This is a genomic window from Haloarcula sp. Atlit-7R, from assembly GCF_003666065.1.
GTDB classification, from domain to species: domain Archaea; phylum Halobacteriota; class Halobacteria; order Halobacteriales; family Haloarculaceae; genus Haloarcula; species Haloarcula taiwanensis.
Map to the genome: position 1 here is coordinate 1 of NZ_QXIK01000011.1, position 53501 is coordinate 53501.

Annotated in this window: 65 protein-coding genes and 1 pseudogene (1 of these 66 running past the window's edge); 42 read left to right on the forward strand and 24 right to left on the reverse strand. The window is 60.6% G+C overall.

What is annotated here, in order from left to right:
• Positions 1-471: 471 nt before the first annotated feature.
• Positions 472-629: pseudogene (locus tag D3D01_RS25060) on the forward strand (cell division control protein Cdc6); the annotation flags it as partial.
• Between the two features lie 47 nt (positions 630-676).
• Complete coding sequence (locus tag D3D01_RS17380) at positions 677-856, forward strand: N-acetyltransferase (RefSeq protein ID WP_233563474.1); 180 nt, start codon at positions 677-679, stop codon at positions 854-856.
• Between the two features lie 58 nt (positions 857-914).
• Here the strand turns inward: D3D01_RS17380 and D3D01_RS17385 are convergent, their stop codons facing one another.
• Positions 915-1631: a helix-turn-helix domain-containing protein gene (locus tag D3D01_RS17385; RefSeq protein WP_121513113.1), complete on the reverse strand. Its 717-nt coding sequence runs from the start codon at positions 1629-1631 to the stop codon at positions 915-917.
• A 156-nt stretch (positions 1632-1787) separates the two neighbouring features.
• Between D3D01_RS17385 and D3D01_RS24860 the strand changes: the two genes are divergently transcribed.
• The 9 genes from D3D01_RS24860 to D3D01_RS17425 all read left to right on the forward strand — a co-directional run bounded on the left by D3D01_RS24860 (position 1788) and on the right by D3D01_RS17425 (position 8053).
• Complete coding sequence (locus D3D01_RS24860) at positions 1788-1910, forward strand: hypothetical protein (RefSeq protein WP_255410218.1); 123 nt, start codon at positions 1788-1790, stop codon at positions 1908-1910.
• A 140-nt stretch (positions 1911-2050) separates the two neighbouring features.
• Positions 2051-2926 (forward strand): sulfurtransferase, encoded by an 876-nt coding sequence (locus D3D01_RS17390; protein WP_121513114.1) that lies wholly within the window; start codon positions 2051-2053, stop codon positions 2924-2926.
• A gap of 86 nt (positions 2927-3012) precedes the next feature.
• A complete protein-coding gene (locus D3D01_RS17395; protein ID WP_121513115.1) occupies positions 3013-3210 on the forward strand; it encodes a hypothetical protein in 198 nt (65 codons plus the stop codon).
• Complete coding sequence (locus D3D01_RS17400; protein WP_121513116.1) at positions 3207-3986, forward strand: sulfite exporter TauE/SafE family protein; 780 nt, start codon at positions 3207-3209, stop codon at positions 3984-3986. Before D3D01_RS17395 ends, D3D01_RS17400 begins: the two co-directional genes overlap by 4 nt.
• 256 nt (positions 3987-4242) lie before the next feature.
• Entirely contained in the window at positions 4243-4638 is a 396-nt protein-coding gene (locus D3D01_RS17405; protein WP_101351920.1) for a halocyanin, read from the forward strand.
• 1 nt (position 4639) lies between these two features.
• Complete coding sequence (locus tag D3D01_RS17410) at positions 4640-5155, forward strand: cytochrome c oxidase subunit II (RefSeq protein WP_101351538.1); 516 nt, start codon at positions 4640-4642, stop codon at positions 5153-5155.
• Between the two features lie 121 nt (positions 5156-5276).
• On the forward strand, positions 5277-6905 hold the full coding sequence (locus tag D3D01_RS17415; protein WP_233563476.1) for a b(o/a)3-type cytochrome-c oxidase subunit 1: 1629 nt from the start codon (positions 5277-5279) through the stop codon (positions 6903-6905).
• Positions 6906-7204: 299 nt separating this feature from the next.
• Positions 7205-7615 (forward strand): thioredoxin, encoded by a 411-nt coding sequence (gene trxA / locus D3D01_RS17420; protein ID WP_121513118.1) that lies wholly within the window; start codon positions 7205-7207, stop codon positions 7613-7615.
• Positions 7616-7828: 213 nt separating this feature from the next.
• The gene (locus tag D3D01_RS17425) at positions 7829-8053 is read left to right on the forward strand and encodes a DUF2892 domain-containing protein (RefSeq protein WP_121513119.1); all 225 of its coding nucleotides are present in this window, start codon (positions 7829-7831) and stop codon (positions 8051-8053) included.
• A 106-nt stretch (positions 8054-8159) separates the two neighbouring features.
• On the opposite strand, the gene D3D01_RS17430 is transcribed toward D3D01_RS17425, so the two are convergent.
• The 4 genes from D3D01_RS17430 to D3D01_RS24190 form a co-directional block, all read right to left on the reverse strand.
• Complete coding sequence (locus D3D01_RS17430) at positions 8160-8558, reverse strand: hypothetical protein (RefSeq protein ID WP_121513120.1); 399 nt, start codon at positions 8556-8558, stop codon at positions 8160-8162.
• An 11-nt stretch (positions 8559-8569) separates the two neighbouring features.
• Positions 8570-9715 carry an NAD(P)/FAD-dependent oxidoreductase gene (locus D3D01_RS17435; protein ID WP_101351543.1) on the reverse strand — a complete coding sequence of 382 codons (1146 nt, stop codon included), beginning with the start codon at positions 9713-9715 and terminating at the stop codon, positions 8570-8572.
• Positions 9712-9960, reverse strand: coding sequence for a sulfurtransferase TusA family protein (locus tag D3D01_RS17440; RefSeq protein ID WP_121513121.1), 249 nt, complete (start codon positions 9958-9960; stop codon positions 9712-9714). Before D3D01_RS17440 ends, D3D01_RS17435 begins: the two co-directional genes overlap by 4 nt.
• A gap of 158 nt (positions 9961-10118) precedes the next feature.
• A complete protein-coding gene (locus D3D01_RS24190; protein ID WP_199722349.1) occupies positions 10119-10481 on the reverse strand; it encodes a hypothetical protein in 363 nt (120 codons plus the stop codon).
• 57 nt (positions 10482-10538) lie between these two features.
• Here D3D01_RS24190 and D3D01_RS17450 point away from each other — a divergent pair, with 57 nt between their 5' ends.
• Positions 10539-10898, forward strand: coding sequence for an FAD-dependent oxidoreductase (locus D3D01_RS17450; RefSeq protein ID WP_199725424.1), 360 nt, complete (start codon positions 10539-10541; stop codon positions 10896-10898).
• Between the two features lie 9 nt (positions 10899-10907).
• On the opposite strand, the gene D3D01_RS17455 is transcribed toward D3D01_RS17450, so the two are convergent.
• The 3 genes from D3D01_RS17455 to D3D01_RS17465 are packed head-to-tail and all read right to left on the reverse strand — an operon-like array spanning position 10908 to position 12478.
• Entirely contained in the window at positions 10908-11618 is a 711-nt protein-coding gene (locus tag D3D01_RS17455) for a type 1 glutamine amidotransferase (RefSeq protein WP_121513123.1), read from the reverse strand.
• Between the two features lie 40 nt (positions 11619-11658).
• A complete protein-coding gene (locus D3D01_RS17460) occupies positions 11659-12231 on the reverse strand; it encodes a DsrE/DsrF/DrsH-like family protein (RefSeq protein ID WP_121513124.1) in 573 nt (190 codons plus the stop codon).
• Between the two features lies 1 nt (position 12232).
• A complete protein-coding gene (locus tag D3D01_RS17465) occupies positions 12233-12478 on the reverse strand; it encodes a sulfurtransferase TusA family protein (protein WP_101351547.1) in 246 nt (81 codons plus the stop codon).
• A 248-nt stretch (positions 12479-12726) separates the two neighbouring features.
• Here D3D01_RS17465 and D3D01_RS17470 point away from each other — a divergent pair, with 248 nt between their 5' ends.
• The 4 genes from D3D01_RS17470 to D3D01_RS17485 are packed head-to-tail and all read left to right on the forward strand — an operon-like array spanning position 12727 to position 16090.
• On the forward strand, positions 12727-13920 hold the full coding sequence (locus D3D01_RS17470) for an MBL fold metallo-hydrolase (protein ID WP_121513125.1): 1194 nt from the start codon (positions 12727-12729) through the stop codon (positions 13918-13920).
• Between the two features lie 6 nt (positions 13921-13926).
• Complete coding sequence (locus D3D01_RS17475) at positions 13927-14418, forward strand: YeeE/YedE family protein (RefSeq protein WP_101351549.1); 492 nt, start codon at positions 13927-13929, stop codon at positions 14416-14418.
• Positions 14418-14888, forward strand: coding sequence for a YeeE/YedE family protein (locus D3D01_RS17480; RefSeq protein WP_121513126.1), 471 nt, complete (start codon positions 14418-14420; stop codon positions 14886-14888). Before D3D01_RS17475 ends, D3D01_RS17480 begins: the two co-directional genes overlap by 1 nt.
• Positions 14889-14908: 20 nt before the next feature.
• Positions 14909-16090 (forward strand): inorganic phosphate transporter, encoded by a 1182-nt coding sequence (locus D3D01_RS17485; protein WP_121513127.1) that lies wholly within the window; start codon positions 14909-14911, stop codon positions 16088-16090.
• Between the two features lie 9 nt (positions 16091-16099).
• Here the strand turns inward: D3D01_RS17485 and D3D01_RS17490 are convergent, their stop codons facing one another.
• The gene (locus D3D01_RS17490; protein WP_121513128.1) at positions 16100-16939 is read right to left on the reverse strand and encodes a universal stress protein; all 840 of its coding nucleotides are present in this window, start codon (positions 16937-16939) and stop codon (positions 16100-16102) included.
• A 379-nt stretch (positions 16940-17318) separates the two neighbouring features.
• Here D3D01_RS17490 and D3D01_RS24195 point away from each other — a divergent pair, with 379 nt between their 5' ends.
• The 7 genes from D3D01_RS24195 to D3D01_RS17525 all read left to right on the forward strand — a co-directional run bounded on the left by D3D01_RS24195 (position 17319) and on the right by D3D01_RS17525 (position 22521).
• Positions 17319-17480: a hypothetical protein gene (locus D3D01_RS24195; protein WP_170084266.1), complete on the forward strand. Its 162-nt coding sequence runs from the start codon at positions 17319-17321 to the stop codon at positions 17478-17480.
• A 3-nt stretch (positions 17481-17483) separates the two neighbouring features.
• Positions 17484-18512, forward strand: a complete 1029-nt coding sequence (locus D3D01_RS17495; RefSeq protein WP_101351553.1) for a sulfite exporter TauE/SafE family protein — start codon at positions 17484-17486, stop codon at positions 18510-18512.
• Between the two features lie 402 nt (positions 18513-18914).
• A complete protein-coding gene (locus D3D01_RS17500; RefSeq protein ID WP_121513129.1) occupies positions 18915-19202 on the forward strand; it encodes an amphi-Trp domain-containing protein in 288 nt (95 codons plus the stop codon).
• A 236-nt stretch (positions 19203-19438) separates the two neighbouring features.
• Positions 19439-19699, forward strand: a complete 261-nt coding sequence (locus D3D01_RS17510) for a helix-turn-helix domain-containing protein (protein WP_233563479.1) — start codon at positions 19439-19441, stop codon at positions 19697-19699.
• 420 nt (positions 19700-20119) lie between these two features.
• Positions 20120-20710 (forward strand): hypothetical protein, encoded by a 591-nt coding sequence (locus D3D01_RS17515; protein ID WP_121513130.1) that lies wholly within the window; start codon positions 20120-20122, stop codon positions 20708-20710.
• 51 nt (positions 20711-20761) lie between these two features.
• The gene (locus tag D3D01_RS17520; protein WP_101351557.1) at positions 20762-21598 is read left to right on the forward strand and encodes a DUF4870 domain-containing protein; all 837 of its coding nucleotides are present in this window, start codon (positions 20762-20764) and stop codon (positions 21596-21598) included.
• A gap of 38 nt (positions 21599-21636) precedes the next feature.
• Complete coding sequence (locus D3D01_RS17525) at positions 21637-22521, forward strand: DUF6498-containing protein (RefSeq protein WP_121513131.1); 885 nt, start codon at positions 21637-21639, stop codon at positions 22519-22521.
• Positions 22522-22956: 435 nt separating this feature from the next.
• Here D3D01_RS17525 and D3D01_RS17535 read toward each other — a convergent pair whose 3' ends face one another.
• Positions 22957-23223, reverse strand: a complete 267-nt coding sequence (locus tag D3D01_RS17535) for a hypothetical protein (RefSeq protein ID WP_121513133.1) — start codon at positions 23221-23223, stop codon at positions 22957-22959.
• An 841-nt stretch (positions 23224-24064) separates the two neighbouring features.
• Here D3D01_RS17535 and D3D01_RS24200 point away from each other — a divergent pair.
• The 3 genes from D3D01_RS24200 (at position 24065) to D3D01_RS17550 (ending at position 26694) form a co-directional block, all read left to right on the forward strand.
• Complete coding sequence (locus D3D01_RS24200) at positions 24065-24412, forward strand: hypothetical protein (protein ID WP_198560263.1); 348 nt, start codon at positions 24065-24067, stop codon at positions 24410-24412.
• Between the two features lie 170 nt (positions 24413-24582).
• Positions 24583-25491 carry a permease gene (locus D3D01_RS17545; RefSeq protein WP_101351561.1) on the forward strand — a complete coding sequence of 303 codons (909 nt, stop codon included), beginning with the start codon at positions 24583-24585 and terminating at the stop codon, positions 25489-25491.
• Positions 25492-25656: 165 nt separating this feature from the next.
• The gene (locus tag D3D01_RS17550) at positions 25657-26694 is read left to right on the forward strand and encodes a hypothetical protein (protein WP_101351562.1); all 1038 of its coding nucleotides are present in this window, start codon (positions 25657-25659) and stop codon (positions 26692-26694) included.
• 84 nt (positions 26695-26778) lie between these two features.
• Here the strand turns inward: D3D01_RS17550 and D3D01_RS17555 are convergent, their stop codons facing one another.
• A complete protein-coding gene (locus tag D3D01_RS17555) occupies positions 26779-27252 on the reverse strand; it encodes a hypothetical protein (protein WP_101351563.1) in 474 nt (157 codons plus the stop codon).
• Positions 27253-27345: 93 nt separating this feature from the next.
• On the opposite strand from D3D01_RS17555, the gene D3D01_RS17560 reads away from it, so the two are divergent.
• On the forward strand, positions 27346-28029 hold the full coding sequence (locus D3D01_RS17560) for a hypothetical protein (RefSeq protein ID WP_233562779.1): 684 nt from the start codon (positions 27346-27348) through the stop codon (positions 28027-28029).
• A gap of 62 nt (positions 28030-28091) precedes the next feature.
• Here the strand turns inward: D3D01_RS17560 and D3D01_RS17565 are convergent, their stop codons facing one another.
• On the reverse strand, positions 28092-28688 hold the full coding sequence (locus tag D3D01_RS17565) for a hypothetical protein (RefSeq protein ID WP_233562780.1): 597 nt from the start codon (positions 28686-28688) through the stop codon (positions 28092-28094).
• A 471-nt stretch (positions 28689-29159) separates the two neighbouring features.
• On the opposite strand from D3D01_RS17565, the gene nth reads away from it, so the two are divergent.
• Complete coding sequence (gene nth / locus D3D01_RS17570) at positions 29160-29855, forward strand: endonuclease III (protein WP_121513178.1); 696 nt, start codon at positions 29160-29162, stop codon at positions 29853-29855.
• A gap of 39 nt (positions 29856-29894) precedes the next feature.
• Here nth and D3D01_RS17575 read toward each other — a convergent pair whose 3' ends face one another.
• From D3D01_RS17575 to D3D01_RS17605, 7 genes are all read right to left on the reverse strand, one after another.
• A complete protein-coding gene (locus D3D01_RS17575; RefSeq protein WP_121513136.1) occupies positions 29895-31310 on the reverse strand; it encodes a sodium-dependent transporter in 1416 nt (471 codons plus the stop codon).
• 73 nt (positions 31311-31383) lie between these two features.
• Entirely contained in the window at positions 31384-32064 is a 681-nt protein-coding gene (locus D3D01_RS17580; protein ID WP_101351631.1) for an IS6 family transposase, read from the reverse strand.
• A gap of 175 nt (positions 32065-32239) precedes the next feature.
• Positions 32240-32938, reverse strand: a complete 699-nt coding sequence (locus tag D3D01_RS17585; protein ID WP_101351568.1) for an ABC transporter ATP-binding protein — start codon at positions 32936-32938, stop codon at positions 32240-32242.
• Complete coding sequence (locus D3D01_RS17590) at positions 32938-33744, reverse strand: ABC transporter ATP-binding protein (protein ID WP_121513137.1); 807 nt, start codon at positions 33742-33744, stop codon at positions 32938-32940. The genes D3D01_RS17585 and D3D01_RS17590 overlap by 1 nt, the downstream gene beginning before the upstream one ends.
• Positions 33744-34898, reverse strand: a complete 1155-nt coding sequence (gene urtC, locus D3D01_RS17595; protein WP_121513138.1) for an urea ABC transporter, permease protein UrtC — start codon at positions 34896-34898, stop codon at positions 33744-33746. Before urtC ends, D3D01_RS17590 begins: the two co-directional genes overlap by 1 nt.
• On the reverse strand, positions 34899-35837 hold the full coding sequence (gene urtB, locus D3D01_RS17600) for an urea ABC transporter, permease protein UrtB (protein ID WP_121513139.1): 939 nt from the start codon (positions 35835-35837) through the stop codon (positions 34899-34901). It abuts the gene before it with no gap.
• A gap of 2 nt (positions 35838-35839) precedes the next feature.
• Positions 35840-37147, reverse strand: coding sequence for an urea ABC transporter substrate-binding protein (locus tag D3D01_RS17605; RefSeq protein WP_121513140.1), 1308 nt, complete (start codon positions 37145-37147; stop codon positions 35840-35842).
• 629 nt (positions 37148-37776) lie between these two features.
• Here D3D01_RS17605 and D3D01_RS17610 point away from each other — a divergent pair.
• The 7 genes from D3D01_RS17610 to D3D01_RS17640 are packed head-to-tail and all read left to right on the forward strand — an operon-like array spanning position 37777 to position 43038.
• The gene (locus tag D3D01_RS17610) at positions 37777-38181 is read left to right on the forward strand and encodes an urease subunit beta (protein ID WP_121513141.1); all 405 of its coding nucleotides are present in this window, start codon (positions 37777-37779) and stop codon (positions 38179-38181) included.
• Positions 38178-39884 carry an urease subunit alpha gene (gene ureC / locus D3D01_RS17615; RefSeq protein ID WP_121513142.1) on the forward strand — a complete coding sequence of 569 codons (1707 nt, stop codon included), beginning with the start codon at positions 38178-38180 and terminating at the stop codon, positions 39882-39884. Before D3D01_RS17610 ends, ureC begins: the two co-directional genes overlap by 4 nt.
• Positions 39881-40267 carry an urease subunit gamma gene (locus D3D01_RS17620; RefSeq protein WP_121513143.1) on the forward strand — a complete coding sequence of 129 codons (387 nt, stop codon included), beginning with the start codon at positions 39881-39883 and terminating at the stop codon, positions 40265-40267. The genes ureC and D3D01_RS17620 overlap by 4 nt, the downstream gene beginning before the upstream one ends.
• Positions 40264-40887, forward strand: a complete 624-nt coding sequence (gene ureG, locus D3D01_RS17625) for an urease accessory protein UreG (protein ID WP_121513144.1) — start codon at positions 40264-40266, stop codon at positions 40885-40887. The genes D3D01_RS17620 and ureG overlap by 4 nt, the downstream gene beginning before the upstream one ends.
• Positions 40887-41786, forward strand: a complete 900-nt coding sequence (locus D3D01_RS17630; RefSeq protein ID WP_121513145.1) for an urease accessory protein UreD — start codon at positions 40887-40889, stop codon at positions 41784-41786. Before ureG ends, D3D01_RS17630 begins: the two co-directional genes overlap by 1 nt.
• The gene (locus D3D01_RS17635; RefSeq protein ID WP_121513146.1) at positions 41786-42352 is read left to right on the forward strand and encodes an urease accessory protein UreE; all 567 of its coding nucleotides are present in this window, start codon (positions 41786-41788) and stop codon (positions 42350-42352) included. The genes D3D01_RS17630 and D3D01_RS17635 overlap by 1 nt, the downstream gene beginning before the upstream one ends.
• The gene (locus D3D01_RS17640) at positions 42349-43038 is read left to right on the forward strand and encodes an urease accessory protein UreF (RefSeq protein WP_121513147.1); all 690 of its coding nucleotides are present in this window, start codon (positions 42349-42351) and stop codon (positions 43036-43038) included. Before D3D01_RS17635 ends, D3D01_RS17640 begins: the two co-directional genes overlap by 4 nt.
• 101 nt (positions 43039-43139) lie before the next feature.
• Here the strand turns inward: D3D01_RS17640 and D3D01_RS17645 are convergent, their stop codons facing one another.
• Complete coding sequence (locus D3D01_RS17645; protein WP_121513148.1) at positions 43140-43700, reverse strand: class I SAM-dependent methyltransferase; 561 nt, start codon at positions 43698-43700, stop codon at positions 43140-43142.
• A gap of 1 nt (position 43701) precedes the next feature.
• Positions 43702-44142: a DUF302 domain-containing protein gene (locus tag D3D01_RS17650; RefSeq protein ID WP_121513149.1), complete on the reverse strand. Its 441-nt coding sequence runs from the start codon at positions 44140-44142 to the stop codon at positions 43702-43704.
• A 575-nt stretch (positions 44143-44717) separates the two neighbouring features.
• Here D3D01_RS17650 and D3D01_RS17655 point away from each other — a divergent pair.
• The 4 genes from D3D01_RS17655 (at position 44718) to D3D01_RS17670 (ending at position 47852) form a co-directional block, all read left to right on the forward strand.
• Complete coding sequence (locus D3D01_RS17655) at positions 44718-45122, forward strand: helix-turn-helix domain-containing protein (protein ID WP_101351582.1); 405 nt, start codon at positions 44718-44720, stop codon at positions 45120-45122.
• A 153-nt stretch (positions 45123-45275) separates the two neighbouring features.
• Entirely contained in the window at positions 45276-45635 is a 360-nt protein-coding gene (trxA, locus tag D3D01_RS17660) for a thioredoxin (RefSeq protein WP_121513150.1), read from the forward strand.
• 249 nt (positions 45636-45884) lie between these two features.
• A complete protein-coding gene (locus D3D01_RS17665; protein WP_101351584.1) occupies positions 45885-46241 on the forward strand; it encodes a DsrE family protein in 357 nt (118 codons plus the stop codon).
• 189 nt (positions 46242-46430) lie between these two features.
• Complete coding sequence (locus D3D01_RS17670; RefSeq protein WP_121513151.1) at positions 46431-47852, forward strand: FAD-dependent oxidoreductase; 1422 nt, start codon at positions 46431-46433, stop codon at positions 47850-47852.
• An 18-nt stretch (positions 47853-47870) separates the two neighbouring features.
• On the opposite strand, the gene D3D01_RS17675 is transcribed toward D3D01_RS17670, so the two are convergent.
• From D3D01_RS17675 to D3D01_RS17685, 3 genes are all read right to left on the reverse strand, one after another.
• Entirely contained in the window at positions 47871-50456 is a 2586-nt protein-coding gene (locus D3D01_RS17675) for a calcium-translocating P-type ATPase, PMCA-type (protein ID WP_121513152.1), read from the reverse strand.
• A gap of 149 nt (positions 50457-50605) precedes the next feature.
• Positions 50606-51040, reverse strand: a complete 435-nt coding sequence (locus D3D01_RS17680; RefSeq protein ID WP_101351587.1) for a pyridoxamine 5'-phosphate oxidase family protein — start codon at positions 51038-51040, stop codon at positions 50606-50608.
• Positions 51041-51167: 127 nt separating this feature from the next.
• Positions 51168-52070 (reverse strand): universal stress protein, encoded by a 903-nt coding sequence (locus D3D01_RS17685; RefSeq protein WP_121513153.1) that lies wholly within the window; start codon positions 52068-52070, stop codon positions 51168-51170.
• Positions 52071-52350: 280 nt separating this feature from the next.
• Here D3D01_RS17685 and D3D01_RS17690 point away from each other — a divergent pair, with 280 nt between their 5' ends.
• The 3 genes from D3D01_RS17690 to D3D01_RS17700 all read left to right on the forward strand — a co-directional run.
• On the forward strand, positions 52351-52830 hold the full coding sequence (locus D3D01_RS17690; protein ID WP_101351589.1) for a pyridoxamine 5'-phosphate oxidase family protein: 480 nt from the start codon (positions 52351-52353) through the stop codon (positions 52828-52830).
• A 158-nt stretch (positions 52831-52988) separates the two neighbouring features.
• On the forward strand, positions 52989-53213 hold the full coding sequence (locus D3D01_RS17695; protein WP_232794593.1) for a universal stress protein: 225 nt from the start codon (positions 52989-52991) through the stop codon (positions 53211-53213).
• Between the two features lie 135 nt (positions 53214-53348).
• A protein-coding gene (locus D3D01_RS17700) for a hypothetical protein (RefSeq protein ID WP_101351590.1) crosses the window boundary here: on the forward strand, positions 53349-53501 show its start. 168 nt of this gene lie beyond the right edge of the window; 153 of the gene's 321 nt are visible here — the first part of the coding sequence; its start codon is at positions 53349-53351; its stop codon lies beyond the right edge, outside the window.

Consider the following 53501-nt stretch of genomic DNA (forward strand, 5'->3'; position numbering starts at 1 on the left):
AATTCGGTCAACAACTACCGAGTCCGGTGGAGAGTACACACTTCCCACCGGGTTCCTCAACCGGGTAGTTGCGACGATATCTAATCAGCAGACAGCGACAGAATTCTCCACTAAACTAGAACGGATGACCGCAAAACGGTGATTCGGTCATACACTCTGGAGAAATATGTGGTGTATCATCCCTCTCCCGTTTTTGTCGAACTAACAGCGGAAGCAGTGGGGTGGGTGTATCAATCCACCGCTCCCCTCTCGCTGTGTACTCACTCACAGTTATCCGGTCCCGTTTCGCAAGGAGTGCACTACTCCGCTATCCTCCTAACAGCGGAAGTGGTGGGGTGGGGGTGTAGAGGGTAGCGATTCACTCTTCCCTCTAACAGCGGAAGCGACGGGGTCAGTCATTTATATACCCAGCCGAACAGCGGAAGCAGCGGAACCAAAGGTGAAGAGAGTCCGTGTTGCAACTACATACAAATGAGCGATATCACGTTCTCGCCGACATCCACGATATTCGAAAACGCGAGGCGCTACTCGAAGAGTGGACTCCTGAGGAGCTTGTTGGACGTGACGAAGAACTCCAGAAGTATCACGCTGCGCTTCAGCCAGTCATTAACAACGAAACCCCGTCCGACTATTCGTCTGTGACATTTACGTTGGCGAACAGTATCGCGGAACGAGACTGGCAGACGGCCTGTTCGACCGTATCAGTGACTGGGCTCACGAAGCCGGGTGTGAGGAGATCAGTCTCGATCAGCATGTCGACAACGACCGAGCCAACGCTTTCTACGAGAAGCACGGGTTCGAGCGGACGAAGTGTCACATGGTTGCCAGCGTAGAAGACCCAATGAACCGCGGGTGATGGTAGCACATCAGAACCAACCTAGAATAGCAACGGTATCAGTGTATAATTCATGCCGTCACATCGTCGACATGTACGCTTCGACGAGTGCCGCCTCGGCCTGACGCAGCCTGTACGAGACCGTCGAACGCGGCCAGTCGAGTTCCGCTGCGATATCGTCGAGGGTCGTCTCGCGTGGCGTCTCGTAATAGCCCTTCTCGGCAGCCAGTTCGAGCACCCGGCTCTGTTCCGGCCGAACAGAAACTGAGTCAAACAGGGTAAGCAACGGGCCGGCCGCGTCGCCTACGTGGTCGAAGTGAAAAGAGAGTCCGTCCTGAAGGACGCCCCCCAGTGTATCGTACAGCATCCCGACTTTCTTATCGTCCTCCATGAGGATGCGCCAGCGCTCGGTGTTCTCCTGCCGGGTTATCTCGAAGAGGAGTGCGCCGTTGATATACCGGTTCGTGATCGTTGGCACCGAGTCGCAGTGGACGAGATCCTCGAAGTAGCTGTAGACGAGACTGCGCTGGGAGCCGTTTTCGAGCACGTCACTGTAGTGGCGGCCGCCGCAGGGGCGGTCACTGATACTCAGTTGATTGTACGCCGACCCCGTCAACAGCGCCGTCGCGTCTTCCACGACAGAAGTGGGGCCCGTTATTCGGTCCAGCCGCCAGAGTTGCGCGTTCCCCATCGAACAGAGGAACGTCGTCGAACGGGCTTCCGGTGTCTCGATGAACAGATCCATTAGCTCGTCGACGCCGTCGTTGTACCGGATCTCGAAGACAAACTCCCGCATCTGTTCTGTTTTGCGTGTGGACAGTACAGTCAATTTCGGTTCTGGTTGTTCGTTTTTTGAGCGGCAACCAGATCGCGTCTCTGCTGACAGCATCCCCTCGCGCGCTTGTCGCAGGACAAGACAAGATACAGGCGTTCAAGCACATAACATAGCTATATGAGCAACACTGCCGCTGATGACTCCCTCCCGTGGTTCGTCAAAGTCGTTATTGCAATAGCGCTGTTGATAATCCTCTTTATAATCGGTATCGATCTGCTAACGTTCGCCGCAGCTTGGTAGCGGTATCTGTCGGTTCCGGTCTGAAACCGTCTCGCCGGCCACTGGAATTTTCACACAGTTGTCAGTCGGCGAACGTAGAACTATGTATTTATTTTAAGTATCAGCAGACACGACAGCACTACGACCGACCGAACTGGACAATGAGTGCCCACCGGAATCAGCCACAGCGGATCAAGAACGCGCTGGTCACGCCAGAATGGCTTGAGCATCGGCTCGAGACTGTCGCGTCTGATTCGCCGGACCTGCGACTCGTCGAAGTCGATCTTAACACCGATTTCTATGCTGAAGCGCACATCCCCGGTGCGGTTTCGATCGACTGGCGACGACACCTCCAGCACGAAACGCGACGCGATATCCCATCGAAAGCGGCGCTCGCAGACCTCCTTGGCACACGTGGCATCACGGACCAATCGACGCTTGTTCTCTACGGAGACAGCTCGAACTGGTTTGCGGCGCACCTGTACTGGATGCTCACCTACTACGGCCACGAAGACATCTATCTCCTCGATGGGGGCCGGAGACACTGGCTTGAGTCGGGGCGACCGACGAGCGAGAGCGTCCCGTCGTACACGCCACGGTCGTATCGGCCGGGTGGCCCGTACGAGCATGTGAGAGCGTATCGACACGACGTGCACCGAGCACTGTCCAAGCCGACCGCGCTTGTCGATGTCCGGCTTCCCGAAGAGTACGACGGGACTATCCTCGCACCGCCGGGGATGACGGAATCCGCGCAGCGAGGCGGGCATATTCCCGGCGCAGTGAACATCGTCTGGTCCGAGAATCTCCGCTCTGACGGTCGATTCAAATCTCTCGAAGCACTCCGTCGGCTCTACTGCGAGTATGATATCGACAGCGACCGCGACATAATTGTCTACTGCCGGATCGGCGAACGATCGTCGTTAACGTGGTTTGTGCTGTCTGAACTTCTCGGTTATTCCTCGGCCAGAAACTACGACGGGGCGTGGACTGAGTGGGGGAACCTCGTTGCTGTTCCCGTGACAACTGACCGGACGTAGCGAGAGTGCGCTTTACCCCCTGTTGCTACCCGGAGTTGTCACAGGCCAAACGGAAGACTAACTCACGGAAGGTGGGACTGCCTGGTATGCTTTCGATACCTGTCTCGCGGTTGCCCCTCATGGGGCTGCTCGCAATTCCGTTCGTAGTCGCGTTCGTAGTCGCACTCGAACCAGTTGCGTTCCTGGCAGTCATCAATACGGCCCTCATCGTCGTCGCCGTTCGGGTCATGTTCGGCGCGGATGATATCACCACTATCAAGCGTGCGGTGAGCCGACGGCGATGATGTCCGGTGGCCACGGTACAGGGGTGGTGAGTGGCGATGTCGGCCTTGTAGTCTTCGCCCTGATTGGGCTCCTCGGCGGTGCACACTGCCTGGGGATGTGTGGACCGCTCGTTACCCTGTACGCCGACCAGTTAGGTGACGACAGCCCTGTCGCTTGGGCAGAAATCCGCCAGCACCTCCTGTTCAACTTCGGACGAACGGTGAGCTACGCGGTTCTCGGCGCGCTCATGGGGCTGCTCGGAACCATCGTCTATGACACGGCAGCCGTCGTTGCGCTGGCAGATAGTTTTCGGGCAGTCGCCGGAATCGTTGTTGGGGGATTCATAATGCTGACCGGGGGGCTGTACCTCCGGACAGGGACGGCGACGGGCGCTGTTGCCAGGGTCGGGTCTGGGTCACTGCTGTGGCGTTTTAGCACGCGATTACACAAGCACGTCGACCAGTGGGTCGACGGTCCGCGTATCATCGCGCTAGGTGCGGTGCACGGTATTCTCCCGTGCCCGCTCCTTTATCCGGCGTTTCTGTACGCATTCGCTATCGGGTCACCGGCCTATGGCGCGCTTGCACTGTCCGTGCTTGGACTCGGAACCGTCCCTGCAGTGTTCGGGTACGGTGTCGCGTTCAACTCGGTTTCACCGCGGTTTCAGTCCCGACTGCATCGCGCGCTCGGAGTAGTGTTCCTCGTTCTGGGGTATCTTCCGCTGTCGCATGGACTGATGATTTTCGGTCCGACGGTTCCACATCCATCGGTTCCCATCTACCAGCCACTGGGCTAACCCGCCGAAGGAGTTGATCGCCGCGATCAGTGCACTAGCACCGTCGTTCCGACGATAGCCCAGCGTCGAGGGGAGCCGTCAGGTGTTGCGGACTTGTCCTGCGACAAGGGAGGTTACAATTCCATCGGGTCGCAGAAGACGAAACAGTATGGGTACTACAGAGGACCGATCAGGCACCGTGAGGCCGCAAGCCGGCCGCGACCGACTGCATAGCTGTCGACGCATCCGTAGAGTGGTCTTCCGAGCGGCGTCGTCAGTGGCTGCACTCGTGTCCGTCGGCGCTGCAAGTGCACAGGAAGCAGGCGCTGGCACCGCGAGCGGAGGTAGCGGGTCCGGGCTCGTCGTCACGGTAGTGGCACTGGGGCTTACTGGACTCAGTATCGGTGCGGTATATCTACTGAGTTGGCGAGATAGACCGGAGCCGTCGTTTTCTCCCGCGACGACCACCACTGAACGAGTCGCCACTCCACATAGTGGACAGATGTTCGAGTCCGAAGTCCCACAACGCGAGACGGAGTCGGTCGACCACGACGCGTTCGACCCGGTCGGGACCGGACTACTGCTCGTGCTGTACTTCGTGGTCATCTCGCTGATGTGGCTGTTCATGTACTTCGTCGAATTTCTCGGGAACGGGCCGTCGGTGGTGGGATAAAATGCACGTCCACAGATTCGAACGGCTGTGGCTGGTGGCCGCGCTCGCGATGATTGTCCTGTTCATTGGCACTGTGACATACGGCGCTGTCGGCGCTGGCTACGGGATGGTCGATGACACTGGCGGCCAGGTCGACCCCACAGATGCGACGGCCAGCGAGAACTTCCGAGAGCCAGGTGTGTACAACGGCAGTGAACCGGGCCACTACGACGTGTATATCGAAGCGAAGCAGTTCCTGTTCGTCCCCGGGACAAGCGAGCCAGTCCGTGTCCCGGCTAACAGCACCGTCACGTTCCACGTGACAAGCACGGACGTGATCCACGGCTTCGAGGTCGTCGGCACGAACATCAACACGATGGCCGTCCCTGGACAGGTAGCGACGGTCACTGTCGAATTCGATGAACCGGACGAGTACGGACTCGTCTGCAACGAGTACTGCGGGAGCGGCCATCACACGATGGAAGGCTCGTTGCACGTCGTTCCGGCCGCGCAGTTTACTCAGACCGAGGTGAACTGAGATGGCACACCCACACAAGTCAGGACAGCCACAAGCCTACGAAAGCGACACGGCACAACTGTCGGACCGCCTCGCCTTTGTCGACAAGTTCCCCAGCGCTGCGCGCATCACTCGTCTCTCGATGGGGGTTTCGTTTACCGCACTGACAATCGGTGCGCTCCTAGGTATCGTCCAGGCTCTCCACCGAACAAATGTCTTCCGGGGCGTGATCAGTTCTGCCGATTACTACTCCGTGTTGACAGGCCACGGCGTCTTGCTCGCGCTGTTTTTCACCATCTTCTTCCTGACAGGCATCTTCACGTGGGGCACGAGCCGAAGCCTCGGCAGGGAGCTCCCCTCGCCGCGGTTTTCTCTGGCGTGGTTCCTGCTCATGTTCTCCGGTGCGGTGATGACAGCAACAGCCATCTTCGGCGGGCTGGTCGGCCAAATCCCGTTTTCTGCGGACGTACTGTACACGTTCTACGCGCCGCTGCAAGCCCATCCGCTGTTTTATGCTGGGTTGGCGGCCTGGCTCGTTGGGACGTGGCTTGCTGGAGCCGACTGGATACGTGCCTACTACCACTGGCGGCAGGACAACCCCGGGGAGCGTATTCCGCTCCAGATGTTCATGATACTGACGACGATGCTGATGTGGTACATCGCCACGCTCGGCGTCGCCGTCGAAGTGTTGTTCTTCCTCCTCCCGCTCTCACTTGGCCTCATTGAGAGCGTGGACCCGCTGTTGACCCGGACGCTGTTCTGGTTTTTCGGCCACCCTGTCGTCTACTTCTGGCTGATGCCGGCGTACTTCGCGTGGTACACCGTCCTCCCGAAGCTCTCCGGCGGACGGCTGTTCAGTGACCCGCTCGCACGCGTCGTGTTCATCCTCTTTCTTATCCTCTCGACGCCGGTCGGCTTCCACCACCAGTATGCTGACCCCGGCGTGCCGGAAGGATTCAAATTTATCGCCATGACCAACACGATGTTCCTGTTGCTGCCGAGCTTCCTCACCGCGTTCACCGTCGTCGCGAGCATGGAGTACGGCGCTCGCCAGCGTGGCGGGACCGGCTATCTGGGCTGGCTGAGGGCGCTTCCGTGGGGGAAGCCGGCCTTTGCCGGCTGTGCGCTCGCAGGCATGATGTTCGCCGCCGGCGGCTTTTCCGGCATTATCAACGCCGGAATGAACATCAACTCCCTCATCCACAACACACTGTGGGTTCCCGGCCACTTCCACCTCACCGTCGGGACGGCCAGCGCTCTGACGATGATGGCGATAAGCTACTGGCTCTACCCGCAGATTACCGGGAAACGGCTCCAGTTCTACGGCATCGCGCAGGTCCAGCCCTACATCTGGTTCATCGGGATGGGGCTGATGTCGAACGCGATGCACCGCGCGGGACTCGCCGGTGTCCCCCGGCGGACCGCAGAACCCCAGTACCAGCAGTTCGACTTTGCGCCGGTACTGGGGTCAATGGCGGAGATGCGTCTCCAGATTGCTATTGGCGGGACGCTACTGACGCTCGGGGCGCTCATGTTCGTCCTCGTGATGGTCGGGACCTGGCTGGCTGAGCGGGGTCGCGGTCGGTTGCGCGTCGACAGCCACCTCCCCGAACCTATCTCCGGGCCGTCCGACAGTCCGCGGGTCCTCGACAACGTCAAGCTCTGGTTCGTCATCGCTGTCGTGCTCGTTGTCATCGCTTACGGATTCCCTATCTACTCGATGGTGGCTGACGGCGCGCTGAATCCCGCGGCACCGCCGTTCCCGGTCTGAACACGGGTCGAGTTACAGACTGCTTCGTCTCGTTGTGGACTGAGCGACAGAGGGAACCGGGAAATGAGGGCCACCGCGATCTGAGCAGTGCGGTCTTGATGACGCTGGCACGACGCTCGGGGCCATGGGCGGCGTGGGATTCAGGGCAGCGCCCAGAGACATGACTCCTCAGCAAGACGCTGTCCTGATAAGCAAGTGTGTCGTGACCGGCTTGGAGGGGGCGGGCCGCCCGCCACAGGACATAGTATTGTATGAAAACTGCAAAACAAATAAACGCACCGAACACATACTGGACTGTGATGGCCGACGAGCTAGCAGAAATTCGACAGAAGAAGCTCGAAGAACTCCGAAACGGAGAGCGAGGGACCGCCGCTGAGAACCGGAACAACGAGTCGCCGGCCGACCCCGTCCACGTCCACGGCGCAGGAGAACTACAGGACACCGTCAGTGATGGGGTCGTCCTCGTAGACTTCTACGCTGACTGGTGTGGACCGTGCAAGCAACTCGAACCCGTCGTTGGACGCATCGCCGCTGACACTGTCGCGACCGTGGCGAAAGTCGATATCGACGCAAACCAGCAGTTAGCAGCAAAATACGGCGTCCGTAGCGTGCCAATGCTGTTGCTGTTCACCGATGGGGAGCCGGTCGAGCGCATGGTGGGAATGCAACAGGAGCCACGGCTCCGCTCGCTCATCGAGAGCTACGCCTGATTCTTCGGCCGTGTTATCCGCGTTCGATATCGCAGTGGAACCACATCGCGTGGGCTGATAGGTCCACGCCGCAATCACCAGCAAGAGACCGAAATCGGTTCGGCGGGTGAGACAGTATGGCTGGTGAACGCTGGTACCCGTGAGTTCGGGGGATGCTATTGTTTATATTGCACAATCGAAACGCTATTATCCTCGGAGGACATAGTGTATAGCATGGAGCGCAACGTCGGTTCGACAGAAAAGACTGCCAGAATTCTCATCGGTGCCCTCGCGGGGTTGCTATCGCTCGGTATCCTCGCCAGCGCCGTTCCGCTGCCGGCGATGCTCGCGCCTGTGCTCGGGTTTGCCTCGGTGTTGCTGCTCGCCACTGGGGTCACCGGCTTTTGCGGGCTGTACGGACTCTTGGGTATCGACACCTGTTCTGTCGACACACGGTGAACAGTCTGGACCTACCGGTTTCACAGCAGCCGACAACTGATTCTTCAGAAGGTAGATGGGAGCCGGTTTCCGCTTGTTCGCGCGCGTGACGACAAAAAATCCGCTTTCACTGGTTTTGCACGGCGCGTCCGAGAGACCGAACGACCGCGAGCAAGTATCGGACGCCGGTGAGAAACTCGCCGCTTCGAATCCCATCCCAGACGTCGTGCAGGTCAACTGGTCCGCTGGAGTTCGCGTCGCCGAGTGCGCCGAGGACGGTCTGTAGCGCGCCCCGTGTGTCGTCGCTGGCGGCCGTATCCGCAAGTTCACCAAGCGAGGCCCCGGTCCCGGCGAGGGATGTGATCATCTCGTCGTCCATCGCAGCAGTCCCGAGTTCGGCTACTTCGACCATTTCGTTGACAGTATCCAGGTTGCGGACGAACGTGGCGAACGCCTCAGGGTTCTCCTCGATGGCGGTGGTCAGTTCCTCGGTCAAGTCGTCGGCTGATGGTTGTTGTTCACTCATAAGTGGTCACCTCAGAGCAGCCCCCGCGCTGTGAGCCAGTACGACTCGTTGTAGGCAAGCTTCGACCAGTGCATGGCCCGGGTCGGCTCACTCGGTTCCGGCGGGCGTTCGTAGTCGAACTCGACGAACGTGGCGTCGTCCATCCCGGTCTCGATGAAGCAGATGGTCTTACCGCCATAGACCGCCGTCGCTGGCTGGCCTCGAAGATCGCTTGCAAGCCGTTGAGCGACGACATTAGCCTGATAGTGCGCCGCGCTCCCAGCCTTTGGGACCCCGGTCTGGGCGGCATCGCCGATTGCGTACACGTCGTCGAAGCCGGTCGCCTCGAGCGTGTGCTTGTCGACATCCACCCACCCTCCCTCGCCGAGCCCAGCCGACTCAACGAAATCGCTACCGGTGTGTGGCGGGATAGCGACGAGGAGGTCATAGTCCAGCTCTGTCCCTTCCATCGACGTGATCGTCTGTGCCTCGGGGTCGACCGCCTCGGCGTTGAACATCGTCTCGATGCCGATGTCACGCTCCCGGAGGCGCGGGTCGGCCCATTCCGCGATGTGTTCGTTCCCGTGGACCCGCATGATGGGGTAGGTGTACGTGATATTGAACGCCTCTCGACGGCCGCGTTCTCGGAGCCAGTCGTCGACCATGAACGTGAACTCAAGCGGCGCGGCCGGACACATATGTGGCGTCCCGACAACGCTCAGGACGATGTGGCCGCCGTCCATTTCCAAGAGTTCGTCACGGAGAGCTTGCGCACCCTCCTCCCCGTAGAAGTGGTGCCCGGCTTCAGCGAGGCCCGGAACCCGCTCCGGTTCGAGCTGTGCCCCCGTCGCGACGACGAGTTTGTCGTACGGCGCGGGGTCGATGGCGTCAACAAGTTCGAGTTCTTTTCGCTCGTAGTCCACATCGACGACGTAGTCCTGCCGGATGGTAACGCGGTCGTCGACGACCTCTCGAAGAGGCCGCCGGCCGTCCGCGGGTTCGCGCTGTCCGAACGCGACGTAGAGCCACACCGGTTTGTAGACGTGGTCTTCACTGTCGTTGAACAGCGTGATTTCGACCTCGCCGGCGGCTAGCTCTGCGTCGAGTTTCTCCGCGAGGGTGTTCGCCAGTACGGTGCCACCGGTGCCGCCACCGACGATTGCGATGTGTTCAGTCATAGTTTCTTCACGTGAATCCTGTAGTGGTCGTCCTCATCGACAATCGCGAGGACTTCGTTGCCGGACTCGTCGGCCCACTCCTGCACCTCCGTCGGCGACTTCTCGGCGTCGCTCAACAGGGCGATAACGGAACCGGTGTCGACGGCCCGAACCTCCGAAATGAGGTCCATCAGCGGACCCGGACAGGTCGCGCCCCGAGCGTCGACAGTCGTGTCAGACTCAGTGTGACTTTGATTGGTGGTCATGCTTTCTCGTCTGGACGTAGGCTAGCTATGCATTTAATAATGTGCGTCGATTCCAAGACTGTGAGAAAATACCGTTCGCTCATGCGCACCCACGTCTGGCGGTGACACACCGGTTTACCGAAGATTCGGAGAGAAGCCTCGACCACTGGGGGAGGCTGTCAGTCGCGGTATCGAGTGAGGACGAGGACTAGCAGCGCCACAACTAGTACCACCTGAACCGCCTTGTCAACGTAGCCGACAAGCGTGTAGTTGCCCGCTTTTATTACCAGCCACAGCGGGATCTGGACGGCAGTGTACGGTATCGCCGCGATGGCAAGCGTGCGCCTGCGGATGCCGCGGACGTATAACGCTGCGCCGCCGAGAAAGCCCAAGCCAGCGAGCACGAGCGGCGGTGCACCCTCCACGATGCCGGGGTAGATATGCGTTATAGCAGTAATGACTACGAGAACGACGACTGCTCGCTCGAGCGTGGCCAGCGAGGCGACTCGTCCACCGGTCGACTGCGACTGTGTCTCTGTCATGTCACAGCCGACACGCGAAACCAGCATATATCTGTGGTTGGCACACGACAACAGACCATGCCAGCACTCGACAGGCTAGTCGGCGGGGATGGACTGGAAGCCATCCGCACTAAAGCGGGCGGACGAATCGCTGTTGATGGTCTGTTCGTCGCCCTGGGCACCGCTGGTGGCACCGACATCGCGGAGGCACTCGGTAGCCCGGTCGAGGGCGGGGAACTCGAGACCGCACCCGACCAGTCGACGGCAGCCGACCGAGTATACGCGGCCAGCGACGTGACCGGTGGTCAGCAACAAATTTCCACGTCAGTCGGAGAGGGCGCTCGGGCAGCGATGGACCTGCTTGAGGATTTTCGTGGGGCCGATTACGTCGACTATAAGAAGATCGGCGACGCGACGGCACTGACGGCGGAATTCTGACGTACCGAGTCAGTCGAACCGACCCGACCGCCGCTGATGGGTGGCGACCAGTCCGAGGAAGTTCTCGAACACCGTCGTCGCCTCCTGAGCGGCCGCGACCGACTCATCGGTAATCGTTGACGTAACTGCCGCTCGCCGGTCGTCGGTGAGGTCCTTGTTGCCGATGACCCACTCGGCCGTCTCGCGGTCGTACTCGGGGTGGAACTGGACGCCGTAGCGCGTGCCGAGTCGAAACGCCTGTATGCCGTACTCGTTTCGTGCCAGTTCCACCGCGCCCGCAGGCAGTTCGGCGACCCGGTCGGAGTGTGTCTGGAACGCGGTGAACGACGACGACATGTCTGCAAACAACGGGTCCTCGCCTCGACGATTGACTGTTCGGTAACCGAGTTCGTGTTCGCCCATGTCGACCACGCGCCCGCCGAGAGACTGAGCGAGGAACTGGTGGCCCCAGCAGATCCCCAGAGCCGGGACGTCCGCGCGGTGTACAGCCCGGACCCACGACGTGAGGTCGTGAATCCAGCCGTGGTCGTCGTACACCGATGTCTGTGACCCGCTGATGACTACGCCGTCGTACCGCCAGTCGCCGCCCGCGGGCACCGGTGGGAGATGACCATCGCTGATTTTGTACACCGCCGTGTCGGCGTTGAGCGACCGGGTCAGGTTTCGTTTTGCGGGTGTCTCACCGACTGATGCATCGACGATTGCGAGTGTCTGGTTCATGAGTAGGGTCCGTCAGAAGCCGCTCAGTGGCTTTCGTCGCTCAGACGAGCAGTTGGATGTCGGACTCGGCCATGTGCTGGAGCGCGGTGGCCGCGCCGACGCCGACAGTGACGTCATCGTGGAAGTCGTCCTCGTCGTAGTCCATCAGCTCGATAGTCATCTGACACGCCTGCAGTTCGACGCCCTGGTCCAGCGACAGCTCGATGAGTTCGTCGATCGTCGCCGTCCCGTTGTCGTCGATGCGCTTTTCCATCATCCGCGTCGCCATGTGGTCCATGCCAGGCAACGCTGCGAGCGCGTTCGGCATCGGCATGTTCGGGTTACCGACAGCCGACAGCTGGAGGTCCCCGGATTTCTCCTCGTGGAGGATATCCAGTCCCCAGAACGTGTGGAACACGACGACGTCCCAGCCGAACGCGGCCGCGGTGCTGGCAAGGATAAGGGGCGGATACGCCATATCGAAGGTCCCCTGCGTCGCGATGATGGTCATCTTCTTTTGCTCGTCGTCGGCTTCCAGGTCGGCGACGGTCTCTTCGAGTTCTTCGATGCGAGCCTGTAGCTCCGCCTCGGTCATCGAATCGTCGTCACCCGCCGATGGTGTGTCCGTGCTCATTTTAGGCCGTCTTCTCGACGTAGTGTTTGTACACGTCGCCCTCGTCGACCTGTTCGAGCAGCGCCACGCCGTTCGTTCCGTCGGCCCATCCTTTGATGTCACTCATACTGCCGCTGTCGGTCGCGATGACCTCCAGTACTGAGCCCTCTGCAAGGTCGTCTATCGCCTGTTTCGTCTTGACGACCGGCATTGGGCACGATGCACCTTTCACGTCGAGCGTCTCCGCGATATCGAATGCTTCACTCATTGTTGGAAGGACTCCATCTACTGTATTGGAGCTACTGCACAATATCAGTTCGACAGTTAAAGTGTTTTCGATTATTGCACAATTCTGGCACGACAAGTATTGGCCGAACGATGCGAAAATCAATCTGTGCGACTCCAGACCACTATTTTCTATACATATCCGAGTCATTGCTTCATTAGTATTGTGCGAATTAGGAATTCCTATACAAACCCTTTTATGCCTCAACCCTGTAGCAATGAGTGTACTACATGAACGCTGAAGACTTCCCGACGCCGGACGCAGACGTCGAATCGGTCACGCCTGAGACGCTGAAATCGCGCATCGACGACGGAGAGTCGGTCACAATCCTCGACGCGCGTATGTCTGGGGACTACGAGGAGTGGCACATCGACGGGGAGAACGTCGAATCCATCAACGTCCCGTACTTCCATTTCCTGGAAGACGAGCTGGATGCGGACATCATTGCGGACGTTCCGGACGACCGCGAGGTCACGGTTCTCTGTGCCAAAGGGGGTGCCAGCGAGTACGTCGCTGGCACGCTTGCGGAACGCGGCTACGACGTGCACCACCTCGAAGACGGAATGAACGGCTGGGCGCGCATCTACGAGACCGTCGAAGTCACCGACTACGACGGGGCTGGCACACTGTTGCAGTACCAGCGCCCGTCCTCTGGCTGTCTCGGCTATCTGGTCTACGACGACGACGAAGCCGCTATCATCGACCCGTTGCGCGCCTTTGCCGACCGATACTTCGACGATGCTGACGAGCTGGGCGTCGACCTGAAATACGCGCTTGACACGCACATCCACGCGGACCACATTTCGGGGGTCCGCGGCCTCGATGCGGCGGGCGTCGAGGGCGTCATCCCCGCAGCTGCTGTGGACCGCGGGGTCACCTACGCCGACGACCTGACGACTGCCGAGGACGGCGACACCTTCGAGGTCGGCAACGTCACCATCGAGACTGTCGCGACGCCCGGCCACACGACCGGGATGACTTCGTATCTCATCGACGAGAGCCTGCTCGCCACCGGTGACGGGCTCTTCATCGAGAGTGTCGCCCGGCCGGACCTCGAAGAGGGCGACGAGGGTGCGCCCGACGCGGCCCGAATGCTCTATGAGTCACTGCAGGAGCGCGTGCTGACACTGCCTGATGATACGCTCATCGGTGGCGCGCACTTCAGCGACGCGGCCGAGCCGGCCTCCGACGGCTCCTACACCGCACCCATCGGCCAGCTCGTCGAAGAGATGGACGCACTCAGTATGGACGAGGACGACTTCGTCGAGACGATTCTGGCCGACATGCCACCGCGACCGGCGAACTACGAGGACATCATCGCAACAAACCTCGGGCAGAACACCGTCGACGACGAGGAGGCGTTCACGCTGGAACTCGGACCGAACAACTGCGCGGCGAGCCAGGAATCGCTCGCGGGTGACTAACCGTCGATGGTAGCTGATCCTGTCCCGCTGCAACTGGCCGCCGAGCTGTTCCCCAACGGTATCAGCCGGTACGCCATCGGCGGCCTCTTCGTTGGTCTCGGCGCGGCGGTTATTTACGTGGGCACCGGCATCAGCGCCGGCGCAAGCACGTTCCTCGAATCGACGCTGTCGTACGTCTCCAGTCAGTCGCGCTTCCAGCAGTACGTCGCCTCTCGGGACTGGCGACTCGTGTTCACGCTCGGCATCATCCTCGGCGCGGCCGTGTACGCGGTCGTCTATCAGGGCGGCGCGTGGACGACAGATGTCGCCTGGTGGCGGCTGTTGCTTGGTGGGCTCTTCGTCGGTGTCGGAACCCGCGTCGGAAAAGGCTGCACCTCGGGCCACGGCGTCTGTGGCGTGGGGTCGGCCTCGAAAACGTCACTGGCGGGCGTCCTCGCCTTCCTGCTGGTCGCGATACTGACTGCACAGGTGGTCGCCGCGCTGGGGGTGACGCCGTAATGGCGACATCGACGGACCGACACCCGTTTTTCATCCCGCTCGTGCTGGTCGGCGGGCTCATCTTCGGCTTCGGCCTCGGCTACAGCCACATGGCCCGCCCCGAGGTTGTGCTGAACTTCCTCCAGTTCGAGGACTTCGGTCTGTTGTTCGTGATGTTCGGTGGCGCGGCCGTGACGGGAATCGTGTTCTTCGTCATGCCGCGCGTGCTGGACCGGGCACCGCTGACCGGCGACCCGTTCGAACGGCGGCTGAAGTCTTTCGACCGGAACGTGCTTATCGGTGGCGCAATATTCGGCGTCGGCTGGGGGCTCTCCGGAATCTGTCCGGGTGCCGCATACGCCAGCCTCGGCATCGGCAACGTGACCATCCTGTGGGCGCTCGCGGGGATGTTTATCGGTGCGTACCTGCAGGGCTGGTGGCGAAGCCGGGCGACCGATGGCGTCGACCCGTCCCCCACGGGAGCGGACTGACTTTCACCTAGGGTTTTAGAATGGAACTCCAGCTTCTCGCGCTCTTCTTGATTGCCGGTCTCGCGAGCCTGTTCATGTCGTGGGTCATCGGAGCCGGCTCCAGCGGCGCAACACCCTTCGCGCCCGCTGTCGGTGCCAACGCCATCTCGACGATGCGGGCGGCGTTTGTCGTCGGCATCTTCGGGCTCGCGGGTGCGGTGACACAAGGGGCGAACGTCTCTGAAGCGGTCGGACGCGGCCTCGTCGGCGGCGTCACCCTCCCCGCTACGGGAGTCATCGTTGCGCTGCTGGCCGGCGCTGGGCTGATGGCCGTCGGCATCTACACCGGCTACCCCATTGCAACGGCGTTTACTGTGACCGGCGCAATCATCGGTGTCGGGATGGCTCTCGGTGGCACCCCCGTCTGGGGGAAGTACCAGCAAATCGGTGCCGTCTGGGTCCTGACACCGGTTGTCGGCGGCGGGTTCGCCTACGCCATCGCGAGTGTGCTGCCGCGGCCTGATGTCCCGGAGGCGGCCACGATTCCAACGCTCGCGGCGCTGGTCGGCGTCGTACTGGCCAACGTCGAGTTCGCGTTTCTCGGGCCCGACGGCGGTCCCGGCTCGCTGACGAGCCTCGGCCCGCGACTGCTCGACATCGACGGCGTCGTGGCAACAGTCGCCCTCTCCGGCACTGTTGCCGCCGTGGTGTGGGCCGCGGTGTACCGAGACATCCGCCACGACGAGGCGGGCGGACTCAGACGCGTCCTGCTGGCGCTCGGGTCACTGGTCGCCTTTTCAGCCGGGGGGAGTCAGGTCGGCCTGGCGGTCGGCCCGTTGCTCCCACTGCTGGACGATGTCGGTATACTCTCGCCAGCGGCCGTCCTGCTGGGGGGCGGCCTCGGAATTCTGGTCGGGTCGTGGACCGGCGCGCCACGGATGATAAAATCGCTCGCGCAAGACTACTCCTCGCTGGGGCCGCGGCGCTCTATCGCCGCGCTCGTCCCCTCGTTTCTCATTGCCCAGCTCGCTGTCTTCCTCGGTGTGCCGGTATCGTTCAACGAGATTATCGTCAGCGCTATCATCGGGAGCGGTGCCGCGGTCGGGGGCAGCGAGGCGGTTGACCCACGAAAAATTCTGGTCACCGTAGGTGCGTGGGCTGGGTCGTTCACGCTTGCGCTGGCCGTCGGCTTCGGGTCTATGACCGCAATGAATGCGTTTTGAACGCCGGTTTCAGGCGGTTCGCGGGGGCGGGACGAGGTAGACGTTTCCGTTCGCCCGCGCGACGATATCTTCGGAGACGCTCCCGAGCAAGAGCCGACGCATCCGGCTCCGGCCACGAGAGCCGACGAGCGTCGTCGTTGGCGTCACGGACGCTTCGACATCGAGAATCGCCTCAGCGGGGTCGCCACGGCGGATCTCGACGGTCGTTTCGATGTCCCACTGCGCCAGTGTGTCCGCGAGTGAGCCGAGGCGGTCGGACGGATCCTCCTCGGTTGGCGCATCTTTCGGTGATTCAACGTGGACGAGCGTCGCTTCCTGGGTCGCGTGGCGGAGATACTGAAACGCGTCGAAGGCACGCGCCGCGTTCTCGGAGAAGTCAGTTGCATAGAGCACCCGCTGGAACAGGTGCTCCCTGAGTACGTCCGGCTCGTCGGTACTGCGTTCGATGCGGTTGACCAGCAGCGGCACCACCGTGGTTCGCGCGAGGTTCCGGGCCGTGGAGCCGATGACGCGGTTGTCCAGTGGACTCTGCCCTCTGGACCCGATTATAGTCATGTCGGCTTTCTCTGCCTCTGCGATACCATTGATACGGCGATGGGGTGTCCCACGCACGACGTGGGTCTCGGTCTCGAACCCAGCGTCTTCCATCACGTTCTGGTACCGCGTAAGTCCCTGTTCGCGCCGCTTGCTGAAATTCATTCCCGGCATCCCCGCGTGCACGTTTGACGGGATGACCGTGACGAGGTGGATCGTATCGACACCGATCCGGCCGAGACACTCAAGACACGTCTCGTTCTGTATCGCCGCTTCACTCGCCGCCGAGAGGTCTGTCGCATAGATGGCTCTCATACCTGACGGTACGCGACCGACTGTTAATATTGTTTTGATTGTACAATACAATGGGGGCGTGCGTTGGGAAGCAGAGCTATAATCTCACCTGTCGCCCGGTCGGTTTCGGGAACTACGCCGCACTGGTCTGCACGTCAGCTAACACGACAGAGTAGCGCGCGCAACTTTATTACGGGCAAAATATCGGTTTTCGAAAATTGGTCGGACGTGGTCAATATCCACATAACGTATACAGATATCCCCGTGGGATAGCGGTGTGATACTTGTCAATAATATTGTCCACCAGTCCCAAAACCGTTATCAGTACCCTTCGTCTAGGATAGGTCGAGTAGAAAAGTATGATATATGCACGACAGCACAACTTCGGAGGCGAACTTCCATGGTAGACCTCGCGGCCTTCACATCGATGGGCGCAGGCGGCATCGACGCGGCGATGCTCATCGGCGCGGTACTCCTGGAGGCGGCCATCCTCTACGTCGGGTACGGAGCAGTGGAAGAGGTATTCGGACAGCGTGTCGTCGAGCGGTTGCGAGGGGAGTGACCGATGGAGATACTTGGACTCAGCCTGGCGATGGTGGTGTTGTTTGTCGGGTTCGGCCTGCTCATCGGCGTTCTCTTTGGCTTCTTCGGGATGGGTGGGTCGTTCCTTGTCACCCCGGCGCTCCTAGTGATGGGGTATCCCACCCGAGTCGCCGTCGGAAGTGGGCTCGCGTTTGTGTTCGGTACATCGGTCATTGCCACACTGAAGCACAGAGACATGGGACAGGTCGATTACAAACTGGGAGTGCTGATGATCGCCGGGACGACTGCCGGCATCGAAGCCGGGAAAGAGATTGTCCTCCATCTGGAGGCGCTCGGGCTGGCTGGCAGTATCATCAGCGTCACGTACGTCGTCCTCCTGGGCGGTATCGGCGCGTTCGTCACCTACGAGGCACTTCGAGGTGGCGATAGCGGCGAGGGGATTGACCACGATGCCGCAGCAGGCGACATCGACGCCGACGACATCCCGGAGATAGCTAAAACGATTCAATCGTACCGCATCCCGCCGATGATATCGCTCCGTGGCGGCGTCAGCGTCTCCCTCTGGATGATACTTGGTGTCGCGTTCGTCACCGGCTTGCTTTCGGGCTTCCTCGGTGTCGGCGGCGGATTCATCCGTATGCCCGCGCTGTTCTATCTCATCGGAGTTCCCGTCCCCATCGCTGTCGGGACTGACCTCTTCGAGATTGTCTTCTCCGGCGGGCTCGGGAGCTTCCTGTACGCGCTGGACGGCGGTGTCGACCTCGGTATCGTGCTCCCACTGCTGGCGGGAAGCGCCTTTGGGGCCCGCGTAGGGTCCGCTGCGACGAGCATCGTCGACGAGGATGAGATCAAGGTGTACTTCGGGCTCATGTTGCTCGGTGGGGCTCTCGCCGTCGCAGTCCGTGAAATCGGCAACGTCTACAGTATCGACGCCCTGAATACGGTCAGTCTGGCGCTCATCCTTGGTTCCGCACTGCTGGTCAGCGGTGCTGTCGTCTACAGCAGCATCACTGCGCTCCGGGAAGAGAGTCAGTCGTCATCGACCGTGTGAACATATTATCGACAGCCCGTTAATCGGTACAGTGCTGTTCGAGGTAAACATCAACAAAATAATAATTCCGGACACAGCCACCAGCTAGTCCATTCCTCGAAGACTGGATTGCTGACATACTTTATCGGCGCTGAACCGTTATAGAAAACAGACCGATCTACCGCCTGTTTCTCCACTCTTCGAGAATGGCGATGTGATCATCGCTCGCTTCGAACGATGCCACGTCCACAGAATGGTGGTCTGTCATCGGTTGCATATCGGATTTAGTACACCCAGCGATACGATAACTGTCCCGCGCTGGGAATAGAACAAGATTTTTTCGAGAGAAGAGACCGAAGCCTGTTCGTGATGTAGTCGTCTGGAGGGCGGGTTTATTTGGACAGCCTGTGTACTACTTCCCGTATGCCAGAAGAAGTGCTGTTCAAATCGGAACGTGACCAGCGTCGAGAAGAGATTGCATCGTACCTCCGGACAGTCGCGGACAATCTCGACAGCGGGGCTGATATCACTCTGAAAGCAGGCTCTGAGACCGTAACACTGACTCCCCCTGCTCGACCGACCTTCGAAGTCAAAGCTGAACGTGAAGGGCCGGCAGGTAACATGACCGAGCTGAGTGTCGAGTTCGAACTTGAGTGGGACGAGAGCGATGCTGAGGACGGCGGCGGAAGTAGTCAGTTGGAAATCGAGTAACATCCCGCACACACCGAAATACTGTCAAGTATGTTCAAGCTGTTGGTCACATTCAGCCTACCTATCGCTCACATCTTGCAGTCTCGATACGGCAGAGAGTAGTGAGTAAACGATGCAGTTGATATGGGTGACGGATTCACCGTCCTCGCGGACACCTGCACCAATCAACGTCACGAATCGCGTGACGCCGTGGTCGTTCATCGCGGAAAGTATACCTCATCGGGAAGGCCCACACACTGGCGGTTCTTAGCGCGTTCGCGTTCGCCGAGGAGCCGCTCCGGTTTAGCGATGTTGAGACCAACCTCGATGTCGCGCCGAACACGCTCTCGACGCGGCTGAAAGAGTTGAACGAAGCAGGGTTACTCGGCCGTAAAGCCTACAACGAAGTTCCACCCCGCATGGAGTACACACCGACTGCAAGGACGGAATCGCTGTTTCCCGTGTTTGCGCACTCCACCACTGGGCAATCGAGTACGAACTCTAAGGCCGATTCCTGAAGCAATACTCGAAGTCTACGATTACCGAGAGTCGAGGAGAAAGCCCCGTGCTTTAGCGCGGGGAGGATGTCGGTCTGTCTCCAACGCGAAAGGTGTGTCATCGACAGGGGGTGAACAGTTTCGTCGCTTTGTTGGCGATCCAGGCCAGCACGAACTGCTCTCGGCTTTGGTAGTCGTCTCAACACAGCCGCTCCCGTTGAGAGCGCTCACTATTCGTGGTTCCACATCCTGTTGGGAGTCCGCGGCTCCGAACCTCCGTCGGTTTGTTTTTTCAGAGGCTGCATCCCAACTCGGTGTCGTATGGTGGTTTCTCAGCTACTGAAGATAGGCGCTCTCCGTTTCACGGCCGTCAAATTGCAGTTCAAGGGGATGAAATCCTCGTCTGATTTTAATTATCCCCGTCAACTATCCGACGGTACCGTGTCCGCGATTCCAACCTGGATCGATGAACGGATTGACCGGAACCTCGACAACACACTCACACAGGAACACGTCGTCGAGACGATGCTTGCGTCCGATCGACCGTTCTTTTCGATCCGTCAGCTGCATGCGCGCATCAAGCCTGACGTTAGTCGGGCCACGGTTCGGAACCGGCTTCAGGAACTACAGGAGATCGACGTTGTCGCAACTGAGACGTATCCTGACTCGATCAGCCTGTACTACATCAACCATCCAGAGTCGGACTGGCCGGTGTCGCCCGAGGGCAAACATGCGCTGAACGCAAACACCCCGCTGGATCGGCTCTCCACTCGCGGATTCCTTACCTTCTCGGACACGGCCGGAATCCGCACACTTGTGCTCGCTGGGTTCCAGTTGAGTCTTGTCATGTTCGCACTCGGTGGCGTCCTCACGGTCACTGGGACTGACGTGCGCGGGACCCAAAGTGACATCGTTCTCTGGGGCACCGCGTTTGATCTAGTATTCGTGAGCATACTGTTGCTCGTCACCGAACGGACTGTTCGGTGGGTTCGTGACAGATACGGTCCACTGAACGTCCTGCCGTCGACATAAGCAAAGCGAATCAGAAATCAGTACCACAGCTCAAAGCCTGCCACGCAACCCATGTCCTCCACACCACCCACGCCCGGACCCAAACTGCTCGATGACCGCTCACTCAGTGGAATCCTCATCCATTTCTTCGCGATTCCAACCGGTGTCGTCGGAGCTGGACTCCTGTACCTCCTCGCCACTGACGAATTCACAAAGCGAAACGCCCGTAATGCACTTGACTGGCACCTCACCGTGTTGCTGATAACAGCCATCACACTCGGCTCTTTCCTCACTTATGCCGAACTTACTGGACAGGGCATCACCGATGTTTCTGTTCTTCCGTCGTCCGTGTCGACGATTGCCGGTATCGCTATCTCCGGACTTTTTGCCCTTTGGTTCGGTGTCACGGTTTGGACATTCGCCGTCGGACTCATTGCGATGGTAAAAGCCATCTTCGGGACAGCATGGCGGTATCCGTTTTCGTTAGCTCTCGTTGAGCAGCTCGAATCACGTATCGATCTCCCCGGAGGATGGCCGCTTGTTATATTCGGGTATGTCGTCCTGTCACCACTCGTCATCTGGGCCGTTTTCTTTGCTTCAACAACTGATCTCGTGTCGATTCTCTCTGCTTTCGGACTTGTCGGACTGATACTGGTTTTGACCCCGCTAACAGGGGTCGCAATGTATCTTCATAGCCGGGGAGATTGGCTCCGAGAGACCACTCAGCAGCCATACCTTCTCGCACACGTCGGCATTCCTATCCTTGTCGCTGCTATCGGCTATGCAGTTTCACTGGAGTTCACACAGTCCATATACCCGCAAGGCGATGCAATGTATGTCTTCCTTGCTGCATTCTGGATGTCCGCAATCGTCTACTTGCTTCGATGGTGGACGAGACCGTCAAAATAGAAACACAGTTATCTCAGCCGTACTGACACCCCTTCTGGATGTCTTCAGCGGCCCTCCAGCGACCTGCTGACCGGCAGTGGCTCACACTGACTCTTGTTCTTGTCTCGAATTCACTTCCGGTAGCAGGAGTCGTGGTTCTGGGATGGCGTGCAGCCGAAATACTGGTCCTCTACTGGATCGAGGTCGTCGTAATGGTGGCTGCCTACAGCGTGGCAGCACTGTTCGCGAAACAGCCAGTCGTCCTAAAAGACCGCGAATTCTATATCGTTGGCTACGGGAGACGCGAGGAGATCGACGAGGACAACTGGAGCGGCGAGCCCGAACCGATGGACAGGCTCAAAAGCGTGTTTCCGGATGCAGTCGAGTCGCGCCTCCCCCCGGTGTATCGGCGGAACTTCCCTGTTGTCGGACGGTCGCTGGCCGTCGTGCTGTTTCTCGCCATACTGTGGGGCTATCTAACTAACACCCTGTCGAATCCGGTGACTGCCCTTCGGTCACCGACTGTCATACTCGGATCACTGCTAGTCTGTACGTCGCAACTCGCTGAACTCCGACGGGAGTATTTCGTACCGAGGACGTACGAAGACTGGTCGGCATATATGACAGTTGAGGCGGCACAGCGGGTCGTTGCCTTTTATATTATGCTGGCGATTGTCGTGGTTCCTGTGACTATTATCGGCCTGTTGGTGCTCGGACTCATACTCGATCTGGTTTTCGGTGGGCTCGTTATTCCTGACGCTGCGGGTGGTGCGTCCGGACTCGATCTATCGGTTTTCGCTCCTGTGGTCGTTTTCTCAGCGGGGAAAGCCGTGGTCGACTGGTCACGGCGGGCCGTCGGCATCCGAACCGATGCGGACGGGCTTGCAGGCTGGTTCACACCGGAGAACCCGCACCTCCGTGAGTGGGAGCAAGAGCGTCGATGAATTCACAACCTCCCATGAAATTGCTCACCCTGTCTTTCCGTGGAGGCGATCACTCGGACACTCGCGTATGACGTGAGCGGTATTTGGGACAAGTACACCGCCGGTAGACGGCCATTTGACCTTCTCAGTCCTCCGGGTGCGTTGCAAGGTCAACCACTGACCGCGGCGGTTACTGCTCATCGCCGAATCGGCACCGGTGGTGTCGATGCCGTGCGCTCGCTCAGGGTTAACCGGGATGGTGGTAGTCATAGAGGGGGCGTGGTTCGGGAATGCCCTGGATGATATGGTTCCCGGTGTCGGTGTCTCGGTTGGACACGACATCGTGTTGGACAGCATCGCACTCTCCCGCGCTTCGAGCGCAGCCGTGAAATCACCACTGCAAGACAACACAGAGTCCCATTGTATTCACCTGTATACCGTTCTGCGAGCAATGGACTACTCCCAGTAGACATCAATCGGTTCACCAGCGAGTCGTGCGCGGACCAACAGGTACGTGTAATGGACGGGGACGTAGCCGAGACAGAGTAACCAGCCCTGTGGGTTTGAGACTAACGCCCATGTGCGTTCAATGCCTCTCACACCGTCCGCTGAGAGCGCTTGCAGGCCGGTAACCGACTCAAGAGCCGGTCCGATGACCATCACAAATATGGACATGTAGAGAAGGGCCACGACAAGAATTTCGAGCGATTGGTCAGCACTCATCGTTCGTCAAGTGGCAGACTGTAGCTGTAGGCGACACATAAAGTCACGCTGTGGATAGCTGGCATATCTATTGGCTGCGCCGACGGAGACGCCCCTGTAATCGTCACGTTTTCGCCACACGCCGCACCGATTAGCCACCCTATTTCTCGGACGATACTCACACCTTCTCCCTGAGCAACTGAATTCACCGCAGTCAATTCGCATCCTCGCTGGGTTTTTTCAATCGCTGCTATGAGGAAATAACTCGCTCTACAGCGGCTACAACGAGTTGTATAGGTCTTCGATCGAGCGTCGGAAGTAGTCCCGACAGGTGTCCGGAGCTAGATCAGCTGACTCTGTTGAAACCCCTGCTCACTGGGAGTCTGCAGTGGCTGTGCTGAATACAGGGCACGAGTCGGGCACAGTCAGTGATACTGACGTATTTGTCCACCGATGGAAATGACCGCCTCACCGTGTCACAGGCCTGTTTATATGATTTTCAGAAGTATCGGTATCATGGCATTCCTTGAACACACCACCCTCGGCGTTCACGTCCTCTTTGGCTTCGTCGCACTCACGGCCGGTGCTGGCGCGCTCCTCACGAAAAAAGGTGCTCCTGGCAGCGACGGCTCGGCCGCACGTACGTGTACGCGATGGCAGTCGTCTCGGTCACGGTACTCGGACTGCTCGTGGTCGGCCAAACGATGCTCCGGGTGTTCCTTGGCTTCGTCGCCGTGTTCAGCTTCTACGTCGCGTTCTCCGGCTATCGTGTCCTCTCCCGGAAACGAACTATCGACACCCATAGCATCGTCGACTGGGTGGCCACCGGACTCTTCGGTGTGTCTGGCGTCGCCTTGCCGCCATGGGTACGTGGTTCCTCAGCGACGGGAACCAGTTCGGAATCATCATGCTCGTCTTCTGTGGTATCGCGCTCACCGCGACTGTGAGCGATATCCGCCAGTTTCGCGCCACTGACCTCGAACCCCGCACGTGGTTTTTCGAGCACATCCAGCGCATGGGTGGAGCGTATATCGCGACTATCACCGCGTTCATTTCGACAAATGTGAGAGACGTCTCGGTTGGTCTCCTGCCGGTAATATGGTTGACTCTCGTCGCCGTCGGTACCACTGCCGTCTGGTACGTCTCCCGGCAGTACAGGGCCAAGTTCGACCGTGGCACCGACCATCAGCCAGCGGTGGTACAGGAATGAAGTGAAACCCCGCTTATCAGCACTATTTACGACGTGAATCGTGGGATTATGATCTCGAATTATCGCCGGGAGAATTGAGTAAGCTCATCTTTAACACCCATCCGAACAAAATGACAAATTGAATGAGCCCTGCATCTACATCGAACAGGTCCCCCGAATCTTCCGATCCTGTGTCGGGCTATCGCGACACGCTCAGGTCGGCCTATCACGATTATATCGGCGAACCGGCGAAAGAGCGAGACATCTATGTCGGGTTTGGCCTCTTCTTCGCTGGGGTCACGCTTGCCGTTGTCGGATTCTGCCTCTTTTTGTACAGTAACGTGCTTGAATCCGGGAGTACACTTTACTGGCAGATCCGAGAGGTCGCACTCGTCGTCGGGTTCATCGGGCTTCCCTCCGTGCTATTGAGCGTCGTCGTGCTCCTCCCGGTGGGTTTCAAGACCCGGTTTGTTAGTGCCGCTGGCGCGGTCTTCTGTCTCGCTGCAACTGTAATTCTGGTTGATGTCTTCCCGTACGGATGGACAACCAGTGAGGGTATCAATGGGAGCGTCTGGACGATTAGCGTCTACGCTACTGGCCTAGTTACGCTTGCAGCTTCGACAGGAGCGGCACTGGTCGCGCATTATCTTGAGCAGGCGACAGCCCCAAGCGAATCGACCGAATCGCTTGAGTCAGCCGAGAGTGAATCAGAGTCGGTCAGCAAAGCCGATGTCGACAACGACATACAGCAGGCTCTGGAGGGGGCGGAGCTATCGTGGGGTGGCGTCGAACAACAGCCAAAGACGAAGCGGCTGAATCTGGATATGCCGGACACAGACTCGGACCTCGACCGGACGGCCATCGAGAACTCCGAGGCGACCACGACACGGGCCGACAGCAACGACGTTGACGACGCAGTAGACGGACTCAGGCAACTGCAGGGAGGCCAATCAAAGACGGACCGAGGTACTGGAACCGAAGAGCAGGTCAACGCGCTTACCGAGTTCCGGAATGAACAGAGTGAAGGCGATGATGTGGAAACTGGTGTCGAGGAGCAGAAGGGACTTATGAGACGTCTTCGGTCATTATTATTCGATTAATCCGTCTGACTGAGCCACATGACATCTACGGCGTCAGTCTGGGAGCGTAGGTTTTACCGTGTTAGTAGACTCCTACGCACCGTCGCTGTAGTGTTGGTACGTAAGTTGTAATTGGTTCTATATTATAGGCTAGTTTTTTCAACTTGGTGGGAGGAATACAACTGTATGCCCCAAGGTCTCGATGTTGGTACGATGAACCTCCTGTCTGCACGTCAAGACGGTAACGAGACAGTGTTCGTGCAGCAGCGGAACTCCTTTGTTGAAATTGACTACAGCGACATGGCCGAACAAATGCTGTCGCGAAGTGACGTTCTCCACATCCGCAAAGATGATCGGGTCTATATCGTTGGTGATGACGCCCTGAATTTCGCGAACATCTTCAGTGAGGAGACACGGCGACCGATGCAGGCTGGGATTCTCTCAAGCGACGAGCAATCAGCCATTCCGATGATTAAGCTCATTACTGAACAGGTAGTCGGACAACCGGAGTATCCGAACGAGCGGCTGTTTTTCTCGGTTCCTGCGGACCCTATCGACGCCGATGTCTCGACGCTGTATCATCAAAAGACCATTGAGTCATTGCTTACTGATATGGGATACAGCCCGGAGCCGATCAATGAGGGGATGGCTGTTATCTACTCCGAGCTAGCAAATCGTGAGTTCACCGGCCTCGGTATCAGCTTCGGCGCAGGGATGACCAACGTCTGTCTGTCGTACTATGCAGTCCCCGTCATGAAGTTCTCTATCGCACGCGGTGGTGACTGGATTGACGAGCAAGCTGCACAGGCGACTGGCACGCCCGTCGATAAGGTTACCTCGGTAAAAGAGGAAGACTTCGCGCTAAACTTCGAGACGGATGTCGGTGGGATTGAGGGTGCGCTGAGCATTTATTACGATAATCTCCTCGACTACGTCATCGAGAACATCATCAGTGAGGTTGATGAAGAGGATGTCGAGGAGGGACTGGATGTCCCGGTTGTCGTAACTGGCGGGACATCGAGTCCTGACGGCTTTGAAGAGCTGTTCGCCGAACGGATCAACGACTCTGAGATTCCGTTCTCGATTAGCGATGTCCGTCAGGCTGAGAACCCACTGTATAGCGTTGCACAGGGAGCGCTCGTCGCAGCGCGGTCGGAAGAAGAGCGGGAAGGGCAAGCCGAGCAAGCCGAGCAGGCCGAAGAGCCGGACACCACCGCCGAGTAGCGGGTATTCACCGATCGCACTACTGCTCGCCTGCGTCAGTTGGGACCTGCTCCCCGCTCCAAGCGATAGACCCGACAGTGGGCATTACTCAGTTTCCTCCCCGTTTTCGACGGCATCAGTGTCTGTGTTTTGATTGTTCCCATCGCTCTCATCATATTTGGCTGTGGGTTCGCCACTCAGTTCGCGTTCACTCTCGTCAATAACGCGGTTCAATTCGTCAGCAGCGTCCTGTTGGAACGTGTTCGCATCAGATCCCAGAGAGATGCCGACTGAAACACCAGCCTGTTCAAGCGAGAGCTCTGGTTGGTCTGTGGGCTCGTCACGTTCCGGAATCGGGACGCTGGGTATTCTGTCAGTATTTTCCGGCTTGCCGAGGTTAGAGTCGGGATGTTGGTTGAACCGGGTAAATGCGAATTCCCAGGACTCTGGAGGGGTGGCCTCGGTGTGATGTGACGCAGAGATGCCTGCGAAGCCGCACGATTCACAGACGATAGCTGTTTGATCAGCGGTCGCAAGCGTATATGTGCTGAGGTCTGAATCGCAGCGGGGACACCACATACCAGAGTATGCGTGTCTCTGCTATACAATGGTTCCGTCAGTTTTCGCCGTCCAGGGAACGAGTTATGAGATGGGCGGCCAATGTTAGAGGCGATGCCGGAGATCGAGATTACGGACACACAACAGGCGGATTTAACATCGGTGCAGGAGGATCTCGAAGACGCGTTCATCAAGACGTACGGTCATATTCGTACGCAGGATGTTGTTGCCTACCTCCTCGATACGTACACACCGCCGGACCGGCTCGAAGACGAGCAAGGCCTGAGTCGTCCCGACTACGAGCGAATCGCCGAAGCTGAGTATCCGGAACTCCAGCGCATCGCATCCGATGTGCCAGAGGTTCCCGGAAGTGGTATTGAAGCCGACGAGATGCGAGGGAAACTGCTCTCGGCGCTTGGGACGAGTGAACTCGCGACGCGCCTTGCAGACATCGAAGCCGACACGAGCGCGAGCAAAGGTACTGAAGAGGGGGAAACTGGTCCAGATAGACCTGGAGAGACGTCGAGCGACGGGCACGGTGGAGCACACGGCGGTGCCCAGACTGGTCCAGCATCCGCTGCCGTCGAAACCGATGACGCAGCCGAACCAACCGAGGCAGCCAACAACAGTCCGGGAGATGCCCTTTCGGTCGCGAACCGTTTACTGACCGAACATGATGAAAAGTGGACTCGGTCGGACGAAAACGACGAACCATACGAAGTCACACTCCCCGATGGGTCGACAGTGAGCGCGCGGACAAAAGACGACGTGCGAAAACTGCTGTTCCAAAACTACTGATCGGACACGCACCGGGAAACGACCATCTCCCCAACGCGCTCTGATGGGGCCACGTCGACGGCTCACGACTCGCTGTCTACTGTGTCCTCGAGGTAGCCGACTCGACACTGCGGACAGACATCACCGGCAAAGAACGACGACTCACTCACAGGGAGTTCGAACGCACACCTTGGGCACGTATATGTGGGATCCGAGTCGGTTGTAGTATTCTCTCCGTCGTCCACTGTGGGCGTGCTCCGGTCCCGGTCGTTTCTACTATCTGGCCCTTCGGATGTTTCAGACGGTGAGTGTGGAGTATCTGTAGCAGCATCGATGATGACTGCATCGTCGCTGTTCAGCGGCGTGGTGCCGGCGTCGGCTGGCTCCTGTGGTTCTGAATCAGACAGGATCACAGCATCGTCAGTCCGTTCTGGTGGTGTCGGTGGAGTCTCCGTCGTAGACGCATCACTCACTTCCGTATCCGAGGGTTGGTCCCCGACCGTGTCCGGCGCAGTCGACGCTGATTCGGGCGACTCGGTCGGGTCCGGTTCCGCCGCCTGCGCCCTGTCTGTCGCTTCGGTCTCGTCTGCTGCGTTCTCTTGCCGTTCCACTGGCTGCCGAGTCTCGGCGCTGTATTCGGCCTTGTCCGGCAGGCCGTCATTTGCGTCAGATTCTTCCATAGTGGATATCAAACCGTGGTTCTCAGAGATATTGCGGATATAGCCACATCGCTGGCAAGACCGGTATTCACGAACGGTTAGAACAGTGCCGCGCTCGCCTTCATCGTACGACTCCTCTATCTTCGAGGCTCCGAAGTCGTGTCCGAATAGTTCACAGCGCATCCCCATGCACGGCTATTTACTTTGCATAGCTAAGAAGGTATTCACAATCAGTGACAACTATGTCTCGTCATACCCGGGCGAGGCCGTCTGTGATTAATCTCCCCCATCGCAAAACACCATGGCTGATACTGAGAGGGACTTGCCCCGGTAGACTGCCCCGACTCCGATCTTGCTGCTGCCTGCTGGCAGTCACGCGGTGAGTGGTATGGCTCTGTCGAAAGTCGCTTCTGCCATGGTTTAGGGGCGTTGTGGATCGAAACCGAACAGCGGGTCAGTGTGTTGAAGTCCGTTCAGTCCGTGTCTCGGAATATGTCGACGATTGAGAAGTGGGATGCCGCCGCTGTTCGTGCCCTCCACGAGGATCTCGTCTCGCTGCATGGCCCCGTCGAACGTACGAGCAACCACGGTGCCGACGCCGACCCTGGCGAAGGGGTTCGACAGCTGGTGACGACGATTCTCTCACAGAACGTGGCCGACGAGAACACGCGCCGAGCCTCCGAGGCGCTGTTTGCGGCGTACGACGACTTCGCAGCCATTGAAGGGGCAGACCACGATACGCTGGCCGACACCATCCGCGTCGCAGGGCTCCCCGACCAGAAGGCGGCCCGTATTCAGCGGGCGCTTGGGGCCATCCGCGAGGAAACCGGCGGTGCCTACTCTCTTGCCTTCCTCGACGCCATGCCCACCGACGAGGCGAAAGGCTGGCTCACCGATATCAAGGGCGTCGGTCCAAAGACCGCCAGCGTCGTCCTGAACTTCCACTTCGGGAAGCCAACAATGGCTGTCGATACCCACGTCGAGCGGGTCTCCAAGCGGTTCGGGCTAGTGCCCGAGTCGGCGACTAACAAGCGCGCCCACGACGAGCTAGACGCCCTCATTCCTGACGAGCTGACCTACCCGCTGCACGTCCTGCTTATTACCCACGGCCGAGAGTTCTGCTCGGCGCGTACTCCCGACTGTGCGAACCCAGTCTGCGAGCGCTACTGCGGTTGTGAGGAGTGTTAGCGCCGGATTCCAGAGCCGGGACAAGTCAAAACAGCCGTCTTACTGCGAACTCAACAGGTCGCTTCGACTTCCGTTTCGAACGACGATAGCCAGGGCGACGGTACCGACGACAGCAATGAGCGCTCGGCCGCCGAGTCCCAGCGACATCCCAGCGAGCGACGCGAGGGTGTTCGTCAACAGGAACAGCACGACAACGGGGAGCACCCAGCTAACGGTTAGAAGCCACGGCTTGGCTACCCATTCGAAACGGTCGGTTCCGGCGCGGAACTCGGCCAGCGCTTCCACGCGCAGCAGCCAGCCGACGATGACAGTGAACGCGAACAGCCCGACAGTCAAGAGGAGGTCGGCGAGCGTGCCGGAGACGAACTGGAACACCGAGCTTGTGAGCGACAGTCCGCTCCCAGTGGCGGCGAGCAGGACCGATACCAGCACCGTCGCCCGGCGTCGCGTGACGCCGAAGCTGTCGACGAGCGTTGCCACCGGCGTCTCAAGCAGGCTGATGCCGCTGGTCACCGCGGCCATCAGCACAGTCGCAAAGAACGCGGTTGCAACGAGTTCGCCGCCCGGAAGCGTCGCAAACGCCGTCGCGAGCGCCACGAACAGCGCACCGGGACCGCCCTGTCCGGGGTCGACGCCCTGTGAGAAAAGCAGCGGGATGACGACCAGTCCGGCGAGGACTCCGATGAACGTGTTTGAGACTGCGATAACGAGCGTATCCCGTGGAAGCGATGCGTTATCGTCGAGATACGAGGCGTAGGTCAGCATGACTCCAGCGCCGAGCGAGAGGGTGAACAGCGCCTGGCCCGCCGCCGGCCCGATGACGCTCAGGAAGTTCGCGGCGAGGTATTCAGCGTCGAAGCTGAGATAGAACGCGTAGCCGGCGGCCGTACCCGGCTGGGTGGCCGTCCACACTGCGAGGCCGAGGAGAATAATCACGACGCCGGGGAGCATCACCTTCGAGACGCGTTCGATACCGTGGCTCACGCCGAAAAAGACGATAGCAGCGACGATACCGAGGAACAGCAGGTGAAAGGCGACCGCGTCGAGCCCGAAGCTCATCGCCCCGAAGTACTGCTGGGGCTGCCCGAAGTAGGCTCCGACCGGCGAGACGAGCGTGTAGCGGAGGATCCACCCGCCGACGACAGAGTAGAACGAGAGGATAACGAGCGTTGTGAGGACGTTGAACGCGCCCAGCCATGACCCCCAGCGGGAGCCGGTGAGTGAGCGCAACGCCGCGGTTGGCGTCTGCCGCCCACAGCGTCCGAGGACGAACTCAGCGAGCAGTCCCGGAACGCCGATGCCGACGACGACGAGCAGATAGACGATGAGGAACGCGCTGCCGCCGTTCCCGGCGGTCAGCCACGGGAACCGCCAGATGTTCCCGAGGCCCGCTGCACCGCCGACAGCGGCAAGCACGAAACCGAGGTTCGAGATCCAAGAATCACGATCGGACATTCGTGTACACGTCTGTACGATGGGTACTCAAGTTCCTGTTGATTCGGTTGCTTGCGTGTAATCAGGGCACTGTCTAGTTCTGTATCTCCTCAGCTGGCGTTTTTCCGTCAAGAGCTTGGATCGGTCGTTCGTGGTTGTAGTGGTGTCTGAACCGTCTGAGCCACTGTTTCGCGCTGGATTGACTGCCCCTCCAAAACGTGTGGAAGCGGTCGATTCGCATGGTCACAGCTTGGAACCATTTTTCGGTGTGGTTCCGGAGTCGATAGTCGAGCCGACCGCTCAAATCGTGGCGTGAGAGGGCAGTCAGATAGCCGCCAGCATCGACGAGAAACACTGTATCGGCAACATCGTGTTTCTGAGTGAGGCGATGCAGGAACGCCGACGCGGGGTCAGTCCCGCGGCGGCTGAACACGTCAACTTCGAGAAGCAGCTTTGATTCGGTATCGACAGCGGCGTACAACCACTTCTTTTCGCCGTCAATCTCGATTTGTTTCTCATCGACTGCGACCCGCAACGGCTGCGCCGTCGGCGGGTCGCCCTGTGCTTCAGACAGTGTATGAACCCAATTCCAGACAGCACCGTGAGAGCGATCGACACCCAGCAAGTCTAAGATCGCAACCGTCTCCCTGATTGACAGCCCCGCAGTATGGAGACGCACCCCAACTTGCCGGACGGATGTCGGGGTGCGCTCATTCTCCCAAATGTCTTGGCTGTCCTCATCTAACGTTTCTCTGAGGAGGTCTGCGAGTTGCATAGGCACTTCTCGCTCCGACCTCCTCGCTTCTCAAACTCGCTCAACTAGACAGTGCCGTAATCAGGAAGTAGTTAGAAACTCAATATGACAGCGCGTCCGAACCGCCATGGGTCGCTCCGTAGGCGACCGCCAGAAGGTCGGTGCCAGCGGTCCAGACCAGCGCCAACAGCCCGTCTCAGACCGCGAGGTACTCCGCAATCGCGTCCTCGTCGGCAATCGTCGACGGGCCGAGTTCGTCGACGACCGTCCCACGCTCCATCGCGTAACAGCGGTCGGCCATCTCACGGATGACGCCGAGGTTTTGCTCGACGAACAGAATCGTCGTCCCGAGGTCGGCGTTGATGGTCTGCATATCCTGGCTGATCTGATCGACAATAGAGGGCTGGATGCCCTCGCTGGGCTCGTCGAGCAGGAGCAGGTCGGGGTTCGAGACCAGTGCGCGGCCGATGGCGAGCATCTGCTGTTGCCCGCCCGAGAGCGTGCCAGCCTCCTGGCTGGCCCGCTCTTCGAGTACGGGGAAGTAGTCGTATATCTGGTCGTACAGCGTTTCATCGCTGTCAGACCGAATGGTCTCACCCATTTTGATGTTCTGTTCGACAGTTAGCTTTGGGAACACGTCCCGGCCCTGCGGGATATAGCCGATTCCGGCCCGGGCGCGCTCGTCGGCGCTCGCGTGGGTCACATCCACGCCGTCGTAGCGGATAGTCCCCTCGCTGGACTCCAGTAAACCCATCACCGTCTTCAGGAGCGTCGTCTTGCCGACGCCGTTTTTTCCCATCACGCCGACGATTTCCCCCTCCTCGACAGAGAGGTCCACGTCCCGCAGTATCGGCGTCGTGTCGTAGGCAGCGGAAACGTCGTCGAGTTCGAGCATCACGACTCACCACCCAGATAGATCCGCTGGACCTCCGGGTCGGATTCGATTTCCGCAATCGCTCCCTCGCGGAACACCTCGCCGTTGTGCAGGACGGTCACTTCCTCGGCGATGCTCGCGACGAAGTCGGTGTCGTGTTCGATGACGATGAAGGCAATCCCTTTCTCCTCGTTGAGCCGTCTGATCCGCTCGGCGATAGCTTCGCGCTCGGCCACGTCGAGGCCGGCGACCGGCTCGTCCAAGAGGAGGAGGTCGGGTTCGAGCGCGGCAGCCATCCCGATTTCGAGTTGCTGTTGCTGGCCGTGTGAGAGCTGGCCGGCTTCGACGTCCTCGTAGCCGGTGAGACCAGCAGCCCCGATGGCCTCGGCGACAAGCCGCCGTCGTTCCTCCCCGTCGGCGAACTGCTGGACGGGGAGTCTGACGTTCTCTCTAACGCTCAGGTCACCGTACACGGACGGGACCTGGAACTTCATACTGATGCCGCGTGACACCCGCTCGTGTGGTTCGAGGTCGGTGATATCGTGGCCGTTGTAGTAGATACTGCCGTCACTCGCCTCGTAGGTACCGGTAATCAGGTTCAGTAATGTTGACTTGCCAGCGCCGTTTGGACCGATGAGACACCGTAGCTCCCCTTCGGCGACCGAGAAGTCCACGTCGTCAGTAGCGGTGAACCCGCCGAACTGTTTGACGAGCCCGTCGGTCTGCAGCAGTGTCTCGGTTCTGTCGCCCGTTGCCAGTTCCGCAGCGGTCTGCCGGACGTTCGGTCCAAGCGGGTCGATGTCGGATTCGGTTTCAGTATCACTCATTAGTCACTCACCTCACTCGGCGCATCGGGTGTGTCGGCTCCACCGGCTTCGCCCGGTCCGAGTCGAGTTTCGACGATCTGCTCGTGGAGCCACGGAACGAGACCGCTCGGAAGAACCAGAATCGTCACTAGCAACAGAGTGCCAAGCAGGACCAGCGCCAGCTCACCCGCCATCGAGATGCGGAGGTATTCGATGGCAAGCGTTGCGACAACGGCCCCGAGCAAGCTCTTTCGGCCGCCGATACTCACCCAGATGACCGGCAGCGTCGCGAACAGCAGCGAGAACACGGTCGGGTCGATGTAGACGTTTCGTGCGGCGTACAGCACGCCGGACAGGCCCGCCAGCGCGCCGCCGAGCGTGAACACGACGAACTTGACGCGGGTCACGTTGTAGCCGAACATTTCGGTTCGGTCCTCGTCCTCGCGGACGGCGACCATCACGCGACCGTAGTCAGAATTGACGAGGGCTCGCAATGCGAGGTACGTCCCGACCAACAACACTAGGACGAGGTAGTAGAACGGACTGATCTCAAACGCTCCGATGCCGATTACCCGCATCGGGAACGGGTTGTAAATGAACTGGTACGACAGCCCACCGACACCGAGAGTCAACAGCGGGATGTCCGGCATCCCGTTGAACCCGCCCAGCGCCGCCTCGCCGATGGCCCACTCTGACCCGGCAGTCTGAGCCATGAACGTGTGCATCACGATTGTCGAGACGAGGGTGATGATGGTCACGTAGACATCTCGCACCCCGCCGTAGAACATGAAGTAGCCCAGTATTGCTGCGCTGAGGCCACCGCCGACGATACCGGCGACGACGGCGGCCGTAATCCCACCCGGGGTCGCAAAGTTGATCGAGACGACGCCGAACGTGTAGGCTCCGATGCCGAAGAAGACGACCTGCCCGAAGCTCAGCACGCCTGAGTAGCCCCAGACAACCGACAGCGAAAGCCCCAAAAGAGCCAGCACCATGAACAGCGACAGCTGGGAGCTGTCACCGAAGGCTGGGTAGACGGCGAGCGCCGCTACAGCGGCGGCGAAGCCACCCCAGAACCCGCGGGATTCCCCGATGGTGTTTGGCCCCTCGAACCGACTGCGGAGCCGACCCGGAAGCGACCTGTTCGCCTCGCCGTTTGCACTGTTTCTCGCCATCTAGTCGCTCTCCTGTCTCCGTTTCCGCAGTTGGTCGATGAAGCCGGTGATGCCGTTAGGGAGAAACCGTAGGGCGATCAGCGCAGCAACGAGCAGCGCGATACGGCCGATGAACGTCCCGTAGAGATTCGAGAATGTGGCCAGAATCGCCCCGAGGACACCCCCCGACAGCGCGGTCCCGAGGACGACGCTCGGCCCCCCGACGACGACGGCGACGAACGCCTCAACCAGAAACTGGTCGCCCAGCGTCGGCTGCATCGAGATGACCGGCGCGAACAGCGCGCCGGTCAGTCCCGCCAGCGAGGAGCCGATTCCGAACGTCAGCATGTACATCCGGTCGGTGTTGACGCCCATGGCCTGTGCCGTTTGCTTGTCCTGTATCGTTGCCCGGGCACGCATCCCGAAGTCCGTCCGAGTGAACAGGTAGTAGGTGACCAGGAGCAGCCCGATGCTGACGCCGGCCAGGACGATTCGGTACGACGAGTACGAGAACTCCCCGTACGATATCGCACCGAACGGCGTGGCAATCTGGTCGATGGAGTTCCCGAAGCGTATCCGAGCGCCTTGTGTCAGTATCAGGCTAAGCCCGAAGGTGGCGACCATGGAATCGGCCAGTCGGTCGTACAGCGGCTCGATGATGTCACGGCCGAGCGCCCGCTGGCTGACATAGTTGGGCCACGCTCCGGAGATTATCACCCGCTCAGTCAGAATCCCGAAGAGGCCGGTGACCAGACCGCCGACAAGCATCGCCACGACGAGCGGGAGTCCGAGTTGCGTCACGGCCAGCGTCGCAGTGTAGGCCCCGATAAGAATGAACTCCCCGTGTGCCAGGTTGATGATGCCCATGATGCCGAAGATGATGGCCAACCCCGCCGCGGCGAGCACGATGAACGCGAAGCTATCGAGGAACTGTAACGCGAGGTTGATCCCGTTTACCATCCCTACTCGGCCTCCTCGTAGTAGTCGACCGGGGTGTACTGGGTCTGCTCCGGGCTCTCGGGGAGGTTACAGCCGGCCGTCTCCGAGAGGAACGTCTCGGGAATCTGGCGGTTCTCGACGGCCTCGATGTTGTGCTCCTCGTCGGCGCGCATAATCCACATGTGGTGGTCGACGTGGTGGGTCGCGCCGTCGAGCCTGATAGTCTCGCCCTCGGGCGCTTCGGGGGCCTCCTCGGTGCCGAGTTCGATGCCCGATTCCAGGGCGTCGATGACTTCCGGCTGTTCGGTGGTCCCGGCCTGCTCGACGGCCTTCTTGTACATGTACGTCGAGAAGTAGTTGGTCTCGGCCTCTTCGTTGAGGTAGGGTGCGTCGGGGTACATCTCGAAGTACCGGTCGACGAAGCCGCCGTCACCAGTATTGCTCTCGGTCGGCACCTCCTCCATGTAGTTGACGCCGGCGTAGATGTTTGCCATCGCGGGCGGGTCGAGCCGACGGTGCTCGTACCCCTGTGCCATCGCCGTTGACGTGCCGATAGGAATGTCGAGGCCGGCCGAGGCCTTCTGTTCGTAGAACGACGTGTGGTTCGCCCCGACAAGCATCGACATGACGAAATCCGGGTCCGCCTCCTGAATCCGGTTGATGGTCGACCCGAAGGAGGACTCGCTCAGCGGGATGAACTCCTCGCCGAGGAAGTTCGCGTCGTTTTCGTTCGCCAGCACCTTTACCCAGTCCGCAGAGAGCTGGCCGAAGTTGTAGTCGGCCGCGATGGTGTAGATGTCCGGGCCGAACTCCTCGACCAGGTACGGGAGGACGATGCCGAGTTGCTGGCGGGCGGTCGGGCCGACCGCGAAGGTGAACTCGTCGCAGACGCCGCCCTCGTACTGGGTGGTGTAGAAGTACAGCTGTTCGTTGCGGTCGATAATCGGGCGGATGGCCTCCCGAGTCGCCGAAGAGTAGCCGGCCCACAGCGCGTCGACGTTCTCCTCGTTTATCGCCGTGCGAGTCAGTTCCTGGTAGCGCTGGTTGTCCGACTGAGGGTCGCGCTGGAACGTCTCTATCTGCTTGCCGTCGATGCCGCCGTTGGCGTTGATTTCCTCGATGGCGAGCATCGACGCCTTGGCCTTCGGGTCGCCGACGAGGGCGAAGTTCCCGGACTGGTCCTCCAGCACGCCGATTTTGAGCGTATCAGTACTGCTTGCGGTGTCCGTAGAAGTCCCACCTTCACCGGCGGAACAGCCGGCGAGGCCGGTGACGAGTGCGGCCCCGCTCGCGCCGAGGAACTGGCGGCGACTGAGAGTGGACCGGCTCATGCTTTCACATCCGAGACTAGGTTTTTGTTAGGATTGTTACTTCCATTATCTTTGGTCATCTCTCGTTCTTTACTCAGGATATCCGAACGTTCGTCCATGATATCGTTCACAGTGTTGCCGTCTGGGAGGTAGCAAATAAGGTTTACCACTCTTATCTTATATTGTCCACCACACACTCTTGATAGTATAAGGTCGTCAAAGGATATGACGAATAGTCGCCGTACCCATCAATATTAGAGTTTAAGTTTGAATTGTTTCATAACTCCATCTCCCATTATTCGATGCGGAAAAAGTAGAAATCAAAGTGTTATTTTTTCACAGCGAATTACCTCGCCGCTGTCAGGCAGTTTTGCGCTCTCAGTCCGCAGATCACCCGTCATATCCTCGCCCGCGTCACTGGAGCAATCGCTGTCGGCACAGACGACAGACTGGACGTGAGTCGTGTTGACTCCCGGAAGTAGGACAGTTCGATAGTCGAACCCCTTTATCTGGGTCCGAAAATTTATTATTTAATCCAGTTCTCGACATAGGGGCGTCACTTGCGCAGAGAGCAATCATTTTAGTATGCGTATTCAAAGAAAGGGGCAGATGATAGACAAACAGTCAGAAATGCGCGGGGCGGTGGCGCGATGAGTGACGGACTCGTTCCCGGCGAGGTCATCCCGGACGAAGGGACAGTGACGCTGAACGAGGGCCGGGAAACGACCGAGGTGACCGTCGGGAACACTGGCGACAGACCCTCACAGGTCGGGTCCCACTTCCACTTCTTCGAGGCTAATGCAGCCCTAGAGTTCGACCGCGAAGCGGCCATGGGGATGCGGCTGAACATCCCCGCCGGGACGGCCGTCCGGTTCGAACCCGGCGACGAGCAGACCGTCGAACTCGTCGAAATCGGCGGGAAGCGCCGCGCCCACGGGATGAACGGCCTCGTGAACGGGAGCGTCGACGGCGACACGAGCGACGCGGTCGAGCGCATGCGCGCGGCCGGATTCGGGGACACCAGGACCGACAACGACGAGGAGGGAGCGGAGTGACACGCGACATCGACCGCGAGAACTACGCCGAACTGTACGGGCCGACGGAGGGCGACAAAGTCCGACTCGGCGACACGGAACTGTTCGCCGAGGTCGAGGAAGACCTGCGGACCCACGGCGACGAGGCGGTGTTCGGTGGCGGCAAGACCCTCCGTGACGGGCTGGGCATGGCACCCGGCGTCACGCAGGCGGAGGGCGCGCTCGACTGGGTGCTGACGAACGCGACGATTATCGACCCCGTGCTGGGCATCGTCGCCGCCGACATCGGCATCCGGAACGGCGAAATCGCCGGCATCGGGAAGGCCGGCAACCCCGACACGATGGACGGCGTCGACATGGTCGTCGGCCCGTCGACGGACGTGTACCCGGCCGAGGGGAAGGTCGCGACCGCCGGGGGCCTGGACATCCACATCCACTTTAACTCCGCACAGCTCCACGAACACGCGCTGTCGGGCGGTATCACGACGATGCTCGGCGGCGGGTACGGGGGCGGCGCGACGACGACCACGACCGGCCCGGAGAACATCAAGCGCTTCCTGCAGGCAGCCGAGGCGTGGCCGGTCAACGTCGGCTTCTACGGGAAGGGCAACGCTTCGGAACCGGGACCGCTCCGCGAGCAGGTCGCAGCCGGGGCTTGCGGGCTGAAACTCCACGAGGACTGGGGGTCGACGCCCGAGACCATCGATACCTGCCTGGGAGTCGCCGAGGACGAGGACGTGCAGGTCTGTATGCACACGGACACGCTGAACGAGGCGGGCTTCCTGGAGAACACCTTCGGGGCCGTCGACGGCCGGACCATGCACCTGTTCCACATCGAGGGTGCGGGCGGCGGCCACGCGCCGGACATCATGGAGATGGTCGGCGAGCCGAACATGCTCCCGTCGTCGACCAATCCGTCGATGCCCTACACCGACAACACGTTCGACGAGCACCTGGACATGGTGATGGTGTGTCACCACCTCAACCCCGACGTGCCAGAGGACGTGGCCTTCGCAGAGTCGCGGGTGCGGGCGGAGACCATCGCCGCCGAGGACGTCTTGCACGACATGGGGGCCATCTCGATGATGACCTCCGACTCACAGGCGATGGGGCGGATGGCCGAGGTCATCCCGCGCACCTGGCAGACCGCCTCGAAAATGAAGTCCCAGCGCGGGCCGCTCCCCGAGGACGAGGGGACCGGCGCGGACAACCACCGCATCAAGCGCTACATCTCGAAGTACACCATCAACCCCGCCATCTCCGCGGGCATCGACGAGTACGTCGGGACGCTGGAACCGGGGAAACTGGCCGACATCTGCCTCTGGGACCCGGCCTTCTTCGGCGTCAAGCCGGCGATGACGTTCAAGGGCGGCTTTCCGGTCCACTCCGAGATGGGCGAGGCCAACGGCTCGCTGATGACCTGCGAGCCCATCATCCAGCGCGAGCGGGCCGGCGCGGTCGGCAAGGCCAGACACGCCCTCTCGCTGTCGTTCGTCTCCCCGGCGGCCGCCGAGGCCGGCGTCGGCGAGGAGTACGGGCTCGACTCCCGCGTCGTGCCGATAGAGGGCGCGCGAACGCCCGGCAAAGACGACATGGTGTACAACGACTACTGCCCCGACGACATCGAGGTCGACCCCGAGACGTTCGAAGTTCGGGTCGACGGCGAACACGTCACCTGCGAACCGTCCTCCGAACTACCACTCGCACAGCGGTACCTGCTATGAAACTCACAGCCAAAGAACAGGAGCGACTCACGGTCTTTACCGCCGCAGAGGTCGCGCGACGCCGCAAGGAACGCGGCGTCCCGCTGAACCACCCCGAAGCCGTCGCCTACATCAGCGACTGGTGCATCGAGCGCGGCCGCGACGGTCAGTCCGTCGCCGAAATCCGGTCGGGCGCGTCGAAACTGCTCGGCCGCGAGGACGTGATGGACGGCGTCCCGGAGATGATAGACATGATTCAGGTCGAGCCGGTGTTCCCCGACGGGACGAAACTGGTCACGGTCCACGACCCGATTCGCTCCGACAGTGTCGGGACCGCCGACGACGATGCACCTGAGGGAGAGACGGCGACCGATGGCGGAGACTCAGCGAGGACAGACGAATGAGTCTCACACATCGGGACGTGGCGACGGTCGGCATCGGCGGCCCGGTCGGCTCCGGGAAGACGTCGCTGTTGACCGCGCTCGTCCCGAAACTGCGCGATCAGGGCCTGGACGTGGGCGTCATCGCCAACGACATCCTGACCCAGGAGGACGCCGACGTGCTCCGCGAGCGGTTCGCCGGGGTCGTCCCCGAGGACCTCGTGGCCGGCGTCGAGACCGGCGCGTGCCCGCACACGGGCATCCGCGAGGACCCGTCGATGAACCTCCAGCAGATAGACGCCTTCCTCGCCGAGCACCCGGAACTGGACCTCGTGTTGGTCGAGAGCGGCGGCGACAACCTCGCGGCGACGTTCAACCCCGAACTCGCCGACTACTCGCTGTACGTCATCTCCGTCGCCGAGGGCGAGGACATCCCCCGCAAGCGCGGGCCGGGGGTCGTCGACTGTGACCTGCTCGTCGTCAACAAGACCGACCTCGCGCCCCACGTCGGCGTCGACCTCGACGTGATGGAGCGGGACGCCGACGAGGTCCGGGACGGCCCCGTCGTCTTCACCAACTGCAAGGACGAGACAAACGTCGACGAGGTGCTGTCACACGTCCGGGAGGGGGTGCTGTTCGCCTGATGGCCGCCGACGCGCCCCATCCGGCGTTCGAGGGGTACGCGACCGAAGCCGTCCCGCAGGCCGCCGTGGGGTCGCCCGGGAAAGACGGCGTCCTCGAACTGACCTTCGAGCGGACCGGCGACGGGACGACCCTGGTCCACGACTACGCGACGGTCCCGTTCCACATCTCGGGGACGCTGGGCCACGACCCCCTCCCCGAGGCCGACACCGTCTTCGTCCAGTCGCCGACCGGCGGCGTCGCACAGGGCGACCGCCACGACGTGACCGTCGAGGTCGGCGAGGACGCCGTCGCCCACGTCTCGACCCAGAGTTCGACGAAGGTCCAGACGATGACGTGTAACTACGCCGCCGCCGAGACGACCCTCAGCGTCGGTGCCGACGCCCACCTGGACTACGTGCCCGAGCCGACGATTCTCCACGCCGACTCGCGGTACCTGCAGGAGCTGTCGGTCGAGCTGGCCCCCGGCGCGACCGCCGTCGTCAGCGACGTCGTCGTCCCCGGACGACTCGCCCGCGGCGAGCGCTTCGAGTTCGAGCGGTACCTCTCCCGCGTGCGTGCAGACGGGCCGGACGGCCTCCTGTTCGAGGACGCGACGCACCTGACGCCGGCCGACGGCGACCCGACGGCCCCCGGCGTCCTCGGCGAGTTCACCGTCTACGGGACGGCGTTCGTCCTCGCGCCCGACCGCGACGAGGGGGAACTGAGCGACGCCTTGCACGCAGTCGTCGCCGACGGCGAGGCCCGGGCCGGCGCGACGGCGCTCCCGAACGGTGCCGGCGTCGCGGTCCGTGCCCTCGGCGACCGGGCCGAGACCGTGCAGTCGACGCTGCACGCGGCCTGGGACCACGCCCGACGGGAGTTGCTAGACGCGCCCGCGCCGTCCGGGAGGAAGTACTGATGCTGGTCGCGGACACCTACCTAGGCCACCGCGACGACGAGGCCGTCGCCGATGCGGTCGACGCGTCAGACCACGCGGCAGTCGTGCTCTCAGACACCGAGCGGCGGCGCTCGCGGGTGCGCACCGAGACAACGGCCGGCCGAGACCTCGGTATCGTGGTCGCCCGCGACCTCGCGGACGGCGACGTGCTGGAAGCCGAGGACGGCACCCTCGTCGTCATCGAACTCGCTGCGGTCGAGGCTCTGGTGCTCGATTTCGCCGACAGCGACGTGTCATCGACCGCGGCGCTGGAACTCGGTCACGCGGTCGGGAACAGACACTGGAACCTCGCGGTCCGCGGCGAGGAGGCCCTGTTCTCGGTCACTGAGTCGAAATCGAGGATGGAAGCCGCGGTCGCCGACCTGCTCCCCGGGGACGTGCCGACGCGGTACGAGCACGTGCCGCCGACCACCTTTGACGATGACGAGGTCGACCACACCCACGGTGACGGGGGTCACGGAGGCCACAGTCACGGCGGCCACGCCCACGACCACGGCGTCCGTACTATCGACGGAGAAGAGCAGTGAGCGACGCTGCAACGCTCGAATCGTTCCGGCTGGCGGATTCGTTCTTGCCGGTCGGGACCTACACTGTCTCCTACGGGCTGGAACAGTTCATTCAACACGACCGGGTCGAGGACGCGACCGACCTCGAAGCGCTCCTGTCGACGTACCTCCGCCGGCAGGTCGGCCCCGCCGAACTCGTCGCGCTCCGGGCGGCACACGCCGCCGCCACCGAGGGCGACCTCGACGAGGTCTGCCGGGCCGACCGACGGCTCTCGGCCGTGACGCTGGCCGCGGAGTTCCGCGAGAGCGCACAGCAGTCCGGCGACCGACTGCTCTCACTCCAGACGGAACTGTGCGACGAGGCCATGCTGGACCGCTACGCGGAGCGCGTCGACGCCGACGACGCGCCCGGGAACTACGCCGTCGTGCTCGGCGTTGCGACGGGACTGGCCGGCGTCGCCGTCCGCGAGGCCTGCCTGCTGTGCTGTCACGGCTTCGTCACCGGACTGCTCGGCGCGGCTCAGCGGCTCCTCTCGCTTGGCCACACGGACGCCCAGCGGATTCTGGACGACCTGCAGCCGGTGATGACGGCCGCAGTCGAGGAAAGCGCGGACCGGGGGCTGGACGAGATGGCTCCGTTTGCCCCCCTCGTAGACGTACTGGCCGCCGATCATGAACGGGCAGAGCGCCGGCTGTTCGCCAGTTGACGGCCAGACGTTCGAGCGCAACAGGTCGGCCAGTACTGTTCCCGGACAGGCTCTCAGAGGAAAGAAGAAACCGGGGGAGTTCGGGTATCAGGGCTGGCCCGTTATTCAGCACTCGCGACGAGCAGAAATGTCTCCGGCCGCACAGCCGCGAACTCAACCGTGAACTCGTGCTGTCGGAGCGCGTCCGTCGCCTCGTCAACGGAAAATCGTTCATCGACGGGCGGCCCACTGTGACCACTGCCGGAAGCCGCCCAATCGGCGACAGCGAACGTTCCGCCAGATTTGAGCACTCGTGCAACCTCGTTTAGCGCCCCGTCGCTAGCGAACTCGTGGTACGTCATCGTCGAGAACGCCCCATCAAGACTGGCAGTATCGAACGGGAGGTCATCGACCGCGCTCGTCACAAGATCGACGTTGTCGGGGACGCCTTTCTCCCGGTAGTAGTCGTGCATCGCCTCCTGGATATCCACGGCGTACACGTGGTCAACGGCCGAAGCAACATCGTCGGTGTAGAAACCAGTCCCACTCCCGAGATCCGCGACCGCCTCGCCCCTACTGGCCGACAACGCCCAGCGGAGCTCTTCCGCAGAGAGAAATCGGTACCGTTGCTGTGCGTCTTCGAGCTTGTCGGCCCGGTCGGCGTCGAACGTGTGATACCCCATGTTAGAGGTTCTGGAACGCCTCGTCAACGATTTCGCCGGTGTCAGCCACGATGTCTGCCATCTCCTCGTTGTCGGGTGCCATTCCAACGAGGCGAGCAATACGCATAATCGAAACGTGATAGACGCGCTGTTGTTCGGGTTCTTCCTCCCAGATGACGACGTTGCAGGCCATGAGTGCGCCGAGCTTGTTGTCCGTCGCGTCGAGAGCACGGTCAGCGACCTCGGGATTGCAGGCACCCAGCACGTAGTATGGGTCACGGTCCGCGTCAATCTTCTCGTTGAGCATCTCAGACGGCGAGAATTCGACGGGGACCCCGAATCCAGCGTCGGTAAACACGTCCCGGACGTGTTCGATAGCGTCCTCGTGGCTCATTTCGAGCGTCGCCTGTTGTTCACCGATGTCTTCAGGGTCGATCTGACTCGGGTCGATAGGGAGCGTCATTCGTGTATTGTATTGTGGCTACAGAACAAAATCTCTTCGGGTGCACGTCAGCGGCGTGAGCCGTTCTCGCAGATCTTGAATCAGACGAATCGGTCGCTACATGTTGAGGGTGTGACTGTCATCTGTGGGCTGAATATAGGTATCGTCCAGCCACTCAGGAGTGATGTAGATGTAGAGTGGCACGGAAACTGCGCCGTGAGCGAGTGCTACCGAGCTACTGCGCTGGGTCTGTCCTTGGAATCCCGCGCCAACGCTCTCAGGGAGAACCGGTCGTGTAAAAAGTGGGCAGCAATACCACAAATACAGTGGTATCAAAGGTTCAGCCACGGGTACGACTCAATCGTTCTCCGCCACAAAGACGACATGAGCGGTTGAGTAAGCAGCACCGGGTGTGTCGAGGCCGGGGAGTGAAACTGGCACGACACCGCGACGGGGGAGACTGCCTTGACGGTAAAAGTCGTGTCACTTGTATGACTGTGCTCCCACCCACCCGTTAGCTAGCAGCTTTTGCGTGCATTTGTGCGAACTGTACACAAGTCTTTTAACCGCGTAGCGGCTACGAAGACGTGATAACAATGCCAGATTCGATGTCTGAACAACTCCGACAGGACATGCAGTGCGAGGGGCTATTGGAATGTTTCCACGGCCTCAAGGAACTCGATAAAGAGTGCTTTCGAGCGCTCGTCGAGGCTGACGAACCGCTGACCGTCGACGAGCTCGCCGAAGCAGTCGACCGAGAGCGCTCGACCGCGTATCGCGCCGTCCAGCGGCTCCTCCAGACGGGCTTCATCGAGAAAGACCAGATCAACTACGATCAAGGCGGCTACTACCACGTCTACTCGCCGACAGACCCGTCACAGATCGCAGACGAGATGCAGCGGATGCTCAACGACTGGTACGCAAAGATGGGTCAACTGATTCAGGAGTTCGAAAACAAGTACGAACAGGCTGAGTCCACGGCCCCTACTGTCGAAAGCTAACGACGCCCCTCTATCGTACCCTGGCTCCCGCGCCGCGTCGATTTGTACCTGTGGCGACGTATATTTTTACGATGCCTGTCCGGCATTCAGTAATTCATAATATTGTGCTTTCTGTGCAAACACTTATTTATCGCAAACGCCTACGATATATCGATGACAACCGATACTCCGTCCGACACCGATATGGCCGCGACGAACGAGCCGCTTCACATTGACGGATCGGACCACCTCAACGGTGTCGTCGGCAAGCACGATGTCGTTCTCGTGGATTTCTATGCCGACTGGTGTGGCCCGTGCCAGATGCTCGAACCGGTAGTCAAGACGCTAGCCGCGGAAACCGATGCGACCGTAGCCAAGGTTGATGTCGACGCCAACCAGCAACTCGCTCAGTCGTATGGTGTCCGGGGCGTCCCGACACTCATCCTGTTCGCCGACGGTGAGCAGGTCGAAGAGATTGTCGGCGTCAAAGGCGAAGCTGACCTCCGAGCGCTTATCGAGTCCTACGCTGAATAGAATCGCATTTCTACACCGTCGAATAAGGAGAGTATCGCGACGACTGAGTCGAGCACGTGAGGCCGACCACCGTCGACGACGAGTCTGAGAAGGCGAGTCGCCCGCCATCCGCCAGCACGCGGTTGCCCTCTGTGGGCTCAGTTCACTCACTGTCCGACTGATCTTGGCTTATAAATACTTGGTGCGAGTTCAACTCCGGTGCACGCACCCACTCGTAATATATTGTCGGCTCCGCTATTACTTCACGTAATGACAAAAGCAGCCATCATCATCCTCGCAGGGACGGAGGGACACGAAAACCTCGGCCGGCTCGCAAACGGCCTCGAAGCCGCAGCGGAGTTCGCACAGAACGATGAAGACGACCTCGAACTCATCTTCGACGGGGCCGGAACACAGTGGATTCCGGAACTCGAAGACGAGGACAGCGACTACCACGAACTGTATCAGAGTCTCAAGGATGACGTGGCAGTCTGTGACTACTGTTCCGGCGCGTTCGGCGTCGAAGACGCCGTCGACGACGCCGGGCTTGTCACGCTGGACGACCACGACGGCCACCCGAGCATCCGCTCACTCGTCGACGACGACTACGAGGTCATCACCTTCTAATTCCGACAGCAGAGGTCCAATCGCGCTGTATCGACCCACAGCGCGGCTGAATCGAAGGCCGTCCATGTCTTTCACGGGAACCACCGGACAGCCAATTCGAATCCGCTCCGGACACAAATATTCACAGTGGTCTCTGCAGTTACCCATTTCTCACTCAACACTAAGTACTGCAGCGACGCAACGGACTGTATGACAGACCCGTTCGTAGTCATCGGTGGCGACGCAGCCGGGCTAAGCGCCGCGAGCAAGTTCGCCCGTGAGGCACCGGACCGTGGCGTGATTGTCTTCGAGAAGGGTGAGTGGGTGTCCTACGCCCACTGCGGGACGCCGTACTACGTGAAGAGAACTGTCGAGCGGCTGACTGACCTCCTCTCGCTGTCGCCCGAGCAGGCGGCCGAACGAGGTATCGACCTTCGCCGGGACCACGAGGTCGTCAGCGTCGATACCGATGCCGAGACGGTCACCGTCGCGCACGACGGCGAGACGTTCGACCAGCCATACGGCGATCTGCTCGTCGCGACAGGTGCACACGCCGTGACTGGACCGATCGCAGGGGCGGACCTCGACGGCGCGTTCACGATGCACGGGCTGGACTCGGCCGCCGCAGTCCGCGCCGCGCTGTCCGGACCTGACGACGACGCCGTCGACACGAGTATCGAATACGTCGATACGGCGCTCGTGAAAAAGTATACCGACTGGGAGCCACCCGAGCGCGTCGCCATCGTCGGCGGCGGCTACGTCGGCGTGGAGATGGCCGAGGCGTTCCGCGCCCACGACGTGGAGACGCACCTCTTCCAGCGGTCGGGCCACCTCCTGCCGCCGTTCGGGGAAGCAGTGGGCGAGCGCGTTGCCGACCACCTCCGGGAGCAGGGCGTGACGCTGCATCTGAACACCGCTGTAGACGAACTCGTCGGCGACGAAAACGGGCGTGTTGCGTCAGTCGCTCACGACAGCGGCACCACCGATATGGGCCTCGCACTGGTCGGTATCGGCATCCGGCCGAACACCGCACTCGTCACAGACACACCGGTTGAACTGGGCGGTTCCGGGGCGATAGCGGTCGACGAGTACGGGGCGACGAACGTCGATGGCGTCTACGCCGCCGGGGACTGCGCCGAGGACCGCCACGCCGTGACCGATGCGCCCGACTGGGTTCCGCTCGGACTGACTGCGAACCGGGCCGGTCGCGCAATCGGGCAGACCGTCGCTGGTGACCCCTCCCTCGTCGGCGATATCGCCGGGACAGCCGTCGTGAAGGCGTTCGACCTCGAATGCGGGCGCGTCGGCCTCCTCGACCACGAAGAGGCCAGCGCTGCCGGGTTCGACCCGGTATCGAAAACAGTCACCGCCGGCTCCCGGTCAGGGTACTACCCCGGCGGCGACGACACCGACGTGACACTGGTCGCAGACCGGAAGAGCGGTCGCCTGCTGGGCGGTGCAATCGTCGGCGAAGACCGTGCGGCGATACGTATCGACACGCTCGCGACGGCCATCGAGGCTGATATGACTGTCGACGAACTGGAACGACTTGACCTGGCGTACGCGCCGCCGTTCAGCCCCGTCTGGGACCCGGTGCTGGTCGCCGCGAAGGTGCTCAACGGACACCTCTAGGGGCCACGGCTCAGAGCGTTACAGACGCTTCACGCCGCTGGCGACAGCGAGGTACAGCGGCAAGGCGAGCAAGAGAGCCCCACCGATCAACCCCCAGTCGGCGAAGCCGAGCGGGACCGTCCCGAAGTAGGTGTTGAGAGGAGTGTACAGGACGGCGAGCTGCAGGAGTACCGACCCACAAACGGCGGAGGCCAGCCACCGGTTCGACAGTTGCGGTGTCTCCCGGAGCCAGCGAATCACGTGCAGTTTCTCGAATTCGAGGAAGACGAACCCGGTGAACACCATCGTCATCGCGTAAGGCGTGACTGTGGGTGCGCCTGCAAGCGTGACCAGTAGCAGCCCGAGCATTACGGCTGTCGAAATGACTCCTGTGCCCCCGATGAGTGCGAGCATCTCGCGGTCGATGATGCCCCGGTCCGGGTCTCTGGGCGGCCGCTGCATCACGTCGCCGCTTTTCGGGTCGGCCCCAAGCGCGAGCGCTGGCAGTCCGTCAGTCAGGAGATTAATCCACAGCAACTGCACCGCCGGCAAGACGAGGTAGCCAAAGAGCGAGGCGAGAAAGACGATAGCCACTTCTGCCACATTGGCACTCAGCAGGTACCCGACGAACTTCCAGACGTTGTCGAAGATCGCCCGTCCGCGCTCGATTGCCCGCTCGATTGTCGCGTAGTTATCGTCCAGCAGGATAACATCGCTGGCCTGTTTGGCCACGTCAGTTCCGCGGACGCCCATTGCGACGCCGATATCGGCGTTTTTCAGCGCCGGTGCGTCGTTGACCCCGTCGCCAGTCATTGCGACGGTATGGCCGTTCGCCTGTAACGCTTGCAGAATCCGTACTTTGTGCTCAGGAGACGTGCGTGCGAACACGTCCACAGACTCGACACGGTCACGGAGCGCTGCCTCGGAGCAATCCTCGACGTCGGGGCCGTCCATCACGCGCTCGCCGATCCCGAGTTCGCCAGCGATGGCCGCGGCGGTCCGGACGTTGTCCCCGGTCACCATCTTCACGCCGACGCCGGCACGCTCAGTCGCCGCAATCGCGTCGGCGACCTCTCCACGGGCCGGGTCGATCATGCCGATCAGCCCGGCGAAGATCAGGTCGTCGCTGATATCGTCGGCCCGCCCGGTCGTGTCATCGCGTTCGACCACGTCGGCGTCCGCTGAGTACGCCACGGCGAGCACCCTGAGCGCGTCGTCAGCGAACGCCCTGACTTGCCCCCTGATCTGCTCGGCGCTGTCGGCCGTCAGGTCCGCCGGCCCAGTGTCGGTGAGGACACGGGCGCACTTCGAGAGGATGACTTCGGGTGCGCCTTTGACATAGACCGTGTCATCGTGCACAGTGCCCATCCACTTGCGCTCCGAGGAGAACGGTATCTCGTCCGTTCTCGGGTACGCCTCACGGAGACGTTCGACGTTGATGCCGGACTTATCAGCCGCTATGACGATGGCCTGCTCCGTCGGGTCGCCCTCCTCAAGAGTCGCATCGCTACACAGTGTCCCTGCACGAAGCACTTTGGCAACGCGGTCCGGCAAGGATTCCCCATCTATCTCGTCAGTGTCGACAACGGCGCTGTTGACCCAGATCCGACTAACTGACATCCGTCCCTCAGTCAGCGTTCCGGTCTTGTCCGTACAGATGACATCGACGGAGCCCAGCGCCTCGACGGCGGGCAAGCGCCGCACGAGCGCGTTTTCGTCGGCCATTTTTCGGACACCGAGGGCCAGCGTTAGCGTCACCACCGCTGGAAGGCCTTCCGGAACCGCAGCCACCGCGAGCGATATCGCGGTGAGTGCCGCCTGCACCAGTTCGGTCCCCTGGAGAACGAGAAGTGGAACCACGAGCGCAGCAAGGGCTATCACACCGATACCGAGTGTCCGCCCGAGTGCGTCGAGTTCAGTCTGGAGTGGTGTGTCGGTTTCCTCCGTGCCCGCGAGCTGGCGGGCGATGGACCCGGCCTCAGTGTTCATCCCGGTTGTCGTGATGACGGCGACAGCCGAACCGCGCGTGACGTTCGTCCCCTTGTACACCATCGGTTCGCGCTCCGCAAGCGGTGTATCGGTTCCGACCGGCTCAGTTCCCTTCGCGACCGGCGTGCTCTCACCAGTGAGCGCTGCTTCGTCTACTTCCAAGGACTGACAGTCAATCAACCGACCGTCGGCTGGAACGACGTCACCGCTCTCCAGTTCGATAACGTCACCCGGGACGAGTTCGGTTGCGTCGACCTCGACAGATTTGCCGTCGCGCCTGACTGTCGCGGTTGGAGCGGTCAGTTCTCGCAAGGATTCGAGCGTCCCCTCTGCACGGTAGTCCTGTACGAAGCCGAACAGACCGTTCCCGACTACAATCACGGCTATCAGGACTGCGTCGACAGCGTGTCCCGCCCACACGGACAGTATCGCGGCCGCAACGAAAACCCAGATAAGGCCGCTATCGAACTGTGCAACAGCGATATCGAGTGGTGTCCGTTTGCTGCCCTGCGTGATTTCGTTCTCGCCGTGTCTGTCGCGCCGAGAGCGGGCTTCCGACGCCGATAGCCCGGCAGACTCGCTGTCGAGTCCGGAAAGAACGTCGGCAGTTGGTTGCGTGTGGGCGGCTTCGGACATGGACGGCAGATCTACCGCTGTGTTGATACGAGTTTGCCTCCGTAGTACGGCAGTGCTTCTTTGAGACGCTGGTTTCGACGGGGAATGGACGCATCAATTGTATGATATCCATACTCGCACTCGCCGGTACTGCTGAAAGCCGTCTCGTGTTAGAGTTCGGTTCGTCCCGTCAGGTCATCCGGCACGAGGCGGTAAAATTCGAATGTCACCTCGCGGAGCGGGCGTTCGAAGATGTCGACCAGCGGAATGTCGACGTGTTCGAGTCCCGCTAGCGTGTCCGTCTCAATTCCCTCCCGTTCGACATCTTCAAGTCGACCGCTGGCGGCCACACTCTGCCACCCAGTCTCTGTCTCGCGATAGGTAACGAACGTCGCCGAGCGGTCGCTGAGTTCGCCCTTCGACTTCTCAGCGCCGACAGCCAGCCGGAAATAGAAGGTAGTAGTCGGCGCGTCGTACCCGTATGATACCGGAACCGAGTGTGGCGGTGCGTCGCCGGCAGCCAGCGAGAGGACGCCCGTCCCCCCGTTGCCCAGAAGCGCGTCCCGTTCCTCGTCCGTCATCGTAATCGGGTTGTCCGCGGACATAGTTACTGTCACAACAGGAACAGCAATAAGTGCACGGTCGAGCCGCATCTGACTGCTGGCTCGCTGGGGACATGGCCGAAGCCGTAGGCAGTCAGGCGCTGGCAGACAGAAACGCATGACGCTGTTTTCAGGCTTTGTCGCCACGCTGGTCTCGGGCATTGACTGCCATCACAGGCATGTCAGCGTGTCTGATGACCCGTTCTGTCGTGCTTCCCATGAGGAACCGATTGAGCCCAGTCCGGCCGGCCGTCCCCATCGCAATCAGATCGACATCGTTCTCCTCAGCGTAATCGAGAATATCTGCCGCCGGGAATCCATCGACGACCTGCGTGACAGCGTCCACGCCGGACTCGCGTGCTTGCGCTGCAATCCGCTCGGTCACCTTCTCACCTTGTGATTCCAGAGTATCGATCAAGTCTTTCGGCAGCGTGTATTCCGAACCGGTCGCCACGTCGCCGAGGTTGACGACGTTCAGAACGTGAACGCGAGAATCGAACTGCGCTGCAATCTCGCATGCCGGTTCGACAGCAGCCGTTGCGGATGTGCTTCCGTCCGTCGGGATGAGAATGTCGTCGTAGGAGTCGGTCTCGCGACTCTGTTCGGTTGCGCGGACGGTAAAAACGGGGACATCGGCCTGCCGGACGACGCTCTCTGTCACGCTCCCGGCGAGATATCGCCCGACACCGGTACGACCGTGCGTTCCCATCGCAATCAGGTCGATATCGTGGTCGTCGCGGTATGCACAGATCTCGTCGACAGGATTGCCCGTGCGGATAGTCGTCTGTATCGCTCCAGCGGCGTCCACCGCGTCTGTGATGGCCGTGACTGCTGCGTCGGCGTCGGCCCTCATGCGGTCGCGTGTCTCGTCGTCGAGTTCACCACTGCTGAATGGTCCGCCCGCCGTTCGCGTATCGATGACAGCCATGACGTGCAGAGTCCCGCTGAACGCACGCGCAAGCGCTGCCCCGTGTTCAGCGGCCCGGGTTGCGTGCTCGCTGCCGTCGGTCGGAACCAGGATTGAATCGAACATTGCTGTGTTTACAGCTCGTTGCTGTCAGTCAATAAACTGCAGTCGTGGTTCTCACGTTATTAGAAATCCGGTAGGTGGGTGTAGCACCCAACTGTTTTACCGGGATTATCACGAGTTCTCGGCGGGATGTGTCCCGGGAATATAACGAGTACCGGGTCCGTTCGGAGATGGCGCAGTATCTGTGCCACACAGTAGGCGGCCTCTCCCTGAGGAGCGCGCTCTACTTTTTTTACCGTGGGGTTACATTCAGGATACGTAACTGGATGATCAGACGCGAGCTATGACAATCGATGAATTAGAGGCGTACGGACTTGAGCGGATGGACGACGAGGAGATACAGGAGTTCCTCGCCACACACTCAACCGGCGTCCTCGGGCTTCCGACAACAGATGTTCCGTATCTGCTGCCGCTCTCGTACGGCTTCGACGATGGGGCGTGTCTCTATTTCACGTACCTGCTGGGCGAGTCAAGTCAGAAAGCGGACCTAACTGAGCGGGCCGGCCGCGGCCGGTTTCTCGTTTACGAGATTGACACCGCGTTTGAGTGGCAGAGCGTGATGCTTGCCGGGGATATCAACAGTGTCCCAGAAGACGAGTGGGCAGAGATTACGGCGATGACACAAAACGCCTGGCGACCCAACACGCTCCAGACGGCCACCACGTCCGGCGGAGTCGCGCTTTACGAATTCGAGATAACGGACCTCACCGGAATCAAGCAGACCGGACTGGCTCCCGACTTTCGGGAGAACATCGAACCGTGACTGTCGGTTGCTCGTGGTACAACCGGACGACATTACTGAAATGACGATACTCCTGCGCCAGTAGAAGCTGGCAGATTCCGCTGTTGGCGGGCGCTACGTGTAATAAGGTGCAACTAAGTGAGGATTGTAAGTAGATTGAAATAGGATGGGAGCCTGCGCTGGCAGAAGTCGCCGAGAGAGGCGACGCCGTTGACGTCGAGGTCACCACTCGATGCTGTCACGGGAACCCGTACCTGGAAATTATCAGCTATACAGACGAGGTCGACGCCGATCTGGTCGTGCTCGGCTACCACGGCCATTCTCACAGCAAAGGCAACCAGATCGGCAGTGTGACAGACCGGGTTGTCCAGAACGCGGGGCGGCCAGTGCTGGTGGCTACCTGAGAGGGCGACAGATCCGTTCGAACAGGGGTTCGCCGGTGGAGGTGTGTCTGAGTACATCCGTCTGTGATTCAGCGGCGGCAGCGACGGCGACCGAAACCGATTCCAGTGCTACTGTTCGAAACAGACTATTGAGAGATGCTCCAACCGACGGCTGACTGGATCGGTCCCGGTCAATCCGCAGTGTTGATCGCCGTACTAGGCCTCGCTACACTCGGAACGGTGGCGCTGTTTGTCGTCGCAGCGGTCAGTACACGCCGGCGCCGGTCACGCCCGTACGTGCTGTTGACC

Excerpts from the sequence above, each read along its gene's own strand:
- D3D01_RS17385 (WP_121513113.1), bottom strand. The coding sequence starts at position 1,631 with ATGCGGGAGTTTGTCTTCGAGATCCGGTACAACGACGGCGTCGACGAG.
- D3D01_RS24860 (WP_255410218.1), top strand. The coding sequence starts at position 1,788 with ATGAGCAACACTGCCGCTGATGACTCCCTCCCGTGGTTCGTCAAAGTC.
- D3D01_RS17390 (WP_121513114.1), top strand. The coding sequence starts at position 2,051 with ATGAGTGCCCACCGGAATCAGCCACAGCGGATCAAGAACGCGCTGGTC.
- D3D01_RS17395 (WP_121513115.1), top strand. The coding sequence starts at position 3,013 with ATGCTTTCGATACCTGTCTCGCGGTTGCCCCTCATGGGGCTGCTCGCA.
- D3D01_RS17400 (WP_121513116.1), top strand. The coding sequence starts at position 3,207 with ATGATGTCCGGTGGCCACGGTACAGGGGTGGTGAGTGGCGATGTCGGC.
- D3D01_RS17410 (WP_101351538.1), top strand. The coding sequence starts at position 4,640 with ATGCACGTCCACAGATTCGAACGGCTGTGGCTGGTGGCCGCGCTCGCG.
- D3D01_RS17415 (WP_233563476.1), top strand. The coding sequence starts at position 5,277 with ATGGGGGTTTCGTTTACCGCACTGACAATCGGTGCGCTCCTAGGTATC.
- trxA (WP_121513118.1), top strand. The coding sequence starts at position 7,205 with ATGGCCGACGAGCTAGCAGAAATTCGACAGAAGAAGCTCGAAGAACTC.
- D3D01_RS17425 (WP_121513119.1), top strand. The coding sequence starts at position 7,829 with ATGGAGCGCAACGTCGGTTCGACAGAAAAGACTGCCAGAATTCTCATC.
- D3D01_RS17430 (WP_121513120.1), bottom strand. The coding sequence starts at position 8,558 with ATGAGTGAACAACAACCATCAGCCGACGACTTGACCGAGGAACTGACC.
- D3D01_RS17435 (WP_101351543.1), bottom strand. The coding sequence starts at position 9,715 with ATGACTGAACACATCGCAATCGTCGGTGGCGGCACCGGTGGCACCGTA.
- D3D01_RS17440 (WP_121513121.1), bottom strand. The coding sequence starts at position 9,960 with ATGACCACCAATCAAAGTCACACTGAGTCTGACACGACTGTCGACGCT.
- D3D01_RS24190 (WP_199722349.1), bottom strand. The coding sequence starts at position 10,481 with ATGACAGAGACACAGTCGCAGTCGACCGGTGGACGAGTCGCCTCGCTG.
- D3D01_RS17450 (WP_199725424.1), top strand. The coding sequence starts at position 10,539 with ATGCCAGCACTCGACAGGCTAGTCGGCGGGGATGGACTGGAAGCCATC.
- D3D01_RS17455 (WP_121513123.1), bottom strand. The coding sequence starts at position 11,618 with ATGAACCAGACACTCGCAATCGTCGATGCATCAGTCGGTGAGACACCC.
- D3D01_RS17460 (WP_121513124.1), bottom strand. The coding sequence starts at position 12,231 with ATGAGCACGGACACACCATCGGCGGGTGACGACGATTCGATGACCGAG.
- D3D01_RS17465 (WP_101351547.1), bottom strand. The coding sequence starts at position 12,478 with ATGAGTGAAGCATTCGATATCGCGGAGACGCTCGACGTGAAAGGTGCA.
- D3D01_RS17470 (WP_121513125.1), top strand. The coding sequence starts at position 12,727 with ATGAACGCTGAAGACTTCCCGACGCCGGACGCAGACGTCGAATCGGTC.
- D3D01_RS17475 (WP_101351549.1), top strand. The coding sequence starts at position 13,927 with ATGGTAGCTGATCCTGTCCCGCTGCAACTGGCCGCCGAGCTGTTCCCC.
- D3D01_RS17480 (WP_121513126.1), top strand. The coding sequence starts at position 14,418 with ATGGCGACATCGACGGACCGACACCCGTTTTTCATCCCGCTCGTGCTG.
- D3D01_RS17485 (WP_121513127.1), top strand. The coding sequence starts at position 14,909 with ATGGAACTCCAGCTTCTCGCGCTCTTCTTGATTGCCGGTCTCGCGAGC.
- D3D01_RS17490 (WP_121513128.1), bottom strand. The coding sequence starts at position 16,939 with ATGAGAGCCATCTATGCGACAGACCTCTCGGCGGCGAGTGAAGCGGCG.
- D3D01_RS24195 (WP_170084266.1), top strand. The coding sequence starts at position 17,319 with ATGGTAGACCTCGCGGCCTTCACATCGATGGGCGCAGGCGGCATCGAC.
- D3D01_RS17495 (WP_101351553.1), top strand. The coding sequence starts at position 17,484 with ATGGAGATACTTGGACTCAGCCTGGCGATGGTGGTGTTGTTTGTCGGG.
- D3D01_RS17500 (WP_121513129.1), top strand. The coding sequence starts at position 18,915 with ATGCCAGAAGAAGTGCTGTTCAAATCGGAACGTGACCAGCGTCGAGAA.
- D3D01_RS17520 (WP_101351557.1), top strand. The coding sequence starts at position 20,762 with ATGTCCTCCACACCACCCACGCCCGGACCCAAACTGCTCGATGACCGC.
- D3D01_RS17525 (WP_121513131.1), top strand. The coding sequence starts at position 21,637 with ATGTCTTCAGCGGCCCTCCAGCGACCTGCTGACCGGCAGTGGCTCACA.
- D3D01_RS17535 (WP_121513133.1), bottom strand. The coding sequence starts at position 23,223 with ATGAGTGCTGACCAATCGCTCGAAATTCTTGTCGTGGCCCTTCTCTAC.
- D3D01_RS24200 (WP_198560263.1), top strand. The coding sequence starts at position 24,065 with ATGGGTACGTGGTTCCTCAGCGACGGGAACCAGTTCGGAATCATCATG.
- D3D01_RS17550 (WP_101351562.1), top strand. The coding sequence starts at position 25,657 with ATGCCCCAAGGTCTCGATGTTGGTACGATGAACCTCCTGTCTGCACGT.
- D3D01_RS17555 (WP_101351563.1), bottom strand. The coding sequence starts at position 27,252 with ATGTGGTGTCCCCGCTGCGATTCAGACCTCAGCACATATACGCTTGCG.
- D3D01_RS17560 (WP_233562779.1), top strand. The coding sequence starts at position 27,346 with ATGCCGGAGATCGAGATTACGGACACACAACAGGCGGATTTAACATCG.
- D3D01_RS17565 (WP_233562780.1), bottom strand. The coding sequence starts at position 28,688 with ATGGAAGAATCTGACGCAAATGACGGCCTGCCGGACAAGGCCGAATAC.
- nth (WP_121513178.1), top strand. The coding sequence starts at position 29,160 with ATGTCGACGATTGAGAAGTGGGATGCCGCCGCTGTTCGTGCCCTCCAC.
- D3D01_RS17575 (WP_121513136.1), bottom strand. The coding sequence starts at position 31,310 with ATGTCCGATCGTGATTCTTGGATCTCGAACCTCGGTTTCGTGCTTGCC.
- D3D01_RS17580 (WP_101351631.1), bottom strand. The coding sequence starts at position 32,064 with ATGCAACTCGCAGACCTCCTCAGAGAAACGTTAGATGAGGACAGCCAA.
- D3D01_RS17585 (WP_101351568.1), bottom strand. The coding sequence starts at position 32,938 with ATGCTCGAACTCGACGACGTTTCCGCTGCCTACGACACGACGCCGATA.
- D3D01_RS17590 (WP_121513137.1), bottom strand. The coding sequence starts at position 33,744 with ATGAGTGATACTGAAACCGAATCCGACATCGACCCGCTTGGACCGAAC.
- urtC (WP_121513138.1), bottom strand. The coding sequence starts at position 34,898 with ATGGCGAGAAACAGTGCAAACGGCGAGGCGAACAGGTCGCTTCCGGGT.
- urtB (WP_121513139.1), bottom strand. The coding sequence starts at position 35,837 with ATGGTAAACGGGATCAACCTCGCGTTACAGTTCCTCGATAGCTTCGCG.
- D3D01_RS17605 (WP_121513140.1), bottom strand. The coding sequence starts at position 37,147 with ATGAGCCGGTCCACTCTCAGTCGCCGCCAGTTCCTCGGCGCGAGCGGG.
- D3D01_RS17610 (WP_121513141.1), top strand. The coding sequence starts at position 37,777 with ATGAGTGACGGACTCGTTCCCGGCGAGGTCATCCCGGACGAAGGGACA.
- D3D01_RS17620 (WP_121513143.1), top strand. The coding sequence starts at position 39,881 with ATGAAACTCACAGCCAAAGAACAGGAGCGACTCACGGTCTTTACCGCC.
- ureG (WP_121513144.1), top strand. The coding sequence starts at position 40,264 with ATGAGTCTCACACATCGGGACGTGGCGACGGTCGGCATCGGCGGCCCG.
- D3D01_RS17630 (WP_121513145.1), top strand. The coding sequence starts at position 40,887 with ATGGCCGCCGACGCGCCCCATCCGGCGTTCGAGGGGTACGCGACCGAA.
- D3D01_RS17635 (WP_121513146.1), top strand. The coding sequence starts at position 41,786 with ATGCTGGTCGCGGACACCTACCTAGGCCACCGCGACGACGAGGCCGTC.
- D3D01_RS17645 (WP_121513148.1), bottom strand. The coding sequence starts at position 43,700 with ATGGGGTATCACACGTTCGACGCCGACCGGGCCGACAAGCTCGAAGAC.
- D3D01_RS17650 (WP_121513149.1), bottom strand. The coding sequence starts at position 44,142 with ATGACGCTCCCTATCGACCCGAGTCAGATCGACCCTGAAGACATCGGT.
- D3D01_RS17655 (WP_101351582.1), top strand. The coding sequence starts at position 44,718 with ATGCCAGATTCGATGTCTGAACAACTCCGACAGGACATGCAGTGCGAG.
- trxA (WP_121513150.1), top strand. The coding sequence starts at position 45,276 with ATGACAACCGATACTCCGTCCGACACCGATATGGCCGCGACGAACGAG.
- D3D01_RS17665 (WP_101351584.1), top strand. The coding sequence starts at position 45,885 with ATGACAAAAGCAGCCATCATCATCCTCGCAGGGACGGAGGGACACGAA.
- D3D01_RS17670 (WP_121513151.1), top strand. The coding sequence starts at position 46,431 with ATGACAGACCCGTTCGTAGTCATCGGTGGCGACGCAGCCGGGCTAAGC.
- D3D01_RS17675 (WP_121513152.1), bottom strand. The coding sequence starts at position 50,456 with ATGTCCGAAGCCGCCCACACGCAACCAACTGCCGACGTTCTTTCCGGA.
- D3D01_RS17680 (WP_101351587.1), bottom strand. The coding sequence starts at position 51,040 with ATGTCCGCGGACAACCCGATTACGATGACGGACGAGGAACGGGACGCG.
- D3D01_RS17685 (WP_121513153.1), bottom strand. The coding sequence starts at position 52,070 with ATGTTCGATTCAATCCTGGTTCCGACCGACGGCAGCGAGCACGCAACC.
- D3D01_RS17690 (WP_101351589.1), top strand. The coding sequence starts at position 52,351 with ATGACAATCGATGAATTAGAGGCGTACGGACTTGAGCGGATGGACGAC.